We start from the raw sequence: 56,220 nt of genomic DNA on the forward strand, positions 1-56,220 counted from the left end.
CCGGACCGAGATAAATCCCCGCCCGGGACACCCGACCGTAGTCGGCCCGAGCCGGCCGTCCGGTGGGCCCTGACGGCAGCGTTCCCCCCCGAGCGCGACCCGCGCATTTCGCAACTACTTTGCGCGCCGGCCGCCCGGAGATAGGTATGAAACTCGCCGGTATGGCCAGCAACCGTGGCCGGAACCTCTTGAACATCGCCGACCGCTCGCCCGGCGGCGCCGAGTTCGCCGTCGTCCTGACGAACGACGCCGACGCGCCCGTCCTGGAGGCCGCAGCGGAGCGTGGCATCCCGACCGAAGTCGTCGAGCGAGACGAGGACGAGTCCCGCCAGTCCCACGAGGAGCGGGTCCTCGACGCCCTCGCGGACTACGACTTCGACCTGGTGACGCTGGACGGCTACATGCGCATCCTCAGCGAGACCTTCCTCGACGACGCGCCGACCACGCTGAACGTCCACCCGTCTCTGCTCCCGAACTTCGACGGGATGGACCCCCACGAGCAGGTCCTCGATGCGGGCGTCAAAGTCACGGGCTGTACCGTCCACGTCGTCGACGAGACGGTCGACGGCGGCCCCATCGTCACCCAGGAACCCATCCCGGTCTTCGAGGGCGACGACACCGACGCCCTGAAAGAGCGCGTCCTCTACGAGGGCGAGTTCACGGCCTACCCCAGAGTCGTCGAGTGGTTCGCCGAGGGCCGCGTCGACGTCGACTGGGACGACGGCACGGTCGACGTCGAGGGCGACGAGGGCGGGGCGTTCCCCGCGCGCCGGCTGGTCTCGGACGACCGCGCCGCGGACCTCCGGTACGGGGAGAACCCCCACCAGGACGCCGCGCTGTACGCCGACACCACCGTCTCGGAGGCTAGCGTCGTCCACGCCGACCAGTTGAACGAGGGCGCCAAGGCCCTGTCGTACAACAACTACAACGACGCGGACGGGGCCCTGAACCTCATCAAGGAGTTCGACGAGCCGGCCGCCGCCGTCATCAAACACACGAACCCCGCCGGCTGTGCGACCGCCGACTCCGTCGCCGAGGCCTACGGCAAGGCCCTCTCGACGGACCCGATGAGCGCCTTCGGCGGCATCGTCGCGCTCAACCGGGAGTGCGATACGGCGACCGCCGAACAGATCATCGACTCGTTCAAGGAGGTCGTCGTCGCGCCGGGCTACACCGACGCCGCGCTGGACGTGCTCTTCGAGAAGGAGAACCTCCGCGTGCTAGAGGTCAACGACAACTTCGAGGTGACCGATACGCTCACCGAGAAACCCCTGGTCGGGGGCCGACTCGTCCAGGAGCGCGACACCCAGCACCTCACCCCGGAGGACCTCGAAGTGGTCACCGAGCGCCAGCCCACCGAGGAACAGATAGAGTCGATGCTGTTTGCCTGGCACACGCTCAAACACGTCAAGTCCAACGGCATCCTCTTCGCGAAGGGAACGGAGACCGTGGGCATCGGCATGGGCCAGGTCTCCCGCGTCGACGCCGTCCGGCTGGCCGCCATGAAGGCCGACGAACACGCCGAGGGCAAGGACGCGGCGGGCGCCGTGATGGCCTCCGACGCCTTCTTCCCGTTCCCGGACGGCATCGAGGAGGCCGCCAAAGCGGGCATCGAGGCCGTCATCCAGCCCGGCGGCTCGAAGAACGACGAGAGCGTCATCGAGGCCGCCGACGAACACGACATGACGATGGTCATGACCGGCCAGCGCAGTTTCAGACACGACTGAGAGGAGTGTCTGAAGCTCGGAAGGCGACCAGCGGGAGTCTTCCGGTGTTTCCGGCACGACTGAGCGCCGTCGGGGAGCGCCCTGCCGACGACCGTCGTCCACGGGGGCGGCTGTCCAAAGTCATTTGCGGCGACATCCACTAGCGCCGCTGTGACCTGGCTCGCCGAGAACCGCCACTGGCTGCTGTTCGCCGCGACGGTGCTGTCCGGGCTCTCGACGGCCGGCGTCGCCGTCGTCGGCGTGCTCGCGACCGCCTCCGTACTGGTGACCGGCGGGTCGCTGGTGCTGACGGTCGGTGCCTTCCTGCTTGCGACACTGTTGCTTGGCGGGCTGACGCTGGTCTTCGGGGCCGGGCTCCTGTCGACGCTCGCCAGCCGCGCCTCGCTCCCGTCGGTTCCCCGGAATCGACGCGTGGCGAACGCCCTCCACGGGCTGGAGGCCGCCGTCCCTCCGCTCCGGCGGCTCGGGCTGGCCGACCGCCTCGAACCCACGGTCGAGGACCGGCGGGCGAGGCTCACGGAGCGGTACGTCGACGGCGAGCTCTCCGAGCGGGAGTTCGAGGCGCGTCTCGACGCGCTGCTCGACGAGACGGGAGAGTCTCGGGTGCCGGACAGCGAACTGGGCACGAACGCGCCCGCCGCGCCCGACCGCGAGATCGAACGGGAGCGAGAGCGGTGAGCGGACGGCCTGCGGGTTTTTATCTCGCCCGCACGTCACTGCAGGTATGAGCAAGTTCACACTCTACCGGGCCGACGTCGACTCGCCGCGGCTCGCCCGTGTGCTCGGCACGGTGCCGGGTATCGCGGTCGGCGACGAGGGGACGGACGACCGCGGGGTCGGCGCTGAACCGGCGCCGGACGAGAGCGACGACGGCGGGCTGGAAGAGCGGGTTCCGCTGCCGGAGACCGATGTCGACGCCTCGGTCGTGAAAACCTACGGGCTGCTCGGACTGGGCGTCTCGATGGTGATGCTCGGTATCGCGACGGTCGGCATCTGGGTGTACCGGCGCCGGAACGGCGACAGCGGCGAGTCGGAGACGCCGCCGCCGACGACGGGGGTCGACACCGACGGGACGGCGCCACCGGCGGGCGAGACCGAGCGGGCGGCGTCCGAGCCGGAGCCCTCGACGCCCGAGCCGTCGCTGGTGATACCGGACGAGGAGCCGGCGTCCGAGACAGCGCCACACGGCCGGACCGAGGGGGACCGTTCGGACGTGGAGTGGGAGCCCAGAGAGACGAGCGAGCCGGAGCCTGTCGAGACGCCCGACGAACCGGCCGAACCGAAGACCGTCGAGGACGACGCGCGGCCGACCGAATCGGTCGACGCCGCGCCGCTGCTGGGGCTTGCCTTCCTCGCCGCGAGCGGCGCGGTCGTGCAGTGGCTGCAAGGCGGCGACGAGGTCTGAGGCTGTCGGCACCCGCACCACTATTAGCTAGCGGTCGACAAGGGGGCGTATGAGCCGGACAGGTCATGGTCGGACTCGTCGTGCGCTGCTCGCGGCGGTCGGTGCCACCGGAGTCGCGGCGCTTGCGGGTTGTAGCGGCGACGACCAATCCACGGCGTCGGAGGCCGAAACACCGGGCTCCTCGCCAACTGCGTCACCGCAGTCGACAGCGACGCCGGAGTCGATAGGGCTCCCGCCGGGGACGAGCGAGAGCGGTATCGACGACGCCTCGGCGCTCGTGTCGGCCACCCAGTCGGCGCTCCGGTCGACCGACTACGCGATAGAGAGTGTCGTCCCGCTGGGTGGCGAGAGCACCGTCACCACCACGATACGGAGCAGCCCGAGCCAGGAGCGGTATCTGTACGTCCACGACTCGCCCTCGGAGACGAACCGCCGGTACGTCGCCGACGGGACGAGCCATATCCAGGCAACGGCGGGCGGGGAGACCTCGTACAGCACCGACACAGTGGAGACGTTCGCGACGGTCCATGAGGACAACGACCAAGTCAGATTGCTCGGTGACAGTGAGGGGCTGGGAGGGATACTCGATGCGGGCAGCTACGCGCCGGCCGGGACGGTCACGCGGGACGGTCGGCGGCTCCACGAGTTCGCGCTCGAATCGGCCGACCTGGCGGGTGGCGCGACGGCCGTCACGGCGGACGGCGGTGCGTTCGTCGACGCCGAGGGCGTCGTCTTCGAGGCGAGTCTCCCGTACACGCCCGAGGGGAGCGGCGCCACCGTCGAGTGGTCGTTCACCGTGCTGGCTCTCGGTGACGTGAGCGTGCGCGAGCCCGACTGGGTCCGGTCGGGCTAGAGGCCACACAGTCTACGGTCCGACAGCCTAAAGCGGACGGCTACGGAACTGCGGGCATGGAGTTCCACGAGGCCGCGAACTTCCTCTTCGAGTTGCGCCGGTTCGACTCCCGGGCCGGCACCGACGCCACGCGGGCGCTGCTTTCGGAACTGGGCGACCCACAGGCGGGACCCAGCTGCGTGCAGATAGCCGGCTCCAACGGCAAGGGATCGACCGCCCGGATGGTCGAGCGGGCGCTCCGGGAGGCCGGCCTCGACGTCGGTCTCTACACCTCGCCACACCTCGACGATGTCCGCGAGCGGATACAGGTAAACGGCCGCAAGGTCCCCGAGGCCGCCGTCGTCGAGTTCGTCGAAGAAGCTCGCGAGTACATCACGGAGGAGGGGGCCGCCGGGGCCTCCCCGACGTTCTTCGAGACGCTGACCGCCTTCGCCTTCTGGGAGTTCGACCGGCAGGACGTCGACGTGGCCGTCCTGGAAGTTGGCATCGGCGGGAAGTACGACGCCACCAGCGTCGTCGACCCGGTCGCCAGCGCAGTGACGAGCGTGACCCTGGAACACACGCACATCCTGGGTGACACGGTCGAGGAGATAGCCACGGACAAGGCCCACGTCGCGCCCGCCGACCGACCGCTGGTGACCGGTGCGACCGGCGACGCCCTCGCCGCGGTCCGCGAGCAGGCCGGCGACGTGATACCGGTCGGCGACGGAAGCGACGCGGACAGCGACGGCGACCCGGACGTGCGAGTGAGCTACGGTGGCCGGGAGGGGCTGGAAGCCGCCGTCACCATCGACGGACCGGGCTGGACCGTCGACACCCACCTGCCGCTGCTGGGCGAACACCAGGCCCACAACGCGGGTATCGCCGCGGCGCTGGTCCGACAGGCCGCCGACGCGCTCGGGGTCGATATCGCCCGGGCCGCCGTCGAGCGCGGCCTGCGAAACGTCCACTGGCCGGGCCGCTTCGAGGTGATGGGGCAGTCGCCACTGACCGTCCTCGACGGCGCGCACAACCCCGGCGGCCTCGAACGGACGATGGCGACGCTCGACTCGTTCGAGTACGACGACCTCCACGTCGTCCTCGGCGCGATGGTCGACAAGGACCACGCGGCTATTGCGGCCGAACTGGACGGGGCCGACCACATCGTCGCCTGCCGGCCCAACGTCGACCGGGCGGAGGCACCCGACGTACTGGCCGAGGCGCTGCGTGAGTCGACCGACGCCGAGGTACAGACCCGCTCGGACGTGGCCGGCGCCCTCGGGATGGCACTCGATGCCGCCGAGCCGGGCGACGCCGTCCTCGTGACGGGGTCGCTGTACGCAGTCCGCGAGGCCCGAACGCGCTGGTCGCGGTCGATGGTACCCAAGACCGTCGATTCGATTCCCGAAGCGGAGGCGACAATCGAGGGCGCCCACGTCACGCAGGCGGGCGCCTGGCGGATGCGCGGGAAGGCCGTCCACCGGGTCCTCCGGACCCGCGTCCAGCCCCGCCAGGCGAGTTATCTCAAGGAGGAACTGCTGTCGCTGGGCGGCGAGTGTGCCGTCTCCGGGCTGAACGACCAGGCCGAGGAGCGCGTCGACTGCGTGCTGATGGGGACGATGGCGCAGTTCAAACGGCTCGCGGAGAAGCTAGACGGCCAGCCGTACGGGCTCTCGACCTTTTCCGACGAGCTCCGCGAGGCTCTGGATATCCAGCAGCCCCCGTCCGAGACCGACTACCCCTGGAGCGACGGCACCGCGGTGATGGGTATCCTCAACGTCACGCCGGATTCGTTCCACGACGGCGGGGAGTACAACGCCATCGCGGATGCCGTCGCCCGCGCCCAGCAGATGGTCGAAGACGGCGCCGACATCCTCGACATCGGCGGCGAATCGACCAGGCCGGGGGCCGACCCCGTCCCCGTCGAGACGGAAATCGACCGCGTGGTCCCGGTCATCGAGGCCCTCTCGGACGTGGACGTGGCCATCTCCGTCGACACCCGGAAAGCCGAGGTGGCCCGCGCGGCACTTTCGGCCGGCGCGGACATCCTCAACGACGTGTCGGGGCTCGAAGACCCCGAGATGCGGCTGGTCGCCGCCGAGTACGACGTGCCCGTCGTCGTGATGCACTCCATTAACACGCCCGTCGACCCAGACAGCGATATCCACTACGACGACGTGGTCGGGGACGTCATCGACGAGCTGACCGAGCGCGTCCTGCTGGCCGAGAAGGCGGGGCTGGACCGCGAGCAGATTCTGGTCGACCCCGGCATCGGCTTCGGGAAGTCGCCGGCCGAGGACTTCGAGTTGCTCGACCGAATCGAGGAGTTCCGGGCGCTTGGCTGTCCGGTTCTGGTCGGCCATTCCCACAAGTCCCTGTTCGGCCTCGTCGGCGAGCAGCCGGGTGACTGCCTCGAAGCGACGATAGCGGGAACGACCATCGCCACGGAGCGGGGCGCCGACGTGATACGGGTCCACGACGTGGCCGCGAACGCCGCCGCCGTCAACGTCGCCCAGGCGGCCCGCGACCCCGACCGGTTCAGCTGATACCAACGTGGCGGTCACAGTCCGGCGGGGGTGGCGTACCCGCGTGCCGCTGTCTGGGTGGACGCGGCGGTCTACTCCGCCTCCGGGTCCACGGCGTGGGCCTCCTGTTCTGTGACCTGAATTCCCTTCGAGGCGAGATGGCGCATCTGCCGGCGGACGAAGTCCTCCTCGGTCGTCCCGCGGGTCGCCAGCACCACCATGCGGGCGTCGCCGGCGGGGCGCATCGTCCGGCCGGCCCGCTGGGCGCCCTGCCGGCGGGAACCGCCAAGCCCGGAGGCGACGACGGCGAGTTCGGCGTCGGGGAGGTCGATGCCCTCGTCGCCGACGCGGGAGACCACCAGCGTGTCCTGTTCGCCCCGGCGGAAGGCCGCAAACAGCCGCTCTCGCTCGGCGTGGCGGGTCTCACCGCTGATGAAGGGCTCGTCGATGGCCTCGCTGATGGCCTCGCCGTCGTCCAGATACTCCACGAAGACGAGTGCTTTCGCCTCGGGGTGCTGGGCCAGCGTGTAGCGTATCTCGTCTATCTTGCCGCTGTTTCCGGCCGCCGCCTGCCGGCGGTCGTGGCCCGACGTGGCGGCGTACTCGGTGCGCTCGTCGTCGCTTCCCCAGGGGACCAGCCGTATCTCGACCTCCGGCTCTGCGACGTAGCCCTCGTCGAAGAGCTTCCCCCAGTCGGTGCCGATGGGCGGGCCGACGAGGGTGAATATCTCCTCCTCGTCGTCTGACTCCCGCGTCGGGGTCGCCGTGAGTCCCAGCCGGTGTTTGGTCTGGAGGTTCGCGCTCCGGCGGTAGATCGGCGCCGGGACGTGGTGGACCTCGTCGAACACGATGAGCCCCCACTTTCGCTCGTCGAACAGCTTCCGGTGGCGGTCCATCCCGGCGGTGCGGTAGGTCGCGATGGTCACCGGACGGATCTCCTTCTCGCCGCCGTGGTACTCGCCGATGTCGTCGTCGGAAAGTGTCGTGTGTCGGACCAGCTCGTCGCGCCACTGGGTCGCCAGTTCCCTCGACGGCACCAGAATCAGCGTCTCGCCGCCGACGGCGGCCATCGCGCCCATCGCCGCGACAGTCTTGCCCGAGCCGGGCGGCCCGACGAACACGCCCGATCCCTGCTCGGTGAACCGCTCGACCCAGTCGGCCTGGTAGTCCCGCAGTCGCAGTCGGAGCTCCATCTCCAGGGGCTCGCCGGTCGCCAGCTCGCGGTCGTCCCGCACCGGGTAGCCGGCCTCGTACAGCGTCCGCTTGACCTGGGCCGTGGCGTCGGCGTCGACCCACGACTCCGAGTCGGAGATGGGCGCCCGCAACAGGTCGTCGTCCAGTTTCGGCCGGGCGACGTTGCCCATCAGCTCGTCGCTCTCGGCTTCCAGCACCACGTAGCCGTCCTCGTGGGTGTACAGGCGGAACTTCCGGGCCCGCTCCCACTGGCTGGTCACCCACTCTTCGAGGTGGGACGACCGTTCCCCGAGCACGTCCCGCATCGTCGAGAGCAGTTCCGCCAGGGTCTCGTGGGGGGCGGCCCAGATGTCGGCCTCGCGGAGCTCGTAGACGTAGCCGCCCGAACGGTTCGAGTCACCGAGCCGCGCGAACTGCGAGAGCTGTGCCCGGGTGAACTGGTCGGGGTGTTCGACGACGACCTCCCGGCGGTCCGGAAAGAGGATGACCCGCTCGCGGTCGGTCACCTCGGCCACGTCGGTCGGATACCACACCGACTCCGTCCCGGTCACGTCCTGGCGCTGTATCTCCCCCTCGTCGGCCAGCGCTTCGAGGGCGCTCCGTGCCTCGTCGGGCGTCAGGTCCGTCTTGCGTGAGAGCTCGGTCGCCGTCAGGTGCGGGCGGCCGACGGCGTCGATGGCGTCGTACACCGCGTCGAGTTCGAGGCGGGCGTCGCTGTCCTCGGATTCGGTAGTCACTACTCTCAGCTGGGTGCCACAGCCCAAAACGGGTTTCGTCTGGTCGGTCGAGCGGCGTCGACCCGTAGAGATTTCACGGCCGCTCGACAACGCTTTGCTGTGCCCGAGCTATCGATGCGAAACCCCTGGGTCTTCACGACCGTAAACGTCGTCGCGTGGGTCCTCGTCTGGGGAGCGGTCCAGTTGCTCCTCTTCGACGGCGGGCTGTTCGAGGCGGTACTGCAGGCCGGGCTGGCCGGAATCGCGTTCTCGGTGCTCTATCTGTATTTCCAGTGAACGGGTGTCACGGAACGGTGCAGGCAGGGTCGTTCGGCCGAAAGCCGACGGAGCGAGCAAGCGGGCCCGGAGTTTTGAGCAAACCAGGTCTCACAGCTACGTCAGCGTGACTTGCTCAGTCTTGTGGTCAGTCGTGATCGGCAGTCGCAGTTCGACCGTCGTCCAGCCGTCGGTTCGCTCGTAGTTGACGCTGCCGTTAGCCGATTCTACGATCCACCGCACGACCCAGAGACCGAACCCGCTCCCGTGTTTCAACTGGTTCATATCCTCCCCGTCGAACACGACTGCACGTTCGTTCTCCGGAATCCCCGGCCCGTTATCTTCGATCGTGATGACCGCCTCCTGACCGAACGACCGAGTCGTGACGTGAATCGGGGTGTACTTCCTCACGCGAACATGTACGACGGGATCCCCGGTATTGTGCGTGACTGCGTTGTCCAGGAGGTTATCCAACGCGTCCCGGATTTCAGAACCGGTAGACACGGGAAGGGCGGTCTCGGCGTCGATTGTTATCGTCGAGTCAGGCCACTTCTCCTCTGCCGCGGCGACAGCTTCGAGAGCCGTCTGTCCGACATCGGTGACAGTGTCCGTCTGGGGTTGTTTGAGAATGCTCTGTGCCATCCGGGCTTTCTCACTGACACCGACAAGGTTCTCGGCTCGGTCCGTGATCCGAGCCGCAGCCTGTCTCACCGCCGACGACTCCGCGTGGGTCGCTATCTCGTCGGCCATCCCGAGGACCACTGTCAGTTCGTTCCGGAGGTTGTGCCGCAACACCCGGTGGAGCACTTGGAGGTGCTGGCGCTTCTGTTGGTCCTCAGTGACGTCGGTGTAGGTTGCTAACCCGTACTGGCTGTCGCCGTCCGTCCCGATGGGGAGACACCGGCAGTAGAAGTCTTTCGGCCCGCTGGCTGTTTGCCGTGTGTACACCCCTTTGGCCACGTTTCCGTTGGCGATCTCGGTGTCCAGCTGTATCGCTTCACTACTGTGGCCATCAGGCACGATGTACTCGTTTAGTGACTCACCGACGATGTAGCCGGCATGATAGCCGAACGTCTTTTCAAACGCGGGGTTGACCGATCGCACGATCGGCTCGTTGTCGCGAAATTCAAATTCGACGACAGCCTGATCCATAAGGTCGAAAAAGTGGTCGAACCACTCCGCACCTGCCGTTTGCGCATCGCTGGCCCGATACTCCGTTTTGCTATGAACGGCTCCGAGTACGTCGCCCTCTTGGGACGGGTTCGAGACGGGGGAGAGTTCGATCTCGACCGTCGGGTCGTCGCCGTTCGTAGACAGGCTGCACGTGAACTTCTGCATCACCTGTCCCGACCCCTGCCGGGCTGCCGTCAGCGCTGCGCGGAGACGGGGTGTGTCCTCGTCTACCAGTAACGTGCTGATTTCTACGCCTTCTAGCTCCGCCGGACTCTTCGCAAACCAGCTGGCCAACGAGTCACCAACCAGCGAGAGCTTGTTCTCGGTATCCAAGAGGAACATCGACTACCGAGACAATCGGTACAATATGGCATATAATGTGCGGATGGCTATTGAGCCACGCGCACCTGCGGGCGTTACCTGCCCATGCTTGGACATATCGGCCGAACAAGCGGCCGGATGACACAACGGTCTGCGGACAGCTCGGTGGCCCCCACCACGTGACTAGAACAGCCCGTACTCGTCGACCAGTCGCTCGTAAAGCGCCTCGTACCGCTCGACGACCGCGGCGTGGTCGTAGTCGGCCAGCGATTCGTCGACGGTACGGTGGTCCATGTCGGCCGAGGCGACGATGGCGTCGGCTATCTCCTGTGGCGTCGTCACGCGGAAGTCCCGGTCGCGGTGTTCGACAAGCTCGTGAGCGCTGGACTCGGCCTGGTACTCTACGACGGCGATACAGCCACACGCCAGCGCCCACAGCAGCTCCGTCGCGAAGTACTCGCGCCACGCCGTCTGGACGAACACCTGCGCGCCCTTATAAATGGCCAGCCGCCGCTCGCGGTCACACGAGCCGACGAAGTCGACCCGGTCGTCGATGCGGAGGTCGGCGGCCTCCCGCTCGTAGGTGTCGCGCTCGGGCCCGTCGCCGATGATCGTCGCCGACCACCCCTTCTGTCGGAGTTCGGCCAGCCCCAGAAACAGCGATTCGATGTTGGCGCTCTCGTCTAACGGGTGGGCATACACCACGTCGACCGACTCGGCCGGCGCCACGTCGCGAACGAGGTCCATATCGATGCCCTCAGGGATGACAGTCGTTCGCTCGCTGTCGGCACCGGCCTCCCAGAGCTGCGTCTGGACGAGTTCGGAGGGGGCGACGAACTGGTCGGCGGCACCCATCGCACGGTTCGAGACCGGCTCGTCGTGGTCGCCGAACCACTCGACGACCAGCGGCGCCCGGGCGAGTTTCGCGCCGGCGTTGGCCGCACGCAACGCCGACGACGGCGCCGGGAAGGCGTGTACCACGTCGGGGCGGTACTTCGCCAGAAGCGCCGGCAGCCGCGTACAGAACGACGCCTCCGCGGGCTCGACGGTGACCCCGCGGTAGGTCACCTCGTCGGGCTCGAACCGGCTCGAATTGCCGCCCCACCACTGGGCGCAGAAGACGGACACCTCGTGGCCGGCTTCGGTCAACGTCGCGGCGAGGCGCTCGATGTGGCGCCGTCCCTCGGTGTCCCGGTGGTGGCTCGTCTCCATGACGACGACCGCGACGCGCATACCGGAGTCGAGAACGGGGCCGCTCAAAAACCCACCCCATCCGCGCACTGCAACGTGGAGCGGGACGGCAAATGGGCCGACAAACGCGACCGCAGACAGTCAGAGAGCCCCGACAGCAGTGTGTAGCGGTTACGCTGCTACCAACCAGAAAGCCCCCGCACGCTGGACTCCCGCGCCTCGTTGCGGTCCTCGGTCACTCTGTTCCCTGCGGTCCTTACTTCGTCGGGGTTCGTCCAGCGTGCGGCCCCTTTCAATCCCGCCCGTAGCCGGTTGGTCAATCTGTACGGAGTGGGATTGAAAGGGGCGTTCACGGGCGGCGCTGCCGCCTGCCGGGGCTTTCTGTCTGTGCGAATCTTGTACTGCAATCCCAAACTAACCTATCTCGTATTCAGCAAAACGTTTTGCATCGGCCAGTACTGCTAGCGAGCGTGTACGACCTCGAACGGTATCTGAACGTCCGGAGCGCCTACGGTGCGTCGATGGGGCCCGACGGCCGGCTGGCCTTCCTGTTGAACACGACCGGCGTGGGGCAGGTCTGGACACTCGACGAGCCCGGCGCGTGGCCCGAACAGCGGACCTTCTACGACGAGCCCGTCGGCTTCGTGGACTACTCGCCGACGCGGCCCGAACTCGTCTTCGGGATGGACGAAGGGGGCAACGAGCGCACCCAGCTCTACCGCCTCGACGACGGGAGCGGCACGGTCACGGAGCTGACGGCGATGCCCGACGCGAAACACCGGTGGGGCGGCTGGGGGCCGGACGGCGACCGCTTCGCCTTCGCCTCGAACCGCCGCGACGAATCCGTCTTCGACGTGTACGTCCAGGACCGCGAGGGCGAGGACGCCGAGTTGGTGTTCGAGGGGGACGGCTGGTTCACCGTCAGCGGGTTCTCGCCGGACGGGACCAAGTTAGCCATCAGCGAGGCCCATTCGAGTTTCGACCAGGACGTCTACGTCCTCGATATCGACTCGGGCGAGCGGACCCATCTGACCCCCCACGAGGGCGACGTGCGCTACTCCAGCGTCTCGTGGGGACCCGAGAGCGAGGCGCTGTATCTGGTCACCGACGCCGACAGCGACACGCTGGAGCTCGCGCGGCTCTCGCTCTCGGGCGACCTCGACATCGTCCGCGAGGGCGGCGGGTGGAACATCGACGGCGTCTCGGTCGACCGGGAGAGCGGCCGGCTGGCCTACTCCCGGAACATCGAGGGGTACAACGAGCTCAACGTCGGCGAGCTGGCGGGGCCGACGACCGTCTCGGAGTTCCCCACGCCGGACCTCCCCGGCGGGCTGGCCGGCGGGGTGGCCTGGGGGCCCGACGCCGACCGCTTCGCCGTCAGCGTCACCGGCCGCACCGTCAACACGAACGTCTTCGTCGTCGAGACGGCGACGGGCAAGGCCGAACGCTGGACCCGCGCCTCGACGGCCGGCATCCCGCGGGAGACGTTCGTCGAGCCCGAGGTCGTCCGCTTCGAGAGCTTCGACGGCCGGGCGATTCCGGCCCTGTTCTCGCTGCCGCCGGGGGCCGACGAGGACGGTGACACGCCGGTCATCGTCGACATCCACGGCGGGCCCGAAAGCCAGCGCCGGCCCTCCTTTGCCGGGCTGACCCAGTACTTCCTGTCGCGGGGCTACGCCGTCCTGGAGCCCAACGTCCGGGGGTCGACGGGCTATGGCAAGGCCTACACGCATCTCGACGACGTCGAAAAACGGATGGACTCGGTGAAGGACCTCCGAGCGGGCGTCGAATGGCTCCGCGACCGGCCGGCCGTCGACCCCGAGCGCGTCGTCGCGATGGGCGGGTCCTATGGCGGCTTCATGGTACTGGCGGCGCTCACGGAGTACCCCGACCTCTGGGCGGCCGGCGTCGACGTGGTCGGCATCGCGAACTTCGTCACGTTTCTGGAGAACACCGGCGAGTGGCGCCGCGAGTTACGGGAAGCCGAGTACGGCTCGCTCGACGACGACAGGGCGTTTCTCGAATCCATCTCGCCCATCAACCGGGCCGACCGCATCACGGCGCCGCTTTTCGTCCTCCACGGCGCGAACGACCCCCGGGTACCTGTCGGCGAGGCCGAACAGATAGCTACCGAGGTCGAGTCCCACGGCGTGCCGGTCGAACTGAAGATTTTCGACGACGAGGGCCACGGCATCAGCAAACGCGAGAACCGCATCGAGGCCTACACGCGCGTCGTCGACTTCCTCAACCGGCACGTGTAGGGGCCGACGTTATCGCCGCTACCGCCTCCTGAAAGCAGTTTCAGAGCGCGAAAACAAGTGGCTGGCTTTATACGAGTCCATGGCAACCAGCCGGTATGGACGTAGCCAGCCGCTCCCGGTCCCGAGTCGAGGAGCGGTTGACGCGAATCGAGGAGCAGTTTGGCCCGCCGGAGGTCACACAGACGACGTTCGAGGTCGACGAGGAGCGGTACCAACAGAGCCTCGAACGGTCGCGCGACGGCCAACTGGACGTGCGCTGCGTTGTCCGGGACGACGACGGGGCCGTACTTCTCCGGGAGGGGGACGGGGAGTGGATGGTGCCACGCGGCCAGACGCGGCCGGACGAGCAGGTCTCGGAGGCGGTCGAGCGCATCGTCAGGGAGGCGGCGGGCGTCGACTGCACCGTCACCGACGCCGTCCGCGCCAACATCCACGGCATCCGAAACGAGGACACCGAGTCCGAGGAGACGGTGTACCGGCTGACCGTCGTGTTCACCGCCGAGGTCGTCGACTCGTCGAAGCCGTCCGGGGAGTCGGTGCGCTGGGACGCCGAGGCCGACGCCGTCAGCGAACTCGTCTGAACGGGCGACCTCGCTGCTGCTCGCGGGTCACTTCTGGCTCGCGGGCTTTGCCCGCTCGAACGGTCCGTGGAACTTCGTTTCGCGCTACTCGCCGTCGAGGCGTTCGCTGCGCTCGCATCTCGCGCTCCCCGCGTCGCTTTCGAGGTAGTGAGCGAAGCGAACTACCTCGCTAGACGACACCGGTGACCGTCGCCGCCTCGACGGCCGCCTCCTCGCTCATCCCGTCGCCCAGGATGGTGTAGCGGTCCCGTATCTCGTGGGCCGTCGTCAGTGCCTCGATGACGGTGTCGCGGTCGATGTCCAGGTCGGCCGCCGTCGTCGGCGCGCCGATGGCCGCCAGCGCGTCGCGCACGTCGCGCCAGCGCCCCTGGGGGCCGGTATGGAGATACTCGGTCATGATGGCACCGACGCCGACCTGATGGCCGTGCAGCGCCGCGCTCGGCGCGATGCGGTCGAGCTGGTGAGAAAAGAGGTGTTCCGCGCCGCTGGCGGGGCGGGACGAGCCCGCGATGGACATCGCCACGCCCGAGGAGACGAGCGCTTTCACGACAATCCACGAGGACTCCTCCAGGTTGCGCTTGATGGAGTCGGCGTTCTCGACGAGCATCTCGGCGGTCATCTGGGAGAGCGCGCCGGCGTACTCCGAGTACGGGACGTTTTTCAGCCGGTGAGCGAGTTCCCAGTCCCGAACAGCGGTGTAGTTCGAGATGATGTCGGCACAGCCGGCTGTCGTCAGCCGCCAGGGGGCCTCCGCGAGGACCTCCGTGTCCGCGACGACCGCAAGCGGCGGCTCCGCGGCGACGCTGTGGCGGGTGTCCTCCTCCGGAATGGAGCCCCGGCCCGAGACGATGCCGTCGTGGCTGGCCGCCGTGGGAATCGAGATGAACCCGCGACCGATGTGGTCGGCCGCCATCTTCGCGATATCGATGGCCTTCCCGCCGCCGACGCCGATGAGAAAGCCGGGGTCGACGTCCTCGGCGTGGCTGATCACCTTCTGGACGGAGTCGAAGCTCGCCTCTTCGATGACGATCTCGGCCGGATCGTACCCGGCCGCTGCGAACTGCTCTATGACCCGCTCTCCGGCGACTTCGTACGGTGTCGGGCTGGAGACCACCAGCGGCCGCCCGGTGAGATGGAGCTCCTCGACGGCGTCCAGGGTCTGTGGGAGGACGCCGTGGCCCACCACGACGTTTCGGGGGAGGCGAATCCACGTCGATTTGTCGAACATACATCCCCCTCCTCACCGTGGTGGCAAAACGGTTTGTCATCGACCGGCGCCCCGGCAATACATATTGGCAAGAAATAAATTCACTACTGCTGATAACTTTTATGTGATTTAATCGTGTCAGTTACTGACACAACGGCAGCGTCGACACACGGCCGGTCTACCGGCCCGGACATGGCTCCGTGCGGTCGAGACGAGAGAGATGGACAACCACCGCACCATCCGACCGAAACCATGGCTGACAAACATACGCGGACGGCCGCTGGCGAATCGGCATCCGACCACTACGGCTCCGGCGGCGGGCGGTGTCGGTCACGGGCACCGCCGAGACGGTTGCTGCCGGCCGTGACGGCTCCGACTGTCACGGGAGGTGACCGACGATGCTAGGTTCGGTACTTCAGGTACCGGTACTCGGGCTCAGCGTCACAGCGTTTCTCGTCTTGCTGGTCGCCTCCTTCGCCGGCGGGGTGTTCGGCGCGGCCCTCGGGGCGCTGCCGGCGTTCATCTTCACCGGGTTCATGGTCATCGCCGGGGAGGCCATCAACATCCTGACCGCACAGCTCGGCGAGGTGGCGGGTATCGCCACCGGTGACGTGGCCCCGAACGTCACCGGGCTGGTCGCGTTCGGCCCCGTCTTCGGGCCCCACATCGCCTTCGCCGGCGGGGCCGCGGCGACTGCCTACGCCGCGAAGAAAGGGAAGATGGACACCGGGTTCGACTACCACGAGGGGAAGAACATCCTCTATGCGTTCGGGACGGAGCCGGACGTCCTCCTGGTCGGCGGCGTCTTCGGCGTCCTCGGGATGTTCATCCGCCAGCTGTCCGGCGGGCTGGCGCTCCCCTGGGACCCCATCGCGATGGGCGTCACGCTCTCGGCTGTCGCCCACCGACTGGCCCTGGGCTACCCGCTCGTGGGCGAGGCCCGCGGCGACGGCCTGCTGGATATGAGCCCCTTTGCCCGTGGGGATATGCGAACGTCGGCGACGGGTGGCGACGTCGCGACCGACGGCGGCGTCGAGGCGGACCGCCTCGCCGTCGAGCCGTGGCTCCCCCACCAGTACAAGTGGTCCGGCGTCGCCTTGCTCGGCCTGGCCGTCGGCGTCCTGGGGGCGTACATCGCCCTGGTGACCGAGAGCTTCTTCCTCGGGTTCGGTATCAGCGCGGCCTCCCTGCTGTTTCTGAACCTCGGCGTCGAAAAGATACCGGTCACACACCACATCACACTGCCGTCGAGTACGGCCGCACTGATACTGGGTACCGGCGGCGACGCCATCGTGGCGCTTCTCGTCGGTGCCCTCTTTGGCGTCTACGGCGCGCTGGTCGGCGAGGTACACCAGCGCGTCTTCTACGCCCACAGCGACACCCACTGGGACCCGCCGGCGGCCTCGATCGTCCTGACGACCTTTACCATCGCCGTCCTGGCGCTTGTCGGCGTCTTCCCGGACAGCGGCTGGGTGCCCCTGCCGATCTGACTACTCCCGGGGTTTTCGACGGCGTTCGTGGGTAACCGCAGAGAAATCGACGGGACCGACTAGTCGTCCGAGGAGGCAGCGAAGTCAGCCTCGGTCGCGTCGTCGGCCGTCGGCGTCGCGGCCGCGGGCGGCTCGTTGCGCACGTCGTCCCGTTCGCGGTCGCTGATGACCTCGGCGTAGGCGTCGGGCATCACCATCGTGAAGTTCGACAGCTCGTCGTCCCACTCTTCCAGCAGCTCCTTCGCGCGGTCGGAATCGGTGTAGGCGGCGTGGTTCTCGACGAGGCGGGTTATCATCCCGCGGTCCTTCGCTTCGAGCGTGTCCCGGATGGATACCATCCCGGTGTTTGCCTGCTCGGCGAACGTGCCGTCGGGGTCGTAGACGTAGGCGACGCCGCCGGACATCCCGGCCGCGAAGTTTTTGCCCGTCTCGCCAAGCACGACGATGGCGCCGCCGGTCATGTACTCACAGCCGTGGTCGCCGACGCCCTCGACGACGCCCTTGACGCCGGAGTTGCGCACCGCAAAGCGCTCGCCGGCCTGGCCGTTGACGTAGGCCTCGCCCTGGGTCGCGCCGTACAGCGCGACGTTGCCGATGACGATGTTGTCGGCGGCGTCGTAGGGCGCCTCGTTGGGCGTGTTGACTATCAGTTTGCCGCCAGAGAGCCCCTTGCCGACGTAGTCGTTTGCGGTCCCGGTCAGCTCCATGGTCACGCCGTGTGCGAGGAAGGCGCCGAAAGACTGGCCCGCGGTGCCGTCGAAGTCCACCCGAATCGTGTCGTCGGGCAGCCCGTCACCACCGTGTTCCCGGCAGATGCGGTTCGACAGCGTCGCGCCGACCGCGCGGTCGACGTTGGTTATCCCGGTGTCAATAGCGACCGGGTCGCCGTTCTCGATGGCGTCCTCGGCCGCGTCGATGAGCTCCCAGTCGAGTTGCTCGTCGACCTCGTGGTCCTGCTCGCGCTGCTTGTAGCGGCCGTCCGACCCGGCCGGTTCGGCGATGACCGACGAGAGGTCGAGCTTCTGGGCTTTCTCCTGGGTCACGTCCTCGCGCTGTTCGAGGACGCTGGCCTTGCCTATCATCTCGTCGACCGTCTCGAAGCCCAGCTCGGCCATTATCTCCCGCAGCTCCTGGGCGACGAATGTCATGTAGTTGATGACGTGTTCGGGCTCGCCGGGGAAGCGACTGCGGAGGTTCTCGTTCTGGGTGGCGACGCCGACGGGACAGGTGTTCTCGTGGCACTGGCGGGCCATCACACAGCCCGAGGTGACCATCGAGGCGGTCCCGAAGGCGTACCCCTCGGCGCCAAGCAGGGCGGCGACGGCCACGTCGCGGCCGGTCTTCATGCCGCCGTCGGAGTGAATCTCGATGCGCGAACGCAGGCCGGTCGCGCGAAGCATCTGGTTTGCCTCCGCGACGCCCAGCTCCCAGGGGAGCCCGGCGTTCTTGATGGAGGTCTTGGGCGAGGCGCCGGTCCCGCCGTCGTGGCCCGAGATGTGGACCACGTCGGCGTTGGCCTTGGCGACGCCGGCCGCGACGGTCCCGATGCCGTCCTCGGCGACCAGCTTGACGTTGATGTCTGCCTCCGGGTTCGCCGCCTTCAGGTCGTGGATGAGTTGTTTGAGGTCCTCGATGGAGTAGATGTCGTGCAGCGGCGGCGGCGAGATGAGGCCGACGCCCGGCGTCGCATAGCGGACGTGGGCGATCATCTCGTTTACCTTCTTGCCGGGCAGGTGGCCGCCTTCGCCGGGCTTTGAGCCCTGGGCCATCTTGATCTGTATCTCCTCGGCTTCGGCGAGATAGTTGCTGGTGACGCCGAAACGGCCCGAGGCGACCTGCTTGGTCTTGCACTCTTTCTCGGTGCCGAAACGCTCCGGGGGCTCGCCGCCCTCGCCGGTGTTGGCGTTGGTGCCGAGCCGGTTCATCGCGATGGCGTTGTTCTCGTGCATCTCCGGGGAGAGCGAGCCAAGCGACATCGCGGCCGTCTCGAAGCGCTCGACGATGTCCTCGATGGGTTCGACGTCCTCGATGTCGACGGGGTCGCGGTCCGAGTCCGTCTCAAGGAGCCCGCGAAGCGTCTGGAGCTGCTCGTTCTGGTCGTTGATGAGCTCGGCGAACTCCTGGTACTTCTCGTAGTCGCCCATGCGCACGGCCTGCTGTATCTTGCCGACCGTGTTGGGGTTCCACTGGTGGTGGATGCCGTTCGAGCGGAACTCGTACTCGCCCTGGCGGGGCATGTCCGGCTCCGCCTCGCTCCAAGCCACGTCGTGGCGCTGGAGGAGGTCGTCCTCGATCTCGTCGAGGCCGATACCCTCGGTCCGGCAGGTGGTCCCCTCGAAGTACTCCGCGATGAAATCGGAGGAAAGCCCGACGGCCTCGAATATCTGGGCGCCCTGATAGGACTCGACCGTGGAGATGCCCATCTTGGCCATCGTCTTCAGGAGGCCGTCCTCGACGGCCGTGATGTAGGCGTCGATGGCCTTGTCCAGGTCGGCACCGTCGGGGCCGGCGACGAGGTCCTCGATGGTCTGATAGGAGAGGTAGGGGTTGACCGCGCCCGCGCCGTAGCCGATGAGCGTCGCGAAGTGATGGACCGCACGCGGATCACCGGACTCGACGACGAGCCCGACGTGGTTGCGGAGCCCGTTGCGCACGAGGTGGTGGTGGATGCCACCGACCGCGAGCAGGGAGGGAATCGGGACGCGGTCCTCGCCGGCCGCGCGGTCCGAGAGGACGATGATGTCCTCTTCCTCGGCGGCCGCGGAGGCCTCGCGTCGCACGTCCTCGACGGCCTCCCGGAGGTCCGTGCCCTTCTCGTAGGTGATGTCGATGACTCGCGTCGACATGCCGTTCTCGTCTAGGTCCTTGATAGCGGCCGTCTCCTCGTCGGTGAGAACCGGGGAGTCAAGCACCAGCTGTCGGGCGTGGGCCCGGCTCTCGTCGAGCAGGTTGCGCTGGTAGCCCAGCCGGGACTCAAGCGAGGTGACGAGCTCCTCGCGGATGTAGTCAAGCGGCGGGTTGGTGACCTGTGCGAACAGCTGCTTGAAGTAGGTAAAGAGGGGGCGGTTGAACTGCGAGAGCACCGACAGCGGCGTGTCGTCGCCCATGGAGCCAACCGGGTCTTTGCCCTTCTCGGCCATCGGTTCGATGAGGTGGTCGACCTCGTCGTAGGTGTAGCCGTACATCGCCTGCTGGCTGCGCAGGCCGCCGACAGCGTCCTGTGGCGTGTTGTCCTCGCGCGGGGCCACATCGTCGAGGTGGAGCTGTTCGGACTCGACCCACTCGCCGTACTTGTCGTCTGTGATGGAGTCGAACACTTCCGCGTCGGGGATGACCCGCCCCTCCTCGGGGTCGGCCAGGAAACACTGACCCGGCTGGAGCCGGCCGCGCTCGGCGATGTCGCTCGGGTCGCTCTCCAGTGCGCCGGCCTCCGAGGACATGACGAGCGTGTTGTCCTCCAGGATGTCGTACCGGCACGGGCGCAGGCCGTTGCGGTCCAGCACCGCGCCGATGCGCTCGCCGTCGGTCGCCGCCACGAGGGCGGGGCCGTCCCACGGTTCGACCAGCGAGGCGTGGTAGTCATAGAAGTCCCGCCGGTCGCCGGAGACGTCGTTCATCTCGCCGCGCCAGGCCTCGGGGATGAGCATCCGCAGGGCGTGGGGCAGGTCGCGGCCGCCCTGCAGGAGCAGCTCCAGGGCGTTGTCGACGCTCGCGGTGTCGGACTGGGAGGGGTCGTCGATGATGGGCTTGACCCGGTCGATGTCGCCCTCGAAGGTGTCGCTCGCGATGTCGGTCTCGCGGGCGCGCATCCAGTTGATGTTGCCCTGGATGGTGTTGAACTCGCCGTTGTGGATGATGCGTCGGTAGGGGTGTGCGAGGTGCCACGCGCCGAGCGTGTTCGTCGAGAAGCGGGCGTGGACCATCGCGAAGGTGGACTCGAAACGCCCATCGGAGAGGTCCGGGTAGTAGTCAAGCAGCTGCTCGGCTTTGAGCAGGCCCTTGTAGACGACGACGTCGGTGGCAAGCGAGACGACATAAAATCGGTCGTGGCCCGACGGCTCCTCGGACTCGACGGTGTTTTCGAGGGTGCGCCGGCCGACGTAGAGGCGGTTGTCCAGCTCCTCGCCGCTCGCGCCGTCGTCGGCGGTGACGACGAACTGGGCGATCTCGGGCTCGGATTCGAGCGCCGTGGCGCCAAGGTCGCTGTTGTCGGTGGGGACCGTTCGCCAGCCCAGCACGTCAAGCCCCTCGCCGGCCAGTTCCGTCTCGACGAGGGCCTTCAGGTCCGATGCGGCCTCGTCGTCGTCACTTGGGAGAAAAAGCGTCCCGACCGCATACGCGCCGGGGTCGGGGAGATCCGCGTCGAACTCCTCGGCGAAGAACTCGTGGGGAATCTGGAGCATGATGCCCGCGCCGTCGCCGGTGCCCTTCTCGGCGCCGGTGGTACCTCGATGTTCCAGGTTCTCCAGGAGTTCCAGCCCGTCGGCGACGGTGCTGTGGTCGCTCTCACCGTCGAGGTCCATTACGACCCCGACACCGCAGTTCGATCGTTCGTCAGTCGGGTCTGCGAGCCCGGCCTCGCCCGCAGACTGGTCACTGATGTGTCGCTCAACCATGTGTGCGCGTGTCTAGAGGCGACTCCCATAAGAGGATGTTCATCAATGGACTAGTGTTCCTAATCCCCCCATTAGGGCATATATATTGTCCATAATCAACCGCGTTGTACAGCGGTTAACAAGTGGCGTGACGGCACCGTCGGCTGTCGGGCGTCGTCACATTTGCCGCGCCCACTCGATAGTTCAGGTCCACGCGCGGGCGGACTCCCCGTCCACCGCCCCCGAGAGATACGCGGTCAGGTCCGTCGTCGTCACCATCCCCACGACCCCCTCCGTGTCGTCGACGACCGGGACGTGGTGGATACCGTGCTCGATGAGCAGGTCCGCGACATCCACGATAGATGCCTGGGCCGTGGTCGTCACCACGTCAGTCGTCATGTGGTCGGCCACCGAGAAGGACGCCGCGGACGCCTCGGCGGCCGCGATAGCGACGAAGTCGGTAGAGGTGAGGACACCTTCCAACTGGTTGTCCTCGTCTACGACGACGACGGAGCTAATCCCCTCGTCGAGCATCAGTGCGGCTGCCGCCTTCGCCGGCGTGTCTGCCGGGACGGTCGTGACGGGCGAGGTCATCAGGCTGCCGACAAATACGTCATCCATGGTCATTGTTCACACACAGGTGTGGATAAACTTGTTGTTACGCGGCAGCCACCCGATGACAGCAGGCGCCTAATTGTCGGTGTCGGGACGCCGCAAGAAATGTCATTCAGCCGGGTGAATGGCCCGCCGTCTGCCGGTTGTCAGCCCGAAGTCTGACGCTGATTTATATATCAGGAGCAGAGAGTCGTCTATGGGGGCACGGAGAAAGTCACACGCTCCCTCGGCCCCATCCTATCCTTCGCGGGGGTTCTTTCAGAGTCGGAAGACGCTGCTGTCGCTATAGGTGACTGGCCACCCTAGAGTCACACTAGACACAGCCAATGTCCGGACAGAGCTATCAGTCGACGGACGGCAGACGTACCGACGACCACTCCCCGGTCGAGACAGGAACAGCGGACAGCGACGGGGACCCGTTCGAGGACGACGACGTCACGTCGGTCCTCGACGCGGCCTAGGACGAGCTCACGTCATGACACGGGAACCATCACCCGCCGCGGGTTCCCCCGCTGGCAGGCGGCGAGCGGTCCGCTCTCAGTAGCTTTTCGCGAAGTAGGCGGTCTCTTCTGCGGCCTCACCACAGATGGCACACTCGTCGTGAACGGGCTCCTCGTCGCGGTCCAGCGGGACCATCACGATTTCGGCGGCGATAGCCTCCTTGATGGGGTCCTCGCAGTCCTCGTCGCCACACCAGCCACACTTGACGTAGCCGCCGTGCTGGCCGATGGTGCCCAGAATCTCCTCCCGGGAGTCGGCCTCCCGGATCTCGCCTTCGAGCGTCTCCTCGGCGCTGGCGTAGAGCTTGGCGTGGACGGTGTCCAGGTGCTCGGAGACGGTGTCGCCGATTCCCTCGCGGTCGACGGTCTCGCTCTCGCCGTCGGGGCGGTGAACCAGCGTCGCCTCGTCGTCCTCGACCTCGTGGGGGCCCACTTCGACGCGCAGGGGAACGCCGTTGAGCTCGTGTTCGTTGTACTTGAAGCCGGGGTTACGGTGGTCGCGGTCGTCGAGTTCGACGCGGACACCGGCGTCCTCTAAGTCGACCGCGAGGTCGGCGGCGTACTCCTGGACTTCGTCTTTCGTGTCCTCCTGCCAGATGGGGACGATGACGACCTGTGTCGGCGCGACGGCGGGGGGCAAGACGAGTCCCTGGTCGTCGGAGTGGGTCATGATGAGCGCGCCCATCGCCCGCCAGGAGAGCCCCCAGGAGGTCGTGTGGGCGACGTTGTCTTCCTCCTCTTCGTCGGCGTAGGTGATGTCGAACGCCTCCGCGAAGGACGTGCCCAGATAGTGGGAGGTCCCGCCCTGGACAGTCTTGCCGTCGGGCATCAGCGCCTCCACCGTCGTCGTGGTGTGTGCGCCCGGGAACTTGTCGTGGGGCGGCTTGCGCCCCTCCATGACCGGCACCGCCATGACCTCCTCGTAGAGCCGCTTGTACTGTTCGAGACGGGTCATCGTCTCGTCCCAGGCGCCCTCCTCGTCGGTGTGGGCCGTGTGGCCCTCCTGCCAGAGGAACTCCTTGGTGCGGAAGAACGGTTTCGTCTCCGTCGCTTCCCACCGGACGACCGAACACCACTGGTTCAATCTGAGGGGGAGGTCACGGTGCGAGCGCGTCCAGTCGGCCATGAATGGCGCGATGATGGACTCGCTGGTCGGGCGAACCGCCAGCCGTTCCTCCAGTTCCTCGTGGCCGCCGTGGGTGACCCAGGCGACCTCGGGGTCGAACCCCTCGACGATGTCTTTCTCCCGTTCGAGGAAGCTCTCGGGGATGAACATCGGGAAGTAGCTGTTCTGGACGCCCGTGTCCTTGAACCAGCCGTCGAGGTGGTTCTGGATGCGCTCCCAGACCGCGTAGCCGCGCGGTTTCGTGACGATGAACCCGCCCATCGGGGCGTAGTCCGCGAGGCCGGCCTTCTGGACGACCTCGGCGTACCACTCGCCGGGTGAATGCTCTTTGCTCTCGGTGATACCGAGATCCTGCTGGTCGCTCATTACCGGAGGGTGGCCCAGGGCGTTATTAAACTATCCGAAGGGGCTTCGTCACGCGCCGAGGGTCGTAAGCGACGCGACCGAGTCGGCGACCCGGCGGTCCATCCCGGCGCCGGTGAACGTCGGGGTCGGCGTCGCCCGGACGGCGTAGAACTCGCCGTCCGCGCCCCGGGTGAAGTCGACGGCGACGGCGCGGGCGTCGAACTGCTCCAGTAGCTCCCGGACCGAGGCGGCCAGTGACACGTCGACGTCGGCCTGCCGGAGGGCGGCGTCGTCATCGACCAGTTCGCTCCGGAGTTCGACGGCACGCATGTGGGTCTCCCGGCCGTCGTCGACCGCGTAGTAGCGGTACTCGACCGGCCCCGTGCCGACCGCCTCGACGTGAAACGGCGCGGGCGCGTCGAGCGCCGCCGGTCCCTCCCAGGCGTACCGGCTGCCGGGCTCGTACCCGTCGCTGGGGCCGTCGAACCTGACATCGGGGACCCGACAGCCGGCAGTTTCGAGCGCCGACAGCGTGACCAGCCGGGCCGACAGCGCCACCGTCGCGACGAACCCGTTCCATGTCTGGACCCCGCTCGCGTCCGCGTACCGGAGGGCAGCGAGAGCGACCGGGTGGACCGTGCCGCCGACGAGCGCCGAAAGCGAGTCGATGTCGGCCGGGGCGACCGAGTCGGACGGCCGGTGGAACTCGACCACGAAGCCACGCACGGCCAACCGCTCGGCGACGGGGCGAAACAGCGGGTGGTCCGGGTCACAGACGAACCCGATACTGTCCATACCCGTCGCTCGAAGGGGGGCCGTAAAAAACTCCCCACGAACCGAACGAGTCAGGTGGATTCAGCCCGTACGACGACCATGAATGTGCCGGGTCACGTCGGCGGACACTGGGGGGCAGTCCACGTCGACTTCACGGTCGTACTTGCGGTGTCGGCGCTGACCGCAGCGGCGCTCTGTCTGGCGGGCCTGACGGCCTACCGTCGGCGGGGGTCGCGGGCGTATCTGCTCGTCACACTCGCTCTCGCAGCGCTCGTCGCACAGCCGATACTGGGTGGGCTGGCGATGGTCGGCGCCGTCGGCCCCGCGACCCACCACACGCTCGAACACGGGGCGGACGCCGTCGTCGTCCTGCTGGTCCTCGGAGCGGTGTACGACGCCCGGGCGACCGGCCGGCGACGGGAGGTGAGGCGATGAGCGAGACGCGGGCGCGCATCAGACGGTATATAGAGCGAGAGCCGGGCGTCCACTTCCGGGCGCTGACCCGCGGGCTTGAGCTGGCGACCGGACAGGTCCAGTACCACCTCGCCCGCCTGGAGGACATCACGGAAGAACGGGTCAACGGCCGGACCCACTACTACCCGCCGGGGTACGACGGCTGGGAGCGGACGGCGCTGGCGATGCTCCGCCGGGAGACCGCCCGCGACGTCGTCGCGGTGCTGTACGACGCCGGCGAGGCGCGACCCGACGCCGTCGCCGACCGCGTCGGTATCGCCCGGTCCACGCTGGAACACCACCTCGACGGGCTGGTGGCGGGCGACATCGTCCGGAAAGACCGGGACGGGAACCGGGTCACACTCTCGCTGTCCCGCGCCGACGAGACGATAGCGCTGCTCGGGACGGTGGAACCGGGCCTCGCCGAGCGGCTGACCGACCGCTTCGAGCGGCTGGTCGACAGCCTGCTGGAGCCCCCCGACCGGGGCTGAGAGCCCCGTTCGTCTAGCGTACCAGAAACGAGTAATGCGGTGAGTCCCTAGCCCGGGCCGATGAGTGACCGTGGTATCTCCAGACGCGACTTCGCGAAGAGTGCCGTCGCTATCGGCGGCGCGTCGGCGCTTTCCGCCTGCCTCGACCGGTTCGGGTCGCCCGACGTCCCCTCGGGGACCGACCCCGCGAATCTGCCGGCCCGACAACACGCCTGGAACCGGGGGTTGCCCACGGACGACGCCGGCAACGAGCGGCTGGGCCGGCACCACGTCTTGCTCTTGCTCGACTACGAGCGCGACGGGACGCCGACCGACGCCGACCGGCGACAGGTCACCGACGCCCTGGAGTCCTTAGAGCGGGCCTACGCCTGGCAGGCCGACGGGCTCCAGTTCACGCTCGGCTACAGCCCGGCCTACTTCGAGCGCTTCGAGGCCGAGCCGACCGGTGTCGACCTCCCCGAACCGGCGGCGCTGGCCCCCTTCGAGGACCCCGAGTTCGACACACCCGACGCCCTGTTACATCTCGCAAGCGACCATGAGCAGGTCGTCCTCGCGGCCGAAGAGGCGCTGAAAGGCGAGCACGACTCCGTCAACGACACCGAGATGGCCGCCTCCTTCGACGGCGTCCTCGCCGAAGCCGACCGCCGCACCGGCTTCGTCGGGGCCGGCCTCCCCGCCCAGAACCAGGACGCCGACGGCATCCCCGATTCGGAACCGGTGCCCGAGGACGCCCCGCTTTTCATGGGATTCAAGTCCGGCTTCAAGGAGAACCAGGCCAGCGAGGACCGCGTCACGGTCGAGTCGGGCCCCTTCGCCAGCGGGGCGACCCAGCACCTCTCGCGCATCCGGCTGCAGCTCCAGCAGTGGTACGAGCAGGACTCGCGGGACCAGCGCGTCTCGAAGATGTTCTGTCCCGCCCACGCCGACGAGGGGAAAGTCGAGGGGGTCGGCGAGAACCTCGGCACCGACAGCGGCGTCGGCGACTGCGCCGAGGACGTGGTCGAGAACAGCCGGACCGAGGGCGTCGCCGGCCACGCACAGAAGGCCGCCCGGGCCCGCGACGAGAACGACACCCCGATCATCCTCCGGCGGGACTTCGACTCGACCGACGGCGGCGAGGCGCGGGTCCACTTCCTCTCACTGCAGCGTTCTATCGCCGACTTCGTCGCCACCAAGACGATGACCAACGGCACCGACGTGGCCGACGAATCCGCGGTCGGCCAGCGGGTCAACAACGGCATCCTCCAGTACATGCGTGTCGAGCGCCGCGGCAACTACCTGCTGCCGCCCCGCGACCTGCGGGCGCTGCCGCCGGCCGAGCCCGCCTGAGACCGGTGGGGCCGCGGTTACGGCCTCATCGAGGTCGTCTCGGGCGCCTCGACAACGATTCGCTCGCCGTTCTCGATGGTCACGTGTGAGTCACTGAACGGAAAGGAAACGGTACAACCGCGGCCGCCGTCGGTCTCGAAAAGCGCGTCAAGCGCGTCGGCGTCCAGGGTGTCGTACAGCGGCGGCAGGTCGGTCGGGTCACAGTTCTCGAATGAACTCACCGCCTCGACCACCGCGACGGTCATCGGCGTGTCCGAGCTTCTCGTGTGATCCATTGTTACTCACACCCCCCGCGGTGCGGATAAACAAATCGGTTGCCGCCGATATATTCATTCACTGACTGTTTTCTTGCGGGGTCCGGGGGAGTGTCAACCATCGAGGTGCGGTTGCTGGCGGGCTGGTGGCCAGCCGCGCCGGAGCGTCTGGTTCACACAGCCGGCCACGGCGTTCGCCAGCCGTACCAGAACCGTCTTTGAGTGAGGACCGCTAGGGCGGGTATGAACCGCCGTCGTTTCCTCGCGGGCGCCGGGCTGGCAGGGGCATCGATACTCGCCGGCTGTGGCTCCGTCGAGAACCAGTCGACCCGGTCGCCGCCGCTGGTCGAGGACCGTCCCGACGCGACGTACTACCCCACCCACAGGGAGGGCATGGAGATGATAGGAGTGGGCGACGCCGGCGACTACAAGGTCGGGCTGACCTACTCCTACCCCCACCGCTTCTGGACCGTGACCGGGACCGATACCGAGCAGGTGACCATCCGGGACGCCGATAGCCTCCACCTGATGGCGTCGGTGTGGGACCCCGAGACCGGCACGATTCTCCCCATCGAGTCCGGCGTCTCGATCTCTATCGACGCCGACGGCGAGACGGTCGCGGACAAACAGCCCTGGCCGATGGTCTCCCAGAACATGGGCTTTCACTACGGCGACAACTACGGGCTCGACGGCGAGGGGGTCTACGAGATAACCCTTCGGGTCGACGGGATGACAGAGCGCCGGCTGGGCGGGTTCGACGACAGGTTCGACGGCGCCGGCGAGTGGACGACCAACTTCGAGTTCTCCCGCTCGGCGCGGGACAACATCTCTTTCACCGAGTATCCGGACAAACAAGGGAGCCGGGCCGCCCTCGACCGCATGGACATGGAGATGATTCCGACCTCGCAGGTCCCCGCGCCGGAGGACCTGCCCGGCGAACTGCTCGGCACGGCGAAAGGTAGCGACGAGGTGTACGCGGCGACGTGGCTCACGGACGCTGCGTTCCTCGACTCGGGCCAGTCCTACCTCGCCGTCTCGGTCCGCACGCCGTACAACCGCGCCCCCCTCCCGATGATGAGCCTCGACGGGCGCGTCGAGATAGACGGTGAGACGGCCTACGACGACAGCCTCTCGGCCGCCGTCCACCCCGACATCGGCTACCACTACGGCGCCGTGGTCGAGACGACCGGCGACCCCGCCGTCACCGTCGAGACTATCGGCCCGTCACAGACCTCCCGCCACGAGGGGTACGAGACGGCGTTTCTGGGGACGCCCACGCTATCGTTCTAGGGCGAACGGGCTCTCCCCCTCTGTCCAGGGCCACCCCGACAGCCGGGTCTGGACGCCCGCCGCGAGCGCCGCATCGAGGTCGTCCGCGCCGGCGGTCTCCCCGGGGTCGCCGTGGGTGTGTACGTCCGCGACGTGGAAGGTGGCCTCCGCCAGCAGTCGAAGGGGCTGGTCGCCGGCGAGCATCGCGGCCAACTCCCGGCCCAGAAACTCATCGACGACAAAGCCGGGATAGTCGTCCGCGACATCGAGGTCCCGGAGCAGGCCGACCAAGGCCGCCAGATTGACCGCCCTATCCCCATCAGCGAAGGCGGCATCGACGGCCTCGTGGTAGTCCGCCGCGTCGATACCGGGCACGTCGACGCCGAACTGCTCGCTCAGGTGGGCCCGCGTCTCGTTGACCAGCGGGATCACCACGTCGGCCCGCCCGCGAACCCACTCGTACTCGTCGGCCACCACGGCCGGTGTCACGCGCATACCTCGATGTCGTCGGCGACGAACTTCGGTGTGGCGCCACAGACAGTGCGAAGCGTTTAATAATTCAACAGTGGAAGCTACTGGCACGTTCGGTTTTCCGGGCAGTACCGTCGGCGACGCGCTCGCCACTGGGGCATTTCGGTCCGGGCCGACCCGCGACGGCGGCGGCTGACACAGGCCGGCGCCGGTTCTACACTATGAGCACGGTAGACAAGCAACTCGAAGACGTCCGCGAAACGATAGACGAAGAGGTACCGAGAGGGATTACGGTCTCCGACGTGACCTACGAGGGGCCGGAGCTGGTCATCTACACCCGCGACCCGAAGGAGTTCGCCGACGACAGCGACCTCGTTCGGCGGCTGGCCTCCAAGCTCCGAAAGCGCATCACCGTCCGGCCGGACCCGGACGTGCTGACGCCGCCGGACGCCGCGGAGACGGAGATACGCGACCTCGTCCCCGACGACGCCGAAGTGAGCGACATCCAGTTCCTCGCCGACACCGGCGAGGTCCTCATCCGCGCGAAGACGCCGGGACAGGTCATCGGCCGGCGCGGCGAGACGCTGCGGGAGATAACCAAAGCCACCGGCTGGACGCCGGAGGTGGAGCGAACGCCGGCCATCGACTCGCCGGCAGTCGCCAACGTCCGTACCTTCCTGACACAGGAGCGAGACGACCGCCGCGACATCTTAGAGCGGGTCGGCCGCCAGATCCACCGCGACCCGATGGCAAGCGAGGAGTGGGTCCGCGTCACCACGCTGGGCGGCTGCAAGGAGGTCGGCCGGGCGGCCTACATCATCTCGACGGCCGACAGTCGCATCCTCGTCGACTGCGGCGACAAACCCGGCGAGCGGACCGAGCAGCCGTATCTGGATATCCCCGAGGCAATCGGGGCGGGGGCGACCTCGCTCGACGCCGTGGTGCTGACACACGCCCACCTGGACCACGCCGCGCTGGTCCCGCTGCTGTACGAGAACGGCTACGACGGGCCCGTCTACTGTACCGAACCCACGAGGGACCTGCTTGGACTGCTGACGCTTGACTACATCGACTCGGCGGCACAGACGGGCCAGCGCCAGCCCTACGGTACCGAGATGGTCCGCGAGGCGGTCAAACACTGCATCCCCCTGGAGTACGGCGACGTGACCGACATCGCCCCCGACGTGAAGCTGACGCTGCACAACGCCGGCCACGTGCTGGGCAGTTCGGTCGTCCACTTCCACATCGGCGACGGGCTGTACAACGTCGCCTTCTCCGGCGATATCCACTACGACAGCAGCCGGCTGTTAGACGGCGCCGTCAACGAGTTCCCGCGGGTCGAGACCCTGATTCTGGAATCCACCTACGGCGGCCGGAACGACTACCAGACCGACCGGGACGACTCCGAGCGCAAGCTCACAGAGCGCCTGCAACGCGCCGCGGAGAACGACGCCACCGTCCTGATTCCGACCGACGCCGTCGGCCGGCCCCAGGAGCTGCTGGTCGTCCTCGAAGCGCTCATGGACTCGGGCGAGGTGCCCGAGATGCCGGTCTACCTCGACGAGATGATATGGGAGGCCACGGCCGTCCACACCAGCTACCCCGAGTTCCTCCGGGACGACATGGCGAGCCGGCTCCAGGCCGACGACGAGAACCCGTTCCTGGCTGAGCAGTTCACGCCGGTCGGCGACGACGAGGAACGGCGCGAGCTGGCCGAGCGCGACGAGGCCAGCGTCGTCCTCTCGACGCCGGGGATGTGTACGCCCGGCCCGGTCCGGACCTGGCTCGAAGCGCTGGCGGGCGAGCCCGACAACGCGCTTCTCTTCGTCGAGAAGCAGGCCCGCGGGACGCTCGGCGACCGCATCCAGAGCGGCGCCGACTCGGTGACCATCGACGGCGAGACGGTGCCCCTAGAGCTGCGGGTCGAGACCGTCGACGGCTTCTCGGGCCACGCCGACCGGCAGGGCCTGGAGAACTTCGTGAAGACGATGCACCCCAGCCCCGAGAAAGTCCTCTGTGTCGACGGCGACAAGTCGGCCACGCAGGACCTCTCCTCGTCGCTGTATCACGACTACAACCTCCGGACCTTTACCCCCGAGAATCTGGAGACGTTCCGGTTCATATAGTACCTTTTTCCGCCTCGGGTTTCCTCGGCCGCCGAAGGCGGCCTGCGGGAACCTCTCGGCGCAAAAATCTACGCTAAAAAGGCCGGAATCTCGCTCCGCTCGATTCCGGCGAAACCGCTCGCTCCGCTCGCGGTATGCTCCGCGGGACAGCCTGCCCTCCCCCGCTCGCCAGCGACGAGCCGCTGGCGAGGCCACAGCGGCCAGCGGAACGTTTTTTCGGGAGGGAGTGACCACATCGAATAATGGACACACGGAAACTGCCGGCGGATGACACGCGGGCGCTGCTGGGCGCGGCGACGCTGGTCGCGTTCGTCGCCACGGCGGGGAGCCTGTTCCTGTCGCTCGGGCTTGGGCTGGTGCCGTGTCGGCTCTGCTGGTACCAGCGAATCCTCATGTATCCGCTGGTGGTTGTGCTGGGCGTCGCGGCCGTCGAGCGGCGGGCGGCCGTCGTGTGGACGGCGCTTCCGCTGACAACGCTTGGCGCGGCGATTGCGGCGTATCACTCCTGGCTACAGATAACACAGACGGCCTGTGGCGTCGGCACAATCAGCTGTGCGCAGGTCCAGTACCGGGTCGCGGGGCTGACTGTGCCGAACCTGTCGCTTATCGCCTTCGTCCTCGTGAGCGGGGCCGTGCTGCTCGCGTGGCGGCGGCGCTGAGACGCGGCAGTCCGAGACTCGATTGCCGGGTACACCAGTCCTTTTCACTGTCGACCGTCTGAGCGTCGCTATGGAGTACACACGGCTCGGTTCGACCGGGACAACGGTGTCGCAGCTCTGTTACGGGACCTGGCGCTTCGGCCGGGAGACCGGCGGCGTCGTCGAGACCGACCGCGAGCAGGCCCACGAACTGCTGGACGCGGCCTGGGAACGGGGCATCAACTTCTTCGACACGGCGAACGTCTACGGGACGCCAAACGGCAAGAGCGAACGCTACATCGGCGAGTGGCTCGACGACCGCGACCGCGAGGACGTCGTCATCGCCTCGAAGGTGTACTTCCCCTTCGACGGCTGGGGCGAGCCGGGCCCGAACGACTCCGGGTTGGGTCGCAAACACATCCGCGCCCAGATAGAGGGCACACTCGACCGGCTGGACACGGACTATCTCGACCTCTACTACATCCACCGCTGGGACGAGGAAAGCGACATCGTCGAGACCCTGCGGACGCTCAACGACCTCGTCCGCGAGGGGAAGGTCCACTACCTGGGCGCCTCGACGATGGCCGCCTGGCAGCTGACCAAGGCCCTCTGGAAGAGCGACGTGGAGGACCTGGCGCGGTTCGAGGTGACCCAGCCGCTGTTCCACGCCGGCTACCGCGACGACATCAAGGACTACCTCGATGTCGCCGCCGACCAGGACATGGCCGTCTGCCCGTACTCGCCGCTCGCGGGCGGCTTTCTCACCGGCAAATACGAGCGCACCGACGACGACGACCCGACGAAGTTCGAGGGCCCCGAGGGCGCGCGGGGCTCGCTGTCGGACCGCTTCGAGGACTTCTACCTCTCCGAGCGTGGCTGGCACGTCCTAGACGAACTGCGCGCCGTGGCCGACGAACTCGACGCGACGACGCCACAGGTCGCCCTGCGCTGGCTCATCGAACAGCCCGACATCACCTGTATCCCCATCGTCGGGGCCCGCACCGTCGACCAGCTAGACGAGAACGTCGGCGCGGCCGACATCTCGCTGTCGGACGACCAGTTCAACCGCATCGTCTCGGCCCGCTACGCCGGCGACGGCGAGCGGTGGGGTCACCGCGAATAGGACTCGACTCCGATTAGTCGGCGTCCGCCGGGTCCACGACCTCGCCGCTGGCGGGATAGACGCCCACCTGGTCGCAGCGGTCGGCCAGCGGGCAGGCCTCGGGGTCGTCCAGACAGGCGGGCTTGCGGGCTTTGCAGTACTCGCGGCCGAACTGTATCATCGCCGTGTGGCCGAAGCCACATTTCTCGGCGGGAACTGCCCGCTCGATGTGCTCTCGCACCGTCTCGTGGTCGGCGTCGGCGGGCGCCAGCCCCATCCGGCGGGCGATGCGGTGGACGTGCGTGTCCACCGGAAAGACGCCGCCGCGGCCGCCCGCAAAGAGGAGGACACAGTCGGCAGTTTTGGGGCCGACGCCGTTCATCTCCAGCAGGCGGTCCCGGACGACCTCGGGGTCGTCGTCTCTGACGAAGGCGTCAAAGCCCGCCTCACCGCCGAACTCCTCGCGAATCTCGCCCGCGAGCGCGACGATGCGCTCCGATTTCTGGTTGTACAGTCCTGCGGACTGAATCGTCTCGGCGAGCGCCTGCTGGTCGGCCTCGGCGAGGGTGTCGACGAGGTCCTCGCCGTCGCCGCTGTACCGGTCCATCAGCGCGTCGTGGGCCGGCTGGCTCGCCGTGTCGGAGGTGTTCTGGCTCAAAATAGTGCGGACGAGACACTCGAAGGCGTCACGGCCGCCGTAGGTCTTGGTCCAGTACAGCTCCCCCAAGCGGTCGATGACGGCCTCAGCTCGCGTCCCTGCCGTGGCCGGGTCGAACGCGGCCGCACTCCCGCCGCCCGACTCGCCGCCGCTGATGTTTTTCGTCGGCTCGTCGTCGCTCATATCGGCCGGTAGGTCGCGAACGGCAAAACAGCCACGCTCAGGCCGACCCGTCGACTGTCACGCCTCGACCGACAGGGTCAGCGTCAGGTCGGCCCCGTCGGCCAGCGCCGCCACGAGGTCGCGGTCGATGTCGCCCGCGGCGGCGTCGGCCCCGACCAGCACCGTCCGGTCGTCGACGTAGTCGCTCGTCCGCAGGACGTGGCTGCGCTCGTTCTCGAAGGAGAGGTCCGGGTGGCCCGACCCCTCGACGACGGCGCGGTGTCCGTCGGCAACGAGGGTCGCCGTGATTGTCGCGTCGGCGGACTGGCAGGCCTCGACGAAGTCGTCGTCGAAGTCAGCCGGGACCGTGTCGGCCTCGACGCCGAGGATGCAGTCGCCGGCGGGCGTCAGGAAGTCGTCGCTGGTGACTTCGAGCGTGCTGGCGTGTTCGGCCGTGACGTTCTCGTGGCCCTGCGCGGTGATGACTACGTCGCGTTCCATACCGCTGGTTTCCGGCGGCCGTATTTCAACGGGACGACTCCGGCCGGGCGACGGTGACCGTCACCGCGCCACACGCACACTCGTAGGCCGCGCGCCGTCCGGCCTCGGTCTCGAAGACGAGTTGGGGCTCGGTCAGCGCCCGGTCGCAGCCGTCGGCGTCACAGGCGTTCGCTCCGCGGAGGTCCTGAAGCATACCTCACAGTGCGGGCCGATAGCACCTTAATCCGAGCCATCCCCGGAGTGAAAGTGAAAGTAACAGCGGGCGGGCCGGTCCCCGCGTTGTATCCACACCGGGCGGGGCAAAGGATATCGACCCGGGAGACGGGCCACAGGGTATGTCACTCTCGCGGCGCGGCGGTACCGCCGACCGACGGGATGGCGTCGCCGGAGACGTGAGAGGTACGGTCCCGGGTCGGCCGAGGCAGTTTACCGTCGCCTACGAGATCACGGTCGCGGACCCGCAAACGGGAGCGGACGAGCACGCGGTGTTGGTCCTCCGGGGGCGTACGCCCACGCGCGGGTCTGGTGTAACGGCGAACTGCTCGCCGAGTCCGACAGCTACCAGTCTACGCAGGCGTCTCTCTCGGACCCGACGCCCGGTGAGAGCGACATCGCCGTCTGTCACGACCGCCCCTCGGAGACAACAGTCACCGTTAAGTGGGACTACAACGGCAAGCGACACCAGAAAGACCGGGTCGTCTGGAGCTTCGACCGCGTCGCGGTCGGGTCGCTGACACTGGCCGCCGGTGACGAGCGGGCACTGGCCGCCGGTATCGACGGGCAGGTGGTGAAAAACGAGTACCACATCGGCGAGGATATATAACCGAACTCGAATCCGTGTTATTCCCTCACGCGTCCGTAGACCGGTGTGTGAGGGGGAGCCACGGTATTCCTTGTACCACAATATTTAAACCTCGTCCGACGGTAGTTGTTGATACCAGAACGCTTTCGCGTTCAGGCAGTATCGCTCCGCGCCCAACATGAGAGGGAACCCTTGTTATTGGTGCCAGCCTCTCCACAGCGATAGCACTGCCTGCCCGAGAGCGGTGATGGCATAGAGGTTTCAACAATGGCAGACTCGATAGACGAATCAAAGAACGTTGCAGTAACAGAAGAGGACCTAGAGAACAAATCGAAAGGCGAGCTCATCAAACTCGCCGGGCAGCTCCGCGACCGGCGCAACGAGCTCAACCAGATGGCCTCCGAGCGGGCCAGCGCCCGTGACGACCTGAACGCAAAGACCCGCGAGAAGGTCGACGAGGCCCAGGAACACCGCGAGAAACGCGACGAGCTCAACGAGCAGGTCCAAGAGCACAAGGACAAGCGCAACGAGCTCAATGCCGAGGCCAACGAGCTGTTCGACAAGGTCGACAAGGTCAAAAACGACCTCGAACTCGACGAGGGCAAGTCCGTCGACGAACTCACCGAGGAGATCGAGGACCTCGAGTTCAAACAGCAGACCGAGGTGCTCTCCTCCGAAGACGAGAAAGAGCTCATCGAGAAAATCGAGGACAAGCGCGAGAAGCTCCAGAGCAAGAAGGAGAAACTCGACGACAGCGGTGACCTCGAAGGGCTCAAAGAGGAGGCCGAAGAGGTCCGCTCCGAGGCCTCGAAACACCACCAGAAGGTCACGGAGCTGGCCGACGAGGCCCAGAAACACCACAACGAGATGATCGAGGCCTACCGGGAGGCCGACGAGATCCGTGACGAGGCCGACGAGAAACACGAGGAGTTCGTCGAGGCCCAGGAAGCGGCCGACCAGCACCACGAGGATTTCGTCCGCGTCCAGAAGCGCCTGCGCGAGCTCGACAAGAAAGAAGAGCAGGAAGAGCGCAGCCAGCGCGAGGAAAAGCAGGAGGCCGCCCGCGAGGAGGCCGAGGAGATCTACCAGAAGTTCAAGGAAGGCGAGACCCTCGACACCGAGGACCTGATGAAGCTGCAGAAGGCCGGCAAGCTGTAATCGGCGGTTCTTTCTCTCTCCGTTTTTCACACCCGATAGATGCATCCCTATCCGCTCTTCCAGTCTCCGGGACCGCTCGGTCTGGCCCCGACAGTGGTGGGCGGCGTCGTCTTCGGGCTCGCGCTGGCCGCGCCGCCGGGGCCGATGAACGCCGTCATCGCCGAAGAGAGCGCGCTCCGCGGGTGGCGCGCGGGACTGTTTGCCGGCCTCGGCGCGATGGTCGCGGACCTGTGTTTCCTGTTGCTCGCGCTTTTCGGCGTCGCGACGGTCGTCACGGAGACGCCGGGCCTCCAGCGGCTCATGGTGGGTGCCGGCGGGCTCCTGATGTGCTGGTTCGCGTACGGCGCAGTCGAGGACGCGACTGCCCTGTCGTCGGTGGACGCCGGCGCGCCGACCGACGCCGACAAGAGCCGCGGCTTCCGGAAGGCGCTGGTGCTTGCGCTCACGAACCCCTATCAGGTGGTGTTCTGGCTCACGGTCGGCGTCGGTCTCCTCCAGCCCGGAACGGTCGACGTCCTCTCACAGCTCCCCGGCGTCGGGAGCGACCTTGCGGGCCTGTTCGTCGTTCAGACGGGTCATCCGGCCCTGCTTGCGGGGCTGTTCGGCGGTATCGCGCTGTGGATAACGGGGTTTCCGGCGGCTATCGTCGCGGCCCGCCGGCGCATCGAACGGCTGGCACCGGCGGTCGCGTGGGCCAGCGCCGCCGTCCTGGCCGTCTCCGGCCTGCTCTTTCTCCGGCAAGCGGTGTTCGGCTAGGAGTCGCCCATGCCGGTCGCGACGTCGTCGAGGCTCTCTTCGGCCTCCATCTCGGCGACCTCCATCTCCAGCCACTCCTGGAACCACCGGGTGCGTTTGAGCCGCTGGTGGACGAGCGACTCGGCGGTGTCGCTCTCGACGCGTTCGCTGGCGTCCTCGCCGCGCTCGATGACGCGGTCGACCATCTCCGCGGCGTCCATGTGGGTCCGGGACTCATAGCCCATCCGCAACAGCATCAGCGCCGTCCCGTTGGCACCGACCTTGTCGAGGATGTCAGCCTCGATGAGACACTGCGTCTCCAGGGGGAGATCCGAGAGGTCCCCCTGATAGGAGTGTTCCTCGACCGACCGACACACCTGGTCGACAAACGACTCCGGGTAGTCACCGTGGGCCTCGAGGTACTCCCGTGCGATGCGGGCGCCGGCTTCGGCGTGGACGTCCTGTTCGGCCTCCAGTTTCGCGATGTCGTGGAACAGGGCTGCCACCCGTGTGACGTCGACGTTTGCGCCCTCCCGCTCGGCGATGGTCGTCGAGATGTCGACGACGTTGAGAATGTGGTTGAACCGGTACTCCGCCGAGTGCCAGGGGTACCAGCGCATCCGGCCGCCCTCGTCCTCGTTTTCGACACTGGCAGCCAGGTAGTCGTGGACGAACTCCCGCATCGCGTCGAAGGCTTCGTCCGAGACTGGTGACTCCCTAATCTCGACGCCCACAGCGACACCTCCGGCGATAGGTTCCGATAGTCATCTTACAGATACGAAGGTCCGTTCGACTCTTTAGCGTTACGACACCCTCAGCGGTCACGAATCCGAACGGACGTATGGAAAACAGCGGTGCCGAGAGTGGCAACATGGTTGAGCGAGCGCCCATCACGAGCGGGGACCAATTCCGGTCCGGCGCCGCGTGGGACGCTAGGTGGCCACCTCGGCGGGCATCGGCCGGCATGACGTATATCTGTGTTTCAGACAGTTATCATCCCCATCTATGTATGATAATCAACCTCCATTCGTATCTATAGCTCATACGTCCAAGACTATAAGTTTTTCTTCGAAATACCATATCCCCGGTTTGTCACTCCGGGCGACCGACCACCGGACTGACCGGTCAGCTGGACTGTAGGTTTATGTCGGTCCGTGATGACAAGGGTGTATGGAGCTTCGACGCGCCAGGCCGTCCGACAGCCCCGCTATCCGGGATGTCGCACGGCGGTCGCTTGGGGCATCGTACTCACTGGATCCGCAGGCTATCACCAGCGCTATCGAGGAGTGGTACGGCGAGGACCGACTTGCGGCGATGCTTGACGACCCGGATCACGTATTGCTCGTCGCCGATCACGCGGGTCAGGTCGTCGCCTTCTCCGATAGCGTCGTCGCCGCGGCCGACACTGCCACACTGCTGTGGCTCCACGTCGACCCCGCTCACCGCGGCGAGGGAATCGCTACCGACCTGTTCGATGCCACCCGCGACGAGCTGGAGCGACTCGACGTGATGAACCTCCGCGGGCGGGTGCTGGCCGAGAACACCGAGGGGAACGACTTCTACGACCAGCGGGGCTTCCACCAGATAGGTACCGACACCGTCGAAATCGACGGGGAGAGCTACATCGAGAACATCTACGCCGAGTCCGAACAGTGGGGCCGGGAAGCCGTCGACACCCCCGACGGCCGCACCGTCTACGTCGACCACGACAACCACGAACGCGGCTCCAAAGCCACCTTCCACGTCGTCTTCACCGAACGCGAGGGCGACGACAAGTACGGCTACTTCTGTAGCAACTGCAACACGCTCGCACTCGCGATGGATTCGATGGGTCGCATCGAGTGTGAGAGCTGTGGGAACGTTCGGAAACCCGTCCGGTGGGACGCTGCGTATATGTAGGCTCGCTTGCGTTTATTGCGTATACGGCGAATATTGATGACTGGAGACTCTGATATCCCGTTCCAGAATTGTTAGAAATATTATGATAGTCCCGGGCGGATTCGAACCGCCGTCATGGGCTCCAAAGGCCCATATGATTGGCCACTACACCACGGGACTCCGGACGCCGCGAATCTACAAACCGCTGGAACGCACTTGAACGCTTCGAGAGTCAGTCGCTGCTCACTTCCGCCTCGATATCGATGAGGCCACAGACGTCGTCCTCGGCGTTGAAACAGTCGGGACACTGCGGCTCGCGGTCGATGATGGTGTCGAGCCGTTCGGCGACGGTCTCGTCGATGACTCCCTCCAGTGCCCTGGCCTCAGTGCGGAACTCCTCGACCTCGAGGACCTCGATGAGGAAGCGCTCGATGATACAGTAGTTCTGCAGGGCGTCTCGGGCCTGTGTGATACCCTCGTCGGTGAGGTCGACGCCCTTGTACTTCTCGTGGTCTAGGAGGCCGCGGTCTTCGAGCTTGCCGATCATCTCGTTGGCGCTGGCGGGACTCACGTCGAGGAGGTTCGCCACGTCGCCGGTGGATGCGGGACCGTCGGCCTGTTGCTGTGTGAGATATATCGCCTTCAGATACTGCGCCTGCGTGTTCATTGTCGTGCCTCCATGAGTTCAGTCACGTCCTCGACGCCTTCGGCCTCCTCCGCCCGGATAGTCGCCAGGACGTCGAGTAGCTGCTCGCGGTCGATACCGAAGTCGGTCTCCGACGCCTCGACGGCGTCGATGAGGTCGTCGTAGAACTTGTAGGCCGTCTCCTCGTTGCAGAGCTGGTCGTACAACACGCCGTCGAAGTCCTCGTCGGCCTCGTACTGGGCCTCGACGAGCGTCTGTATCTCCTCGAAGGGGACGGTGTCCGCGTCGAGGTCCTCGACGAGCGCTTCCAGCCGGCGACGGTGGTCGGCCGATTCCGCCGACGCCTCCTCGAGCAGGGCGCGAAGCTCTGCGTCGTCGTCAACGGTGGTCGCCGCCGCGTGCTTGGCGGCTCTCGCCTCGATGACCTCCTCCAGGACGATCCCGATCTGGAGCAGACGAGCGAGCTGGTGGTCCGACGCGAGCGGCTGTGTCAGGCTCACGCCACCACCTCCGGGCGACACGGTACAGTCATAGGCAACCGTCGGGGAGGACGGAACTTAAGCGGTTCCCTGTGGGCGCTCGAACCGAAAGCGGTGAGAGTACGCTGGTGGTCACTCTGCGAGACCTCACAGGGCAAAGCTCTCCCGAGCCTCCGAGAGTAATCGATTACTCTCGCAGACGCTCGTAGATGAGGCCGTCGAGGTCCTCGCGAAGCTCGTCGACGGCGACCTCTTCTAACACGGGGACGAAGAAGCCCTCGACGAGCATGTTCTTGGCCTTCTCGGGGTTGACACCGCGAGAGGTCATGTAGAACATGTCCTCGGCGTCGACCTGACCCACCGTCGCGGAGTGGGAGGCCTCGGTGTCGTGGTTGTTGATGATGAGCTTCGGGGACGCGTCGGCCTCGGATTCGTCCGAGAGCATGAGGGTGTTCTCGCGCTGATACGAGGAGGTGTCCCACGCCTCGGTGCCGACGTCCTGGACGCCCTCGTACACCGAGCGGGCCTCGTCGTCGAGGACGCCACGCGTGACGAGGTCGGCGACGGTGTGCTCGGCCTCGTGCCAGACACGCGCCGCGATGTCGACGTGCTGGTCGTCGTGGCCGAAGAACGCGCCGACGATCTGGGACTCGGAGGAGTCACCGAGCAGGCGCGTCTCCACGTTGCTCTTGGTCAAGCGGGAGCCGATGTTGCCCTCGATCCAGTCGATGGACGCGTAGGTGTCGGCGTGGCCGCGCTTGACCTGGTAGTTGTAGCTCTCCTCCGAGAGGTTCTGGAGGGTACCGTACTGGACGTAGGCGTTCTCGCCCGCGACGGCTTCGACGACGCCGGAGTAGTACTGGTCGCCCTCGGTGTCTTCGCCGGTGGTCTGGCGCTCCAGGATAGTGACCGACGAAGACTCCTCGGCGACGACGAGCGTGTAGTTGAACAGCGACCGGCTGTTCATCGTCGTCCGGATCTTCACGTCCTCGGCGTCGACGCCCTCGGGAACGTAGACGACCGTCCCGGCGGAGAACAGCGCCGTCGACAGCGCGGTAAGGTAGTCCCGCTGTGGGTCGACGACGGAGCCGAAGTGGTCCTCGATGAGGTCGCCGTGCTCGTCCAGGGCCTCGCTCCAGGAGAGGACGTCGACGCCCTCGGCGTCGATGCGGTCCTTGTCCTGAGCGTAGTCGAGCGGGTCGACGAGCGTCTCGTAGTCGAGCGCGTCGAGGTTGGTCCACTTGCGGCCCGGCGTCTGGATGACGTCGGGCATCTCCAGCGTTTCGAGGGCTGCGAGCGCGTCCTTGCGTGTCTCCAGTAGCCACTCGGGCTCCCCGAGGTCTTCGGATATCTGTTCGACTGCGTCTTCGCTGAGTGTTGCGTGTACCTGCGTGCTCATGATTATCCGAGCGACCCCTCCATCTCCAGCTCGATGAGGCGGTTCAGTTCGACGGCGTACTCGATTGGCAGTTCCTCCGTGATCGGCTCGATGAAGCCGGCGACGATCATCTGCTTTGCGTCGTCGTCGTCCAGGCCGCGGCTCTGCAGATAGAAGACGTCCTCGTCGCCGATCTTGCCGACGGTCGCCTCGTGGGCGACGTCGACTTTCGACTCCTGAATCTCCATGTACGGCATGGTGTCAGACGTCGAGTCGTTGTCGAACATCAGCGCGTCACACTCGACGGAGGTCGAGGAGTCTTCGGCGCCGTCTGCGATGTGGACCAGGCCGCGGTAGTTCGTGCGGCCGCCGTCCTTTGCGATGGATTTGGACTCGATGGTCGACTTCGTATCGGGCGCGTTGTGGTAGACCTTCGCGCCGGTGTCGATGTCCTGGCCCTCGCCGGCCATGGCGATGGTGATGTGGTTGTCCGTCGCGCCGGGGCCCTTGAGGACGGTGGAGGGGTACAGCATCGTGGCCTTCGAGCCCATGCTGCCGGAAACCCACTCCATCGTGCCTTCTTCCTCACAGATTGCGCGCTTGGTGTTGAGGTTGTACGTGTTCTTCGACCAGTTCTGCACGGTCGAGTACTGGACGTGGGCGTTCTCGCCGACGAACACTTCCACGCCGCCGGAGTGGAGGTTAAAGGCGGAGTACTTCGGGGCGGAACAGCCCTCAATGTAGTGGACCTCGGAGTTCTCCTCGGCGATGATGAGCGTGTGCTCGAACTGGCCCATCCCCTCGGAGTTCATGCGGAAGTACGCCTGCACGGGCATGTTGACCGTGGTGTCTTCGGGGATGTAGACGAAGGAGCCACCGGACCAGACGGCCCCGTGGAGGGCGGCGAACTTGTTGTCGCTCGGGGGAACGCACTTCGTCATGAAGTGCTCTTTGACGAGCTCTTCGTGCTCCTGGACGGCCTTGTCCATGTCACAGAAGATGACGCCTTTCTCCTCCCACTGCTCCTGCATGTTCTGGTAGACGATCTCCGATTCGTACTGGGCGCCCACGCCCGAGAGGGCGTTCTTCTCGGCTTCCGGGATGCCCAGCTTGTCGAAGGTGTCCTGAATCTCTTCGGGGAGGTCTTCCCAGTTCTCCGCGCCGCCGCGCGTCTCGATGTCCGGGCGGATGTAGGGGACGATGTCGGCGATGTCGACTTCCGAGAGGTCCGGCGCTCCGGGCCAGCCAGTCGGCATCGGCATCTCCTGGAACTGCTCTAGAGCGCGCAGGCGGCGCTGGAGCATCCACTCGGGCTCGTCCTTGTCTTCCGAGATGACTCGCACTGTCTCCTCGGTGAGGCCCTTCTCGGTCTCGAAGGCGGAGTTTTCCTCCTTCTTGAACTCGAAGCGGGCTTCGGTGTCGGTCTCTTGTAGGTGGTCTTGGTCTGAGCTCATGATATGTATGGGTTAGGGTCGTGTACGTATGGGTGTTATGCGGCCTCGTAGGCTTCCTCGCGGACCCAGTCGTACCCTTCGTCCTCTAGCTTCTCGGCGAGTTCCGGGCCGCCGCTCTGGGCGATCTGGCCGTCGAGCATCACGTGGACGTGGTCGGGCTCGACGTAGTCGAGGATGCGCTGGTAGTGGGTGATCTGGAGGATGCCGGCGCCCTGCTCGTCGCGCAGGGCGTTGATGCCCTCTGAGACGTCCTGCAGGCGGTCGATGTCGAGCCCGGAGTCGATCTCGTCGAGCACGGCGACGGAGGGCTCGAGGATGGCGGCCTGAAGGACCTCGTTTTGCTTTTTCTCGCCGCCGGAGAAGCCGGCGTTGAGATAGCGGGAGGCGAACTTCTCGTCCATGTCCAGTTGCTCCATCTTCTCCTGGAGGATCTCTTGGAACTCGGCGACGCCGACCTCGCCCTCTTCGACGTTGCCTTCCATCGGGGAGGTGTCGTAGCCGGCGGCGTCCTCGTTGGTGTCCTCGCTCTCTGCCTCGTCTTCCTCGTCGTCCTCGAAGAGCTCCTCGCGCTCTTCGAGCTTGGCGTTGAGGGCCGTCCGGAGGAAGTTGACCATGGTCACGCCCTCGATTTCGGCGGGGTACTGGAAGCCGAGGAACACGCCGAGTGCGGCGCGCTCGTTGGGTTCGAGATCCAGCAGGTCCCACGTCCTGAGGTCCTCGGGGATCTCGAAGTCCTCGCCGAACTCGTCGTCTTCGAGGTGGATGAGCACCTCGCCACCGGTGACCTCGTAGGCCGGGTGGCCGGCGATGACCTTCGCTGTCGTGGACTTGCCCGAGCCGTTGGGACCCATCAGCGCGTGGATTTCGCCGGACTGGACTTCGAGGTCCACACCGCGAAGGATCGTCTCACCGCCCTCTTCTGCGACTTCCGCCTGTAGATTGTTGATTTCGAGTACTGCCATGGTAGTCTTAGGTCAACCGAAACAAGGTTGTTTTGCCCCATGAACCTTTCGCATCGCGGCGAACTCGATTTCAGTATTTGGAAAGTATATTTCCATACCTGAAAACCACCGACGGAACGGCCGCTACATGAAGCTGCCGAGCCCGGTCTGCTCCTGGCCCGATTTGACCTCGTCCCAGGAGATGTCCAGCGCCTCCAGAATCCGCGCGATGGGCCCTTTCAGCGTCTTGTCGAGCATCTTGTCCCAGTCGACCTCGAACTCCGCGGGGATCTGGTCGGCGTACTCGAAGCAGATGACGTCGGGGTCACGGCGGAACTCACCGTACAGCGGATCGGTGGAGGCGTCCAGACCGTGCTCCGCCTCGACCCGGTCCCAGAAGTCCGCGTGGACGCGGTCGAGGTAGAGCCGCTTCGGTTTCGACCCGCTCTGGAAGTTCGTCCCCAACAGGAGGTTGGCGTATTTCGCACCCCGGACCTGTGCGGTGTCGGTGTCGTAGTTGTCCAGCTTCTTGCCGATACCGCCCGGGATGCCCACGTCGTCGTAGTCGACGTTGCCCGCCTGGTAGTCCTCGATGACCTCGCCGACGTAGCTCTTGATGCTCTCGGCGTCTTCCCCGTGGACGATGCGGTCGATGACCTCCTTCTGGACGCGCTTGGTGATTGGCGCGATGTCCGAGCGCTGGTACTCGAAGCCGGTGATGTCGATACTGTCGACGTGTTTCCCCTCTTTCCAGACGATGTGACCCGCGTAGCGTTTCTTCTTGCCCGCCTGGAAGAAACGGCGGTAGAGCTTCTCGAACTCGATTTCGAAGCGGTGTTCGTCCGCGTTCAGTCGCTCACTGGCGAACTCGTCGTAGGAGGCGTTTATCGTATCCTCTAGCTCGAACCCCTTCTGGATGGTCGCCGCGAGAAGTCCGAGTTCGTCCTCGTCCATCTCGGGGTGTTTCTCGCGCATCTCGTCGGTGACCGCGATGTCGCCCGCGACATCGTCGGGGCCGATGTCCCCGAGCTGGAGCATGACGGAGTCGGTGTCGCCGTATACGACGCTGTACCCCTCGTCTTCGACGACTTCGTCGGTGTAGTCGATGACCTCGCGGCCGGTGGCGGTGACCGCCGCCCCCATCTCCTTGTCGTAGAGTCGGAACCGGTCCCACCCGAGGACGCCGTACAGCGAGTTCATTATCACCTTCACCGCCGCCTGCTGGCGGTCGAAGCGCTCGTACTCGGGGTCGTCCGGGGAGTAGCTGTTGCGCTGTGCTTTTTTCTCCTCGCGCTCGGTCAGCAACGCATCGACCATCGACCGGATGACGCCGTCCGGTTCTTTCCGGAAGTGGGTCCCGTTGGGGGCGCGGTAGGTCTCACCGTCGTAGGCCTCGGGGTCGACCTTCGTCTCCGGGGAGGCGTTGGTCGTCACCATGCACATCGGGTACAGCGACTTCAGGTCCAGCACGGTGACGTTCTCGCGGACGCCGGTAATCGGGTCGAAGACGGCGCCGCCCTCGTAGTCCTCGCTCTCCTGTTGGCCCTTCGAGGGGAGGGCGTAGTCGCCGTGGAGTTCGTGCAGGACGTACATGTCGACGGCGTCGCCGGGCGTGGTGGCGTCCTCCAGTTTACAGCCCACGAAGGTTCGGACCTCGTCCCAGAAGTCGATGATGTCCTGCTCGCGGTCGAGTTCGACACACAGCTCCACGTCCCGGAGGTTGTACTCCAGCAGGCGCTCGGGCTCCTGCTCCCAGAGGTCGCCGATGTCGCCGGTGTACCGTTCTTTTCCGACGCCCAGTTCCTGCTCGCCGACGGCGTCGAGCCGATAGGACTCCAGTTCGGTAAACTGCGTGCGCTTGTAGGCATAGAGCAGGTCGAAGACGACCCGGCCCTTGATGTCGGGGCCCTGCCAGTCGCTGCGCCACACCTCGTCCACCCGCGAGAGGCGGTCGATGTTCAGGTCGTAGTCGTGGTCGTAGCTCTGGAGCTCCTCGATACGGTCGAGCAGGTAGGGCGCGTCGAAGTCGTCGAAGTTCCACCCCGTCAGCACGTCGGGGTCGGTCTCCTCGATGTAGGCGATGAACGCGTCGAGCATTGCCGCCTCTTCCTCGAAGATTCGCACGTCGGCATCGAACTCCTCGCGGATGGGGTCGTAGCCGGCCAGCGCCTCCGGCCCCTCGATGCCGTCGGGGGACTCGTAGAGCCAGACGACGTACTCGTCGGTGTAGGAGTCGTGCGAGGTGAGACAGACGACGGTCTGCTCGCCGTCCTCCGGGAAGCCGTGGCGGTCGTCGACCTCGATGTCGAAGGTGTTGACCCGGGGCTCGGCGCTGGCGTCGACTGGTTCGATCTCCTCGTGGTGGACCTTGTAGCTCCCGTCGTCGAGTTCGCGGGCTGGGACCCGCACCCCGGACGTGATGTCCTTGTCGATGAGCAGGCGGTTGGGAAAGAGGATGTCCGCCTCGTAGTGGTCGAAGTCGTCACGCATCTGCCCCACGTCGCGGGGCGTCTGGCCGAATATCTTGGTCAGGCGCTCGCCCCGAATCGACTCGTAGGGCTCTCCGCCGGCGTCGGCCGCCTCCCAGCCGGTGATGCGGTCGTAGCCCCGGAGCCGGTCCTCGGTGACGCTGTCGGTCGGCGCGTAGAAGTACGGTTTGAACTCGTAGACCCGCGCGTGGACCGGCTCCTCGTCCTCGGTCCGGCCGAAGACGTGGACGACGGGGTACTCGTCGTCGCCCCGGCCCTCCACGGTGTAGTCGACCTGCGTGACCACGAACTCCACCGTCTCCCCGACGTCGGGGAACTGCTGTTCGTCGATGTCGACCACGTCCGCGCCGCCGTCGCCGTTGCCCGCGACCGCCGCGGCCTCCGCCGACGGGCGGTCGGCGTCGTCTCCCTCGTCCCGCCCGAAGTCGCCGAGGGCGCTCTGACTCTCCTCACTCATTGCCCGACCTTCGAGACGGCACATAAAAACGTCGGCGGTCGGCGCTCCCCGGGCGACGCTGGTAAATGTTTGTCACGGGCGGAAAGTATATGGTAACGACTGTCATACCCACAGGTGACTCATATGTCGCACCGCGCATCTCCCGACGGCGAGTCGGACAGGGCGAACGAGCTCCGGTCGGACCCCGCGCTCCCCGACGCAGTGCAGACCACCGAAACCTACGAGACAGAGGAGGGGACGGTGTTCTACGACGCCCAGAACCCGCTCGCCTGGATGCAGACGGACACGACGGTGGCGCTCGACGAGCGGGCATAGGCCCGTTTTCGAGGGTCTGAGCTTTTTGCCGCATTGTAGACAACCATGGCGTGGGTTCGGTTACTCCCGTCTGCGATTCAGCTATAGAACGTAGCTGCAGGGTTCTAGTTTTTTCGGTAGTTCAGACACCTGAGTCTATATCAATCTGACGTAGCTGTAGGACAGGTGTAGTACTCTTAAGTACGATGAGTTAGTACTACTAACTGCTCAGAGTGAGGTCCCGACTGAGTAAGTCGGAACCCCACCATGTTACAACATACTGAGTAGCCGCGCGACCAGCGTTATCACCTCTAACACCAGCCGCACAATTTTCAATCTACTCAGTATCCCGCACGATACGCTGTCAGACTCCCGCTCGTTTTCTTTGGTGGGAGCAGTGTCGTCTTTGCTCATGGGCGTAGCTGACGGTGTAGCCCTGTCGAGAACCAACTTGCTCAGAGTGAGGTCCCGACGGACTACGAAATTCGCTACGCTCCCATGCATTAAAAAGTCCCTCATTGATACAGCGCGCGCACGGAAAATCGGTGCCAATATCTCTCTCCACGGGGGAAAGAGACACTTGCCGACAATTGTTGCTGGCTTTGTCGGCCAGAAGTGGGTAGACCTATCAGGAAAGTTATGTCAACGAAACAACCAAGCCGTTGTCTGGTGATTTGTCGCTTGTCGGCAAGAGTGTCAAACCCTACCCTGTGCTTTTTTAGCTAAATGCAGAAGGGACGTTATCACAGATTGGTGGTCCGTCAGCCTGCTCGCTCTCGACGGGCCTTATTTATAATGCAAGCAAGCCAACATTTAATTATCTGCGACAACTGGTATGGATATGTCGCAGAAACAATCGACTGCTAAACAAAATACCCAGCAGAAGCTTCGGGCTGAGCTTACTGATTTTGAGCAGCGGTATCAGCCTGAGAAGCTACAGGGCCTATCAGTCAATGCGTTACGACGTAAACGAAAATGTGCCCGCGCGGAAGCTGCAGGCATCATCGATTCTTACCCACCAGAAGGGGGGCTAACAGGCCCCTGGCGAGGAATCGCACATGGCGACACAGATGAATCGCTAGACGCTCTCACCGAGCAACAGCAACTTGAGGTAATACATACTCTTGACCGCTGTATAGACAATATTGACAAGGTAGGAACCAAGCGGAAGGACAAGCGACGTGCGGAGCGATGGGGGCGGATTAATCAGGCGCTGCAGTCGGTCAGTAAAATCATAGCTGCCCTCTTGAAACGCCCCTGAGATTCTTACCTCTAAGTGGCAAACAAAGGGTATGGTATCTGAGGGACTGATTGGCGCATTGGGAGGGGCATTGATTTCTGGCCTGCTGGTTGGTGGCTTTAATTACCTCAACACTACTCAGAAAATTGAGTCTGAAGACGACAGGAGTGTAGGAGAGTTTTATCTTGAGCGGAAGGTCGACGCCCTTGCTAAGTATCATGGTGAATTGGACCGATTTGTGGAGGAAGTTCGTGTATACAAAAACAAAGCATACGATGGAAGACTAAGCGAGTCTGAAGCGTCTGAGGTAATCGAACTTTTCAATTCATATCGACTTGCAGTCAGTGAATTATCTATCTTCTTAACGGAAAAGCAAGAAGATACTATTGACGCTACACTTGGCCCATTCAAACAGGCGAGTGTCCACGTTATCGACAAAACCGAGTTTGATAGACCAGACGAAATGACAGAAGAAAGTTGGAATTACAAAGAAGTCAAAAAAGCGGCAGCAGAAGCCAGCGGCGTTGTTAAAGCCGAGATTCGTGAGGGGGTGGGGCGGCTTGAAGAAGACTGACGGTCAGCCCCACGGGCTCGAAGCGTAACCCCCGTAAGCGCTGGCAGTTGTCGCATCGCCCCGTGGCGTCATAGGAGTCTCGTCGCCGCCAAACGCTTCCCCGACAGCGTCACGAACGTCGTCGAAAGTGACGTGGTCGCTCACCTGATTGTCGAGGTACCTGCCAGCTTCGGCGTAGCTTAGTCCGTCGCTCAGCAGACTGGCAAGCACCAGGGCGTGGTCCCACTCAAAGGGGACTGTCTCGCCAGACGGCAATTCTATGTCGCCACCTTCAGCTTCCTCACCGTCTTGTGATTCGGAGGGGAGTTCGATTTGATGCAAATCGACCGCTTTGCGAACCGTTTCTTGGTCGGTATTCAACTCTGCTGCCATGTCGCTGATACCCCTCGTTTCGCCAGCCGCTGCCAGCGAGCGGAGGAAACTGCCGTGTTCGGGCAGCAGCAGGTCGTTACCCCGAGGATAGTGTTCATAACGCTCGCTCACGTCGTCACCAAGCTGCAGGTCTTGGTCGTCGGACCCCCCTGCTGGCACCAACGGAAGCCCGCTACGCCACCCCACCTTCCGCTTAATGGCAATGGCGTCACTCACGTAGCTGGGACGGTCTTCGAGCCCGCTGCCGTCGTTGCGCTCGAAGCGGTCGACAGAAATGTTCATTCCGCGTCACCCCCGTAAGCGCTGGCAGGGACCAGTTGCCAGGCCCAACTGCCCGACATCATACCACTGCCATCGGTGAGCGCAAGAATCTCACTCTTGCCAAGTTCGTCACCGTCTTCAACTTGTGTTCTCAAGACGACATATTCTTTCGCGTCGCCGTCATGCACAACAGTAATATTCAACCCGCCACCCCGAGGGACTTGCTCGTTCGTCGCATGGATATTCTCGCCTAATTCGAGGGTGTCGCCCGCCTGCAGCCGCTTGTCGGTGACCTTCATGCTTCGTACACCCAGGTGACAGACGGGCCACGTTCGGCAGTCGAGTGGTGCCAGATGGTCAGATGAAGCTCGCATTCAGGTGGTTTGATGTCGCCGCGGTGGTCGTCCGTGTCAATTGTCTTAGTCTTCATGTTCCTTCTACTCCTAACTTCTGCTAGACGCACGAGGAGACTACTTCCACCGTGGTAGCGACAATCACCTTACAGCAGCGAGATAACCGTGGTGAAAGTAGACAGAGGCCTGCTACTGCCATTTTTCTGGTGGTGCGGCCGATATCGGGCTATCAGTGGGGGACCCCACCGTTTAGTAGAAGTTAGTAAATAGATGAAGCGGGGCGACAGAACTATCGACAAGTTCTGACGTGACAGAGAAGGGTGAAAGGCGCTCACTGTCTGTCGGCTCGCTTCGCAAGAGCGAAGCTCACCTTCCAGACAGATTCGCTCGCTGACAGCCACCAACAGAACGCTTCGAGGTGGATGTCTCAAAGGGGGTTCTTTGTCGTGCAAATAGGGATATCGTCGTGCCAGAAGTTTGTGCGCGTCAGAACCGATGAGGGTGACGACAGCACTTGGCCGACCCACCAAAACCCAGGACGACGGGGTGATGGTGGGGGGAGAGAATTGTCGCCAGACGGCAGAGGATTGACCCCCGTCTAAGAGAGGTATTAATATGAGGCGAAAGCCTCAACAGGCCGTCTCGTCAGCGGCCTTGATAACGTCCTCGTCGCTTGAGGTCGTCGTATTTCCATGGCCGCAGGCAACTTGTCCTGCGGTTCGTACTTAACTGCCAGCAGCGACGGGTATGTCGTTAGTGTCATGTTATTCTCTATCACACTTATGACGTGCCGCTACGTCAGCTCCATGACAACTGTTGCCGCACTTATGACATCGCCACTAGCGTAGCCACAACGTCACCGAGTCTGTCGACCGCCATACGTTCCTGCAGCCGCGCCAGAACCGTGTGGCAGTCGCTGATGACGTTTATCCGTTGGTCGGCAGTACCGTCCGTGGCGACGACATCGGTTTGCCGTGACTCCCATCGGCCAGCCAAGGCCGCTACCGTTGCGGAATCAGGTTTTCCCCGATACCGCTGTCGTAGCTGTTGACGAGTGTCGCTGGTGATACGAACGGATTTCATAGTACCCGCTCCGTGGCGTGGCTCAGAAGTTTCTCACAGAACGACTCGAAGGCTTCTTTCGGGTGCTCAATGCCCTTCACGTCCGCCCACCAGCGAACTTTCTCACGTAGCTGTCGATTTGCCATCTGCTTGGCGCGGTCGTCGTCAAGGGCCAGCAGAACGCCACATGCCGCTGCCGTCGCGCCACCGAAGCTTGACCAGGCCGAATAGTCTTCATCGGCCAGCAGGGCAAGAACGTGCCCTTGCCGCTCCCTACCAATGCCAGCCCCCTGCATCAAGGCTTCAAGCTCGCTTCTGACGGCACCGTCGTGCAAGTCGGTGGCATCGCCGTCAGTGGTTTCAAACCAATCACCCCCATCGGGGACCGCTACGTCCTGGCCCTGCTGCAGCTTGAACTGTCGCTTTGGTAGTCCGCTGACTTTGCTACCAGCGTCGTCCGAACCACGGGGATTGTGTTGGTACTCATTTTGGTCCCACTCCTCACTGGGAAGTGGTTCATCGCCTGCCTTACCTCGTTGTGGAGTATATTCGACATCTGACGTAAACGAGATGCCTTGCTCAAACGTAGCTGCTGCCCGCTTCGGCCCGTCGTGGGCTATCGCAGACTGCTGTCGCCCTGGCGGCATTTCCTTCTGCTCCCCCAGCGCTACGCAATCCCGTGCCGCTGGGCGGTCCCCAACAGCGACATAGTCGTCGTCCCGCGCTGGCAAATCAAAGTCGTACTCCCGTCCGCTCATCGCCCAGCAGCAATACTGCAGCCACGCGGCCCGCGAGGAAATTGTCTGCTATCTGTCATTTCTATGCTCCGCGTCTGCGTCGTCGTAGTTCCCATTGTTAGTTCGTCAATGAATTACCGCTGGTCGCCGTCCAATGCCGCCCGCTCACCGATAATTTCCTGCCGTTCCTCGAATTTCTCACAGAGACGCGTTAGCGCCCTTCCGTGTGGAATTTCATCGTGCATCTCTGGAAATATAGTTTCCTTAATGTCTTTGAACCGCTCAAGTTCTTGCTTGCTTACAGCGATGCGTGTGTTCCTTGCCATATTCTTGTCACCCCATTGAATACTTGTGCCGCCAGGCACTTAAAACTTTCGGATATTTGACATTTTTGGGCCTGGCGATAGTGGCGTGAGGGAGAAATGGGTATTCCCGTGCCAGCCCCCACAGGTGAAAGTTCTCCCGAGCTACGGTTCTGGCGAAAGTCGGTCTTGTCTACCGCGAGAGCCAAACTTTTACCTCCAGTTAGCTACAGAAAGCACAGGAAAATCTCGGAAAATCTTCAGATAATTTCCCGACAGATTCCTGATAAACTGTCAAGACATTTTGCTGCAGCAGGGAGGGGGGTCGGTTCCGTTCCTCTCCCCACCGTTGCTGTGAGCTGGTGCTAATCTTGTGGCAGGGTTCTGACGGACCACAGCTAAATCTAAAACGGGCTTCAGCGACATCTTCAGTACTGTGAGTGCGTTAATTTCTTATTAGCAGTACCCCCCTGCTAACGACAGTCGATTATTCGCCCCAGTAATCTGCCATACTCTCAAACGCCATGAGCGGACTCTGATGGCGTTTCAATTCATTGTGGTGCCATACCTACCTACTTCTCACTCAAGACGGATTGAACGCCGTTCAACGCCGTCTGAGGAGGCTAACGCTCACCACGGGGATTGGTCGTCAAATCCAGTATCAGAAATCCCACAGTAGTATATTAGAACAACAAAAAATGGTACACGGCACCGCCCTGACCTTCTGACACATTCAGTCTATATACTTATTTATTTTACAGACTAATAAAAGCTTCGACGGTCAGGGCGTCAGTCGAAGTATTCCCGTCGTTGCTCAGTTTTCTCCCCCTCAGTCCTGGCGTCATAGTGCTTGTCAAGCACGTCCTGAGTGACGTTGCATCGGTCTGAGACGGCACGGTGTGGCACATCATCTTTCAGGAATCTGGTGATAGCGCCACGTCGCACGGGGTGACCTGACACCGATGACGGGCAGTCAGACGCGTCAGAAGCGGTCTGCGCAGCGTCACAATCTGCCTTAGCACGGCCATGGGGACACTCACCCCATAGGCATGGTCGAGTAGCTGACTGAAACCAACGGCGTAGGGTCTTGACGGGCGCACGACCATGCTCCGTCGTAAAGAGCGGGCGTCTGTCAGCACCGTCCCGCACGTCAACCCGCTGAGTGTCAATATAGTCCTGTAGTATCTCAGTAATCTCGGAACTGATAGCGACGTACCGCTCAGCCCGCGTTCCGTTCTTGAGCGGGGTGCCGTCGTCAGGACGGTGTCGAACGCGCAGACGGTTCTGTGACGCTTCCACGTCAGCAACGTCAAGAGCTACCAGCGTGCCCGACCGAAGGCCAGTGTGCCACGTCAGCGCCAGTAAAGCGTGCTCGCGGGACGCGTAGGCATACTTCTGCAGGTACGACAAAGCGGCTTCCGCTTGGTCGTCGCCAAGCTTCTCGTCGCGCACGTCCCTGCCCCTGCTCGGTTGCTCAATTCGTTCTGGGACCGATGGGTCAATAGCGTCTATCGACGCACAGAACGATAGGAACCGTTGAACCGTCGAAATACGCTGTGATAGCGTGCTTTGGGCCAGCCCTTCCTTGATATCGAGTCGAAAGCGGTGGACAGTCCTACCAGACACATCCCGCATATCATCAATCTCCCGTTCGGCAAGCCACTCGGTAAACTCATCGACGTGAAACCGCTGCAGTTGCATCGTCGCGTCTGCCCACTCATCGATGTGCGATTCTAACCACAGTCGTTTGGCTTCGGTCGGTACAATCGGTTCAAGCGTGGTGTCATTCGTCATGGGTGTGTAGAATCGCGGACTGTGGGACCAACCGACAGCGCCAATGGCCGACAACAGCAGTCTGTTGCCCATTGTGATTGTTCTACGACGCCCAGAACCCGCTCGCCTGGATGCAGACGGACACGACGGTGGCACTCGACGACCGTGCCTGAGACTTATACCTGTCCCGCCCCGAGTCCGGGGCATGCTCGACGGCCCCGATGAGCGGGACGACGGCGGGGTGCTCTCCGAGAAGAGCCCCCACGAACCCGAGGAGTTCGACCCGTCGAGCCTCGGCCCCGACGTTCCGGAGCCGCCCGACGGCGCCGGCAACAGCGAGGTGGCGTCGGTGTTCTGGAAGCTCGTCCTCGTGTTCAACGTCGCCTTACTGGCGCTGTCGCTGGGGCCGATGTTCGCCTATTTCCGTGGGAACGTCGGCCTCGGACTCCAGTTGACGGCCGCCGGGGCGATCCTCTTTGCCTACGGCTACTACCGGTACAGGCAGTTCGTTCGCGAACGGGACGCCGACGAGGGTTGAGCGGCCACAGCGGTCGAAACTCCCCGAAACGGACCGGAGGAACGGAGCGTGGAGTACGGGGAGGAGAGCGACGAACCCGACCACAACGGCTAACCGCGCCCGCCGGCAACGGCGAGTATGCGCACCGTCCGCGACGAATCGGGGACCCGCTACGTCCTTCTCAAACAGTCAAGCGAGTCGAGCCTGGTCCGTGACCCCGAGACCGGCGCCGAGAAACACGTCGCCAACGACGACCTGACGCCGGTCGACGGCGAGTCGCCGCTCGGGACCGCTGCAGACGCCGTCCCCGAGGCCATCCGGACAGTCCTTACCGCCGCCCACGACGACCGGGCGCTGGGCCTGCTGGTCGAACTCGACCGGCGGGGGCCCCTGTCGGTCCACGACCTGCTCGACAGCTACGACCTCTGTGAGAGCGACCTCCACGGCCTGCTCGGGGAGTTCCGTGCCGCCGGGCTCGTCGAGGAGGCCAACGTGGTCGGCCAGCGCGGCTACGACACCACGGCGGCGGCCGGCGACGCCGTCGAATTTCTCACGACCTAGACCGAGGTTGTCGTAGAAGCGGTCACATACCTCGGAGCGCGACTCGGTCGATACCGTCAGGACTGATTAGCGGCCATCGAAACCTCCCAGCAAGCGAAGTAAGAGTCAGTGTCGTCGCAACAATGACTGTGACCGCGATGACTAGCGTCCCTATCCCAACCATACGCAGTGTCTTGAGCCTCTTCGTAAGAAAGCCTCGGGCTGGTTTGAGTCCCAGACAGCGTCGATTAGTCAAGTCACAGACGCCCAGATCGGGCGACCGTCCTGATAACGATGAAAGCGATCTGTGAGTGGTTCTACGACGTCCGGGACTAATCCGCGAGTTCCGCGACCGTCTCCTCGATGCGCTCAACCCGGGAGACGTGCGAGCGGTTCGAGGTCGACGACTTCTCGACCCGGACGAGGTCGTCGGCCGCGCCGACGAGCTCCTCGTCGTGGCTGACGACGAGAATCTGGGCGACGCCCACCTCGTCGCGCATGTAGGCGATGAGGTCCAGCAACTGCGTGACGTGGCCCGAATCGAGAAACACCGTCGGCTCGTCGAGGATGAGCGGCGGCATCGGCGCCGACCCCTCGATGCCCTCCGCAAGCAGCCGGTAGATGGCACAGCGCAGGCTGAGGTTGAAGAGGGCGCGTTCGCCCCCGGAGAGCTGGTCGGGCTCCAGCGGGTCACCGTCCTTCTGGTACACCGTCAGCTGGTACTCCCCGTCGAGTTCGATGTGGGAGTACGAATCGTTCTGGTACACCAGCGAGAACGTCTCGTTTAGCATCCGTTCGAGCGTCTCGACGTTTCGCTGGCGCAGTTCGGCCCGGAGCGTCCCGTACATCCCCTGGAGCTGCTCGCTCTCCTCGTACAGCGCGTCGAGTTTCGACACCGTCCCGGCCAGCTCCTCGCGTCGCGCCCGCAGTTCCTCCAGCTCCTCTATCTCGTTTGTGACTCCGCCGATGGCCGACTGTGTCTCGTCTCGGTCGGTCCGGAGTTCGTCGAGTTTCGCGTCGGCCTGCTCGATGTACTGCTCGGCGCGGTCTCGCTCCTCGCGGGCTTCCTCGATTCGGTCCTCGTCGACCTGTTCGGCGAGGTCCTGCTTTCGCTCGCGTTTCTCCGCCAACCGCTCGCGGCGCTGGTCGTTCATCTCGGCCTGCTGGCTGCGCGTCTCCCGCAGCCGCTCGATGTCGCCGTCGCGCTCGTCGATGTCGTCGAGCAGCGCCGCGACCCGTTCGAGCCGCTGGACCGACTGTTTGACGGTCTGGTGGTCCTGGTTGCACTCGCCGATGACCGAGCGGGCCTCGGCCGCGAGCTCCTCGGCCTCGCTCGCGGCCTCGCGTTTCGTCTCGGCCTCTGTGTCGAGTTCGTCGGCGTCTTCGCGCAGGGTCTCGACGCGGGCTTCGTCGGCCTCCAGGCCGGACTCTTTCTCCTCGATGAGCTGTACGACGTTCGCTCGGTTCGAT

The 56,220-nt window shown here is 65.1% G+C and carries 53 protein-coding genes and 1 tRNA gene (1 of these 54 running past the window's edge); 26 read left to right on the plus strand and 28 right to left on the minus strand.

Annotated elements, in window-relative coordinates:
* Positions 1-146 precede the first annotated feature (146 nt).
* The 5 genes from purH (at position 147) to folP (ending at position 6,510) form a co-directional block, all read left to right on the plus strand.
* The gene (purH, locus tag VJ162_RS05945) at positions 147-1,727 is read left to right on the plus strand and encodes a bifunctional phosphoribosylaminoimidazolecarboxamide formyltransferase/IMP cyclohydrolase (RefSeq protein WP_324663049.1); all 1,581 of its coding nucleotides are present in this window, start codon (positions 147-149) and stop codon (positions 1,725-1,727) included.
* Between the two features lie 150 nt (positions 1,728-1,877).
* Positions 1,878-2,405: an SHOCT domain-containing protein gene (locus VJ162_RS05950; RefSeq protein WP_324663050.1), complete on the plus strand. Its 528-nt coding sequence runs from the start codon at positions 1,878-1,880 to the stop codon at positions 2,403-2,405.
* A 46-nt stretch (positions 2,406-2,451) separates the two neighbouring features.
* Positions 2,452-3,132, plus strand: coding sequence for a hypothetical protein (locus VJ162_RS05955; RefSeq protein ID WP_324663051.1), 681 nt, complete (start codon positions 2,452-2,454; stop codon positions 3,130-3,132).
* 49 nt (positions 3,133-3,181) lie between these two features.
* Positions 3,182-3,985, plus strand: coding sequence for a hypothetical protein (locus VJ162_RS05960; protein ID WP_324663053.1), 804 nt, complete (start codon positions 3,182-3,184; stop codon positions 3,983-3,985).
* Positions 3,986-4,041: 56 nt separating this feature from the next.
* Positions 4,042-6,510: a dihydropteroate synthase gene (gene folP / locus VJ162_RS05965; protein ID WP_324663055.1), complete on the plus strand. Its 2,469-nt coding sequence runs from the start codon at positions 4,042-4,044 to the stop codon at positions 6,508-6,510.
* A 71-nt stretch (positions 6,511-6,581) separates the two neighbouring features.
* On the opposite strand, the gene VJ162_RS05970 is transcribed toward folP, so the two are convergent.
* Positions 6,582-8,420, minus strand: a complete 1,839-nt coding sequence (locus VJ162_RS05970) for a DEAD/DEAH box helicase (protein ID WP_324663057.1) — start codon at positions 8,418-8,420, stop codon at positions 6,582-6,584.
* Between the two features lie 99 nt (positions 8,421-8,519).
* Between VJ162_RS05970 and VJ162_RS05975 the strand changes: the two genes are divergently transcribed.
* Positions 8,520-8,696: a hypothetical protein gene (locus VJ162_RS05975; protein ID WP_324663058.1), complete on the plus strand. Its 177-nt coding sequence runs from the start codon at positions 8,520-8,522 to the stop codon at positions 8,694-8,696.
* Positions 8,697-8,792: 96 nt separating this feature from the next.
* On the opposite strand, the gene VJ162_RS05980 is transcribed toward VJ162_RS05975, so the two are convergent.
* Positions 8,793-10,181 (minus strand): PAS domain-containing sensor histidine kinase, encoded by a 1,389-nt coding sequence (locus VJ162_RS05980; RefSeq protein WP_324663059.1) that lies wholly within the window; start codon positions 10,179-10,181, stop codon positions 8,793-8,795.
* 171 nt (positions 10,182-10,352) lie between these two features.
* Positions 10,353-11,402, minus strand: coding sequence for a glycosyltransferase (locus VJ162_RS05985; RefSeq protein ID WP_324663060.1), 1,050 nt, complete (start codon positions 11,400-11,402; stop codon positions 10,353-10,355).
* Between the two features lie 479 nt (positions 11,403-11,881).
* On the opposite strand from VJ162_RS05985, the gene VJ162_RS05990 reads away from it, so the two are divergent.
* Together VJ162_RS05990 and VJ162_RS05995 are read left to right on the plus strand one after the other, a co-directional pair.
* Positions 11,882-13,621 (plus strand): S9 family peptidase, encoded by a 1,740-nt coding sequence (locus VJ162_RS05990; RefSeq protein WP_324663216.1) that lies wholly within the window; start codon positions 11,882-11,884, stop codon positions 13,619-13,621.
* Positions 13,622-13,716: 95 nt separating this feature from the next.
* On the plus strand, positions 13,717-14,202 hold the full coding sequence (locus VJ162_RS05995; protein WP_324663061.1) for an NUDIX domain-containing protein: 486 nt from the start codon (positions 13,717-13,719) through the stop codon (positions 14,200-14,202).
* Between the two features lie 169 nt (positions 14,203-14,371).
* Here the strand turns inward: VJ162_RS05995 and VJ162_RS06000 are convergent, their stop codons facing one another.
* Positions 14,372-15,430, minus strand: a complete 1,059-nt coding sequence (locus VJ162_RS06000; protein WP_324663062.1) for an NAD(P)-dependent glycerol-1-phosphate dehydrogenase — start codon at positions 15,428-15,430, stop codon at positions 14,372-14,374.
* A 377-nt stretch (positions 15,431-15,807) separates the two neighbouring features.
* Here VJ162_RS06000 and VJ162_RS06005 point away from each other — a divergent pair, with 377 nt between their 5' ends.
* Complete coding sequence (locus tag VJ162_RS06005; protein WP_324663063.1) at positions 15,808-16,899, plus strand: hypothetical protein; 1,092 nt, start codon at positions 15,808-15,810, stop codon at positions 16,897-16,899.
* Between the two features lie 59 nt (positions 16,900-16,958).
* Here VJ162_RS06005 and gltB read toward each other — a convergent pair whose 3' ends face one another.
* Positions 16,959-21,515 carry a glutamate synthase large subunit gene (gene gltB, locus VJ162_RS06010; protein ID WP_324663065.1) on the minus strand — a complete coding sequence of 1,519 codons (4,557 nt, stop codon included), beginning with the start codon at positions 21,513-21,515 and terminating at the stop codon, positions 16,959-16,961.
* Between the two features lie 183 nt (positions 21,516-21,698).
* Positions 21,699-22,115 (minus strand): CBS domain-containing protein, encoded by a 417-nt coding sequence (locus tag VJ162_RS06015; protein WP_324663067.1) that lies wholly within the window; start codon positions 22,113-22,115, stop codon positions 21,699-21,701.
* A gap of 320 nt (positions 22,116-22,435) precedes the next feature.
* Here VJ162_RS06015 and VJ162_RS06020 point away from each other — a divergent pair, with 320 nt between their 5' ends.
* A complete protein-coding gene (locus tag VJ162_RS06020; RefSeq protein ID WP_324663068.1) occupies positions 22,436-22,570 on the plus strand; it encodes a hypothetical protein in 135 nt (44 codons plus the stop codon).
* Between the two features lie 76 nt (positions 22,571-22,646).
* Here the strand turns inward: VJ162_RS06020 and proS are convergent, their stop codons facing one another.
* A complete protein-coding gene (gene proS / locus VJ162_RS06025) occupies positions 22,647-24,101 on the minus strand; it encodes a proline--tRNA ligase (protein WP_324663070.1) in 1,455 nt (484 codons plus the stop codon).
* A 48-nt stretch (positions 24,102-24,149) separates the two neighbouring features.
* A complete protein-coding gene (locus tag VJ162_RS06030; protein ID WP_324663072.1) occupies positions 24,150-24,875 on the minus strand; it encodes a hypothetical protein in 726 nt (241 codons plus the stop codon).
* Between the two features lie 78 nt (positions 24,876-24,953).
* Between VJ162_RS06030 and VJ162_RS06035 the strand changes: the two genes are divergently transcribed.
* The 3 genes from VJ162_RS06035 to VJ162_RS06045 are packed head-to-tail and all read left to right on the plus strand — an operon-like array spanning position 24,954 to position 27,127.
* Positions 24,954-25,289 carry a DUF7471 family protein gene (locus VJ162_RS06035; RefSeq protein ID WP_324663073.1) on the plus strand — a complete coding sequence of 112 codons (336 nt, stop codon included), beginning with the start codon at positions 24,954-24,956 and terminating at the stop codon, positions 25,287-25,289.
* Positions 25,286-25,798, plus strand: a complete 513-nt coding sequence (locus VJ162_RS06040; protein ID WP_324663075.1) for a winged helix-turn-helix transcriptional regulator — start codon at positions 25,286-25,288, stop codon at positions 25,796-25,798. Before VJ162_RS06035 ends, VJ162_RS06040 begins: the two co-directional genes overlap by 4 nt.
* A gap of 60 nt (positions 25,799-25,858) precedes the next feature.
* Positions 25,859-27,127 carry a DUF7405 family protein gene (locus VJ162_RS06045; RefSeq protein WP_324663076.1) on the plus strand — a complete coding sequence of 423 codons (1,269 nt, stop codon included), beginning with the start codon at positions 25,859-25,861 and terminating at the stop codon, positions 27,125-27,127.
* A gap of 17 nt (positions 27,128-27,144) precedes the next feature.
* On the opposite strand, the gene VJ162_RS06050 is transcribed toward VJ162_RS06045, so the two are convergent.
* Positions 27,145-27,402, minus strand: coding sequence for a HalOD1 output domain-containing protein (locus tag VJ162_RS06050; RefSeq protein ID WP_324663077.1), 258 nt, complete (start codon positions 27,400-27,402; stop codon positions 27,145-27,147).
* Positions 27,403-27,624: 222 nt separating this feature from the next.
* On the opposite strand from VJ162_RS06050, the gene VJ162_RS06055 reads away from it, so the two are divergent.
* Positions 27,625-28,671: an iron transporter gene (locus VJ162_RS06055; RefSeq protein WP_324663078.1), complete on the plus strand. Its 1,047-nt coding sequence runs from the start codon at positions 27,625-27,627 to the stop codon at positions 28,669-28,671.
* Here VJ162_RS06055 and VJ162_RS06060 read toward each other — a convergent pair.
* Positions 28,660-29,145 carry a hypothetical protein gene (locus VJ162_RS06060; protein WP_324663079.1) on the minus strand — a complete coding sequence of 162 codons (486 nt, stop codon included), beginning with the start codon at positions 29,143-29,145 and terminating at the stop codon, positions 28,660-28,662. The two genes, VJ162_RS06055 and VJ162_RS06060, sit on opposite strands and share 12 nt — an antisense overlap.
* 197 nt (positions 29,146-29,342) lie before the next feature.
* On the opposite strand from VJ162_RS06060, the gene VJ162_RS06065 reads away from it, so the two are divergent.
* From VJ162_RS06065 to VJ162_RS06075, 3 genes are all read left to right on the plus strand, one after another.
* Positions 29,343-31,247, plus strand: a complete 1,905-nt coding sequence (locus VJ162_RS06065; protein WP_324663080.1) for a beta-CASP ribonuclease aCPSF1 — start codon at positions 29,343-29,345, stop codon at positions 31,245-31,247.
* 242 nt (positions 31,248-31,489) lie between these two features.
* Positions 31,490-31,906, plus strand: a complete 417-nt coding sequence (locus tag VJ162_RS06070; RefSeq protein WP_324663081.1) for a disulfide bond formation protein B — start codon at positions 31,490-31,492, stop codon at positions 31,904-31,906.
* Between the two features lie 70 nt (positions 31,907-31,976).
* Positions 31,977-33,008, plus strand: coding sequence for an aldo/keto reductase (locus VJ162_RS06075; RefSeq protein WP_324663082.1), 1,032 nt, complete (start codon positions 31,977-31,979; stop codon positions 33,006-33,008).
* 13 nt (positions 33,009-33,021) lie between these two features.
* Here the strand turns inward: VJ162_RS06075 and VJ162_RS06080 are convergent, their stop codons facing one another.
* The 3 genes from VJ162_RS06080 to VJ162_RS06090 are packed head-to-tail and all read right to left on the minus strand — an operon-like array spanning position 33,022 to position 34,501.
* Positions 33,022-33,828, minus strand: a complete 807-nt coding sequence (locus VJ162_RS06080; RefSeq protein ID WP_324663083.1) for an endonuclease III domain-containing protein — start codon at positions 33,826-33,828, stop codon at positions 33,022-33,024.
* 57 nt (positions 33,829-33,885) lie between these two features.
* Positions 33,886-34,308, minus strand: coding sequence for a DUF371 domain-containing protein (locus VJ162_RS06085; protein WP_324663085.1), 423 nt, complete (start codon positions 34,306-34,308; stop codon positions 33,886-33,888).
* A 25-nt stretch (positions 34,309-34,333) separates the two neighbouring features.
* Entirely contained in the window at positions 34,334-34,501 is a 168-nt protein-coding gene (locus tag VJ162_RS06090) for a hypothetical protein (protein WP_324663086.1), read from the minus strand.
* An 876-nt stretch (positions 34,502-35,377) separates the two neighbouring features.
* Here VJ162_RS06090 and VJ162_RS06095 point away from each other — a divergent pair.
* Complete coding sequence (locus VJ162_RS06095; protein ID WP_324663087.1) at positions 35,378-36,268, plus strand: coiled-coil protein; 891 nt, start codon at positions 35,378-35,380, stop codon at positions 36,266-36,268.
* Positions 36,269-36,307: 39 nt separating this feature from the next.
* The gene (locus VJ162_RS06100; protein ID WP_324663089.1) at positions 36,308-37,024 is read left to right on the plus strand and encodes a LysE family translocator; all 717 of its coding nucleotides are present in this window, start codon (positions 36,308-36,310) and stop codon (positions 37,022-37,024) included.
* On the opposite strand, the gene VJ162_RS06105 is transcribed toward VJ162_RS06100, so the two are convergent.
* Positions 37,021-37,737 (minus strand): HD domain-containing protein, encoded by a 717-nt coding sequence (locus VJ162_RS06105; protein ID WP_324663090.1) that lies wholly within the window; start codon positions 37,735-37,737, stop codon positions 37,021-37,023. The genes VJ162_RS06100 and VJ162_RS06105 overlap by 4 nt on opposite strands.
* Positions 37,738-38,173: 436 nt before the next feature.
* Here VJ162_RS06105 and VJ162_RS06110 point away from each other — a divergent pair, with 436 nt between their 5' ends.
* The gene (locus VJ162_RS06110) at positions 38,174-38,902 is read left to right on the plus strand and encodes a GNAT family N-acetyltransferase (protein WP_324663091.1); all 729 of its coding nucleotides are present in this window, start codon (positions 38,174-38,176) and stop codon (positions 38,900-38,902) included.
* Between the two features lie 86 nt (positions 38,903-38,988).
* Here VJ162_RS06110 and VJ162_RS06115 read toward each other — a convergent pair.
* The 7 genes from VJ162_RS06115 to VJ162_RS06145 form a co-directional block, all read right to left on the minus strand.
* Positions 38,989-39,061, minus strand: a tRNA-Gln gene (locus VJ162_RS06115).
* A gap of 52 nt (positions 39,062-39,113) precedes the next feature.
* Entirely contained in the window at positions 39,114-39,548 is a 435-nt protein-coding gene (locus VJ162_RS06120; RefSeq protein WP_324663092.1) for a metal-dependent transcriptional regulator, read from the minus strand.
* Complete coding sequence (locus VJ162_RS06125) at positions 39,545-40,027, minus strand: ferritin-like domain-containing protein (RefSeq protein ID WP_324663093.1); 483 nt, start codon at positions 40,025-40,027, stop codon at positions 39,545-39,547. The genes VJ162_RS06120 and VJ162_RS06125 overlap by 4 nt, the downstream gene beginning before the upstream one ends.
* A 166-nt stretch (positions 40,028-40,193) precedes the next feature.
* The gene (gene sufD, locus VJ162_RS06130) at positions 40,194-41,405 is read right to left on the minus strand and encodes a Fe-S cluster assembly protein SufD (RefSeq protein WP_324663094.1); all 1,212 of its coding nucleotides are present in this window, start codon (positions 41,403-41,405) and stop codon (positions 40,194-40,196) included.
* 2 nt (positions 41,406-41,407) lie between these two features.
* Positions 41,408-42,838: a Fe-S cluster assembly protein SufB gene (sufB, locus tag VJ162_RS06135; RefSeq protein WP_324663096.1), complete on the minus strand. Its 1,431-nt coding sequence runs from the start codon at positions 42,836-42,838 to the stop codon at positions 41,408-41,410.
* A 35-nt stretch (positions 42,839-42,873) separates the two neighbouring features.
* Positions 42,874-43,800, minus strand: a complete 927-nt coding sequence (locus tag VJ162_RS06140; RefSeq protein ID WP_324663097.1) for an ABC transporter ATP-binding protein — start codon at positions 43,798-43,800, stop codon at positions 42,874-42,876.
* Between the two features lie 123 nt (positions 43,801-43,923).
* Positions 43,924-46,725: a DNA-directed DNA polymerase gene (locus VJ162_RS06145; RefSeq protein ID WP_324663098.1), complete on the minus strand. Its 2,802-nt coding sequence runs from the start codon at positions 46,723-46,725 to the stop codon at positions 43,924-43,926.
* A 123-nt stretch (positions 46,726-46,848) separates the two neighbouring features.
* Here VJ162_RS06145 and VJ162_RS06150 point away from each other — a divergent pair, with 123 nt between their 5' ends.
* From VJ162_RS06150 to VJ162_RS06160, 3 genes are all read left to right on the plus strand, one after another.
* Positions 46,849-47,040, plus strand: coding sequence for a DUF7331 family protein (locus VJ162_RS06150; RefSeq protein ID WP_324663099.1), 192 nt, complete (start codon positions 46,849-46,851; stop codon positions 47,038-47,040).
* An 820-nt stretch (positions 47,041-47,860) separates the two neighbouring features.
* Positions 47,861-48,280 carry a hypothetical protein gene (locus tag VJ162_RS06155; RefSeq protein WP_324663100.1) on the plus strand — a complete coding sequence of 140 codons (420 nt, stop codon included), beginning with the start codon at positions 47,861-47,863 and terminating at the stop codon, positions 48,278-48,280.
* Positions 48,281-48,311: 31 nt separating this feature from the next.
* On the plus strand, positions 48,312-48,833 hold the full coding sequence (locus tag VJ162_RS06160; protein WP_324663101.1) for a hypothetical protein: 522 nt from the start codon (positions 48,312-48,314) through the stop codon (positions 48,831-48,833).
* 3 nt (positions 48,834-48,836) lie between these two features.
* Here the strand turns inward: VJ162_RS06160 and VJ162_RS06165 are convergent, their stop codons facing one another.
* The 6 genes from VJ162_RS06165 to VJ162_RS18475 form a co-directional block, all read right to left on the minus strand.
* Positions 48,837-49,487, minus strand: coding sequence for a hypothetical protein (locus tag VJ162_RS06165; RefSeq protein ID WP_324663102.1), 651 nt, complete (start codon positions 49,485-49,487; stop codon positions 48,837-48,839).
* The gene (locus VJ162_RS06170; protein WP_324663103.1) at positions 49,484-49,765 is read right to left on the minus strand and encodes a hypothetical protein; all 282 of its coding nucleotides are present in this window, start codon (positions 49,763-49,765) and stop codon (positions 49,484-49,486) included. The genes VJ162_RS06165 and VJ162_RS06170 overlap by 4 nt, the downstream gene beginning before the upstream one ends.
* Positions 49,762-49,896, minus strand: a complete 135-nt coding sequence (locus VJ162_RS06175; protein WP_324663106.1) for a hypothetical protein — start codon at positions 49,894-49,896, stop codon at positions 49,762-49,764. The genes VJ162_RS06170 and VJ162_RS06175 overlap by 4 nt, the downstream gene beginning before the upstream one ends.
* A gap of 1,002 nt (positions 49,897-50,898) precedes the next feature.
* A complete protein-coding gene (locus tag VJ162_RS06180; RefSeq protein WP_324663107.1) occupies positions 50,899-51,639 on the minus strand; it encodes a hypothetical protein in 741 nt (246 codons plus the stop codon).
* 113 nt (positions 51,640-51,752) lie between these two features.
* A complete protein-coding gene (locus VJ162_RS06185) occupies positions 51,753-51,944 on the minus strand; it encodes a hypothetical protein (RefSeq protein WP_324663108.1) in 192 nt (63 codons plus the stop codon).
* 765 nt (positions 51,945-52,709) lie between these two features.
* Positions 52,710-53,786, minus strand: a complete 1,077-nt coding sequence (locus VJ162_RS18475; RefSeq protein WP_455429316.1) for a tyrosine-type recombinase/integrase — start codon at positions 53,784-53,786, stop codon at positions 52,710-52,712.
* Positions 53,787-53,791: 5 nt separating this feature from the next.
* Between VJ162_RS18475 and VJ162_RS18590 the strand changes: the two genes are divergently transcribed.
* The 3 genes from VJ162_RS18590 (at position 53,792) to VJ162_RS06195 (ending at position 54,771) form a co-directional block, all read left to right on the plus strand.
* A complete protein-coding gene (locus VJ162_RS18590; protein ID WP_455429317.1) occupies positions 53,792-53,866 on the plus strand; it encodes a DUF7331 family protein in 75 nt (24 codons plus the stop codon).
* A 32-nt stretch (positions 53,867-53,898) separates the two neighbouring features.
* Positions 53,899-54,231, plus strand: coding sequence for a DUF7322 domain-containing protein (locus VJ162_RS06190; RefSeq protein ID WP_324663109.1), 333 nt, complete (start codon positions 53,899-53,901; stop codon positions 54,229-54,231).
* 117 nt (positions 54,232-54,348) lie between these two features.
* Entirely contained in the window at positions 54,349-54,771 is a 423-nt protein-coding gene (locus tag VJ162_RS06195; RefSeq protein ID WP_324663110.1) for a DUF7346 family protein, read from the plus strand.
* A gap of 311 nt (positions 54,772-55,082) precedes the next feature.
* On the opposite strand, the gene rad50 is transcribed toward VJ162_RS06195, so the two are convergent.
* Positions 55,083-56,220 carry the end of a DNA double-strand break repair ATPase Rad50 gene (rad50, locus tag VJ162_RS06200; RefSeq protein WP_324663113.1) on the minus strand. 1,544 nt of this gene lie beyond the right edge of the window, so 1,138 of the gene's 2,682 nt are visible here — the last part of the coding sequence; its start codon lies beyond the right edge, outside the window; its stop codon occupies positions 55,083-55,085.

This window comes from Haloarcula sediminis, from assembly GCF_035656455.1.
Lineage (GTDB): Archaea > Halobacteriota > Halobacteria > Halobacteriales > Haloarculaceae > Haloarcula > Haloarcula sediminis.

Excerpts from the sequence above, each read along its gene's own strand:
- purH (WP_324663049.1), top strand. The coding sequence starts at position 147 with ATGAAACTCGCCGGTATGGCCAGCAACCGTGGCCGGAACCTCTTGAAC.
- VJ162_RS05955 (WP_324663051.1), top strand. The coding sequence starts at position 2,452 with ATGAGCAAGTTCACACTCTACCGGGCCGACGTCGACTCGCCGCGGCTC.
- VJ162_RS05960 (WP_324663053.1), top strand. The coding sequence starts at position 3,182 with ATGAGCCGGACAGGTCATGGTCGGACTCGTCGTGCGCTGCTCGCGGCG.
- folP (WP_324663055.1), top strand. The coding sequence starts at position 4,042 with ATGGAGTTCCACGAGGCCGCGAACTTCCTCTTCGAGTTGCGCCGGTTC.
- VJ162_RS05985 (WP_324663060.1), bottom strand. The coding sequence starts at position 11,402 with ATGCGCGTCGCGGTCGTCGTCATGGAGACGAGCCACCACCGGGACACC.
- VJ162_RS05990 (WP_324663216.1), top strand. The coding sequence starts at position 11,882 with ATGGGGCCCGACGGCCGGCTGGCCTTCCTGTTGAACACGACCGGCGTG.
- VJ162_RS05995 (WP_324663061.1), top strand. The coding sequence starts at position 13,717 with ATGGACGTAGCCAGCCGCTCCCGGTCCCGAGTCGAGGAGCGGTTGACG.
- VJ162_RS06000 (WP_324663062.1), bottom strand. The coding sequence starts at position 15,430 with ATGTTCGACAAATCGACGTGGATTCGCCTCCCCCGAAACGTCGTGGTG.
- VJ162_RS06005 (WP_324663063.1), top strand. The coding sequence starts at position 15,808 with ATGCTAGGTTCGGTACTTCAGGTACCGGTACTCGGGCTCAGCGTCACA.
- gltB (WP_324663065.1), bottom strand. The coding sequence starts at position 21,515 with ATGGTTGAGCGACACATCAGTGACCAGTCTGCGGGCGAGGCCGGGCTC.
- VJ162_RS06015 (WP_324663067.1), bottom strand. The coding sequence starts at position 22,115 with ATGGATGACGTATTTGTCGGCAGCCTGATGACCTCGCCCGTCACGACC.
- VJ162_RS06020 (WP_324663068.1), top strand. The coding sequence starts at position 22,436 with ATGTCCGGACAGAGCTATCAGTCGACGGACGGCAGACGTACCGACGAC.
- proS (WP_324663070.1), bottom strand. The coding sequence starts at position 24,101 with ATGAGCGACCAGCAGGATCTCGGTATCACCGAGAGCAAAGAGCATTCA.
- VJ162_RS06030 (WP_324663072.1), bottom strand. The coding sequence starts at position 24,875 with ATGGACAGTATCGGGTTCGTCTGTGACCCGGACCACCCGCTGTTTCGC.
- VJ162_RS06035 (WP_324663073.1), top strand. The coding sequence starts at position 24,954 with ATGAATGTGCCGGGTCACGTCGGCGGACACTGGGGGGCAGTCCACGTC.
- VJ162_RS06040 (WP_324663075.1), top strand. The coding sequence starts at position 25,286 with ATGAGCGAGACGCGGGCGCGCATCAGACGGTATATAGAGCGAGAGCCG.
- VJ162_RS06045 (WP_324663076.1), top strand. The coding sequence starts at position 25,859 with ATGAGTGACCGTGGTATCTCCAGACGCGACTTCGCGAAGAGTGCCGTC.
- VJ162_RS06050 (WP_324663077.1), bottom strand. The coding sequence starts at position 27,402 with ATGGATCACACGAGAAGCTCGGACACGCCGATGACCGTCGCGGTGGTC.
- VJ162_RS06055 (WP_324663078.1), top strand. The coding sequence starts at position 27,625 with ATGAACCGCCGTCGTTTCCTCGCGGGCGCCGGGCTGGCAGGGGCATCG.
- VJ162_RS06060 (WP_324663079.1), bottom strand. The coding sequence starts at position 29,145 with ATGCGCGTGACACCGGCCGTGGTGGCCGACGAGTACGAGTGGGTTCGC.
- VJ162_RS06065 (WP_324663080.1), top strand. The coding sequence starts at position 29,343 with ATGAGCACGGTAGACAAGCAACTCGAAGACGTCCGCGAAACGATAGAC.
- VJ162_RS06070 (WP_324663081.1), top strand. The coding sequence starts at position 31,490 with ATGGACACACGGAAACTGCCGGCGGATGACACGCGGGCGCTGCTGGGC.
- VJ162_RS06075 (WP_324663082.1), top strand. The coding sequence starts at position 31,977 with ATGGAGTACACACGGCTCGGTTCGACCGGGACAACGGTGTCGCAGCTC.
- VJ162_RS06080 (WP_324663083.1), bottom strand. The coding sequence starts at position 33,828 with ATGAGCGACGACGAGCCGACGAAAAACATCAGCGGCGGCGAGTCGGGC.
- VJ162_RS06085 (WP_324663085.1), bottom strand. The coding sequence starts at position 34,308 with ATGGAACGCGACGTAGTCATCACCGCGCAGGGCCACGAGAACGTCACG.
- VJ162_RS06090 (WP_324663086.1), bottom strand. The coding sequence starts at position 34,501 with ATGCTTCAGGACCTCCGCGGAGCGAACGCCTGTGACGCCGACGGCTGC.
- VJ162_RS06095 (WP_324663087.1), top strand. The coding sequence starts at position 35,378 with ATGGCAGACTCGATAGACGAATCAAAGAACGTTGCAGTAACAGAAGAG.
- VJ162_RS06100 (WP_324663089.1), top strand. The coding sequence starts at position 36,308 with ATGCATCCCTATCCGCTCTTCCAGTCTCCGGGACCGCTCGGTCTGGCC.
- VJ162_RS06110 (WP_324663091.1), top strand. The coding sequence starts at position 38,174 with ATGGAGCTTCGACGCGCCAGGCCGTCCGACAGCCCCGCTATCCGGGAT.
- VJ162_RS06120 (WP_324663092.1), bottom strand. The coding sequence starts at position 39,548 with ATGAACACGCAGGCGCAGTATCTGAAGGCGATATATCTCACACAGCAA.
- sufD (WP_324663094.1), bottom strand. The coding sequence starts at position 41,405 with ATGAGCACGCAGGTACACGCAACACTCAGCGAAGACGCAGTCGAACAG.
- sufB (WP_324663096.1), bottom strand. The coding sequence starts at position 42,838 with ATGAGCTCAGACCAAGACCACCTACAAGAGACCGACACCGAAGCCCGC.
- VJ162_RS06140 (WP_324663097.1), bottom strand. The coding sequence starts at position 43,800 with ATGGCAGTACTCGAAATCAACAATCTACAGGCGGAAGTCGCAGAAGAG.
- VJ162_RS06145 (WP_324663098.1), bottom strand. The coding sequence starts at position 46,725 with ATGAGTGAGGAGAGTCAGAGCGCCCTCGGCGACTTCGGGCGGGACGAG.
- VJ162_RS06150 (WP_324663099.1), top strand. The coding sequence starts at position 46,849 with ATGTCGCACCGCGCATCTCCCGACGGCGAGTCGGACAGGGCGAACGAG.
- VJ162_RS06155 (WP_324663100.1), top strand. The coding sequence starts at position 47,861 with ATGTCGCAGAAACAATCGACTGCTAAACAAAATACCCAGCAGAAGCTT.
- VJ162_RS06160 (WP_324663101.1), top strand. The coding sequence starts at position 48,312 with ATGGTATCTGAGGGACTGATTGGCGCATTGGGAGGGGCATTGATTTCT.
- VJ162_RS06165 (WP_324663102.1), bottom strand. The coding sequence starts at position 49,487 with ATGAACATTTCTGTCGACCGCTTCGAGCGCAACGACGGCAGCGGGCTC.
- VJ162_RS06170 (WP_324663103.1), bottom strand. The coding sequence starts at position 49,765 with ATGAAGGTCACCGACAAGCGGCTGCAGGCGGGCGACACCCTCGAATTA.
- VJ162_RS06175 (WP_324663106.1), bottom strand. The coding sequence starts at position 49,896 with ATGAAGACTAAGACAATTGACACGGACGACCACCGCGGCGACATCAAA.
- VJ162_RS06180 (WP_324663107.1), bottom strand. The coding sequence starts at position 51,639 with ATGAGCGGACGGGAGTACGACTTTGATTTGCCAGCGCGGGACGACGAC.
- VJ162_RS06185 (WP_324663108.1), bottom strand. The coding sequence starts at position 51,944 with ATGGCAAGGAACACACGCATCGCTGTAAGCAAGCAAGAACTTGAGCGG.
- VJ162_RS18475 (WP_455429316.1), bottom strand. The coding sequence starts at position 53,786 with ATGGGCAACAGACTGCTGTTGTCGGCCATTGGCGCTGTCGGTTGGTCC.
- VJ162_RS06190 (WP_324663109.1), top strand. The coding sequence starts at position 53,899 with ATGCTCGACGGCCCCGATGAGCGGGACGACGGCGGGGTGCTCTCCGAG.
- VJ162_RS06195 (WP_324663110.1), top strand. The coding sequence starts at position 54,349 with ATGCGCACCGTCCGCGACGAATCGGGGACCCGCTACGTCCTTCTCAAA.